This window comes from Paenibacillus sp. FSL M7-0420, from assembly GCF_038002345.1.
In the GTDB taxonomy this organism is placed as follows: domain Bacteria; phylum Bacillota; class Bacilli; order Paenibacillales; family Paenibacillaceae; genus Paenibacillus_AQ.
On the sequence record NZ_JBBOCJ010000001.1, the window covers coordinates 7,320,598 to 7,378,268 of the forward strand.

Below are 57,671 nucleotides of genomic sequence, written 5' to 3' on the forward strand. Positions count from 1 at the left end.
TGTCTCCGGAGTATAAACTTATTGTACCAAAAACGGAACTCTTCTGCTGAGAGTACCGGGCGGAAAGGAAAAACCTTAAATATGAAATGGATTGTTGGACTCGGGAATCCCGGAACGCAATACGCGAAGACCAAGCATAATGTCGGCTTCATGGCCCTCGATGAGCTTGCGTCCAGACACGGAATTGCCTTTAACCAGAATAAATGCAAATCGGTAATCGGTGAAGGGATGATCGGCGGTGTGAAGACGGTGCTGATCAAGCCGATGACCTTCATGAATCTGTCCGGGGAAGCGGTACGGGCTTATATGGATTATTATAAGGTCCAGCTGGAAGATATGATCGTGGTCTATGATGACCTGGATACTGAGCTGGGTAAGATCAGGCTGCGTTATCAAGGCAGTGCCGGCGGGCACAATGGCATCAAGTCCATCATTCAGCATACGGGCACCCAGAGCTTCAACCGGGTGCGGATGGGCATATCCCGTCCGGAGCCGGGCTTTGCTATAGTTGACTACGTACTATCTACCTTCGCCAAGAAGGATGGAGCAAGGCTTGAGAGCATGATAAGTGATACTTGCGATGCTGTGGAATATAGCCTGCAGCATACCTTTGAACAGACCATGGCCAAATTCAACGGATGAAATACAAGGCATAGGGTTCAGGACCCTGCGGCTAAAGCCCTCCCGGGCGGGGCATACTGAAGGTATATACTACCTTCAGGAGGCATATAGATGGCAATACACTATGTATGCAGGCACTGCCGGACGTTCTTGGGAAGCATTGGCAGAAGCGATATTACAGAGATGCAGCTGGGGCTGCAATCCTTGACCCCTGCGGAGCGCAGAGATATCATAGCGTATGATTCAGAAGGCGAGATTACGGTGAAGGTGACCTGCGATTACTGCAAGCAGGCGCTGGATAACAACCCCGAGCTCAGCCTGCTGGCCAGTCCGCTTCAGTAAGGTGGAAGCGCCTGTCTCTATCGTCATCCGCAAGCCTTGGCCTTATCCGCTGAGGCTTGTTTTCGATTCCAATTATAATAGGTGATAGCGGCATTGCCGCTGTCAGCCTGTTTAGTAAGAGAGGTGCACCTGTTGTTACAAGGTCTTATAGAAGCTTTTTCCAAGGATACTGATTTCCAGTCTGTCACCCGTGGCATCGCAGCAGGGATGAAGGAACAGCTTATCTCCGGTCTGTCCGGCTCGGCCAGACAAATCATGCTGGCTGCCCTGCATGAGGAGACGCAGCGTCCGCTCTTGGTTGTGACCCATAATATGTTCTCAGCCCAGAAGATGGTTGATGATTTGCAGGAAGCGCTTTCCCCGGAGCAAGTGCTGCTCTACCCGGCGAATGAGCTGGTGGCGGCTGAGGCCGCTGTCTCAAGCCCGGAGACGCTGGCCCAGCGGATTGATGTGCTGACGCGCTGCGCCCAAGGCTTCCGGGGGATTGTGGTCGTTCCCTACTCCGGCGTTCGGAGGCTGCTCCCCGCTCCGCATGTCATGGCTGAAGCCCAGCTTACGGTTTCGCAGGACGGAACCTTGCCACTGGATGACTTCCTCATGTCCATGATTGAGATGGGCTATGAGCGGGTGGAGCGGGTAGAGAACCGCGGTGAGCTTAGTGTACGCGGCGGTATTATCGACTTCTATCCCATGACCTCTCCACTGGCTTACCGGGTGGAGCTGTTTGATGATGAGGTAGACTCTATCCGCACCTTCGATCCTATGGATCAGCGCTCCATCGATAAGGTCCGCAGTGTGAAGATTACACCGGCCAAGGAGATTATATTCGATCAGCTCCGCCAGGATGCGGCTTCTACCGCTGCGTCTGCAATGCTGGAGCGGCAGCTTGAGAAGATGAGTGACCGTCAGGCCAAGCTGCGTCTGCGTGAGGAGATGGGCCGGGAGCTGGAGATGCTGCGGCAGGGCACCTATTTCCCGGAAGTCTATAAATATATCAGTCTGCTCTACCCTGAACGCATTCATCTGTATGATTATATGGCTCAGGATACTTTGCTTGTCATGGATGAGCCGGCCAGACTTCTGGAGACCGCCAAGCAGCTGGAGCGGGATGAGTCGGAATGGAATCTGCACCTGCTGCAGAACGGCAAGACGCTGCCTGAGCTGCAGCTCTCTGTCGACAGCGAGGTTATTATGTACCAGCGTCCGTTCCAGAGCCTGTTTATGTCGATATTTCTGCGTCAGGTTCCGCATATTCAGCCACAGAATATCTTGGGCTTCATCAGCCGCGGAATGCAGGACTTCCATGGCCAGATGAATGTGCTGAAGTCCGAGATGGAGCGTTGGCACAAGTCCGGCGTGAAGGTGATCATGCTGGCTAATGGCGAGGAGCGGATGGAGCGTATCCGCCGGGTACTGGACGACTATGGCATCGAGGAGCCGACGATCCTGCAGGGTAACCTGGGCTCCGGCTTCGAGCTTCCTTCGATTCATCTCGCGGTGATCACTGAGGGTGAGATGTTCTCGCAGAAGCAGCGCAAGGCGCGTAAGGTCTCGAAGGGCATTGATAATGCCGAACGGATTAAGAGCTATACCGAGTTGAAGATCGGGGATTATGTGGTTCACCAGAATCACGGGATCGGTAAATATATGGGCATCGGGACGCTTGAGGTCAGCGGCATTCACCGCGACTATATGCATATCCTCTATGCTGGAGGCGACAAGCTCTCTGTTCCGATTGAACAGATTGACCTGATTCAGAAATATGTCGGCTCGGAAGATAAGGAGCCGAAGGTCTATAAGCTGGGCGGCAATGAATGGACCCGGGTGACCAGCAAGGTACGGAGCTCGGTTCAGGATATCGCCGATGATCTGATCAAGCTGTACGCAGAGCGCCAGAGCGCGCTTGGCTATGGCTTCGAGAAGGATACGCAGGAGCAGCGCGAATTCGAAGAGATGTTCCCTTATGAGGAGACCCGTGACCAGCTGCGGGCGATCGAAGAGATCAAGAAGGATATGGAGCAGAACCGTCCGATGGACCGGCTGCTCTGCGGTGATGTAGGCTATGGCAAGACAGAGGTGGCGATCCGGGCTGCTTTTAAATCTGCTATAGAGGGCAAGCAGGTGGCTGTGCTCGTGCCGACGACGATTCTGGCGCAGCAGCACTACGAGACCTTCCGTGAGCGCTTCGCCAATTATCCGCTGAATATTCAGGTATTGAGCCGGTTCCGCAGCCGCAAGGAGCAGAATGAGACGATCAAGGGAGTACGCCAGGGGACAGTGGATGTTATTATCGGCACACACCGGCTGCTGTCACAGGATCTGGTCTTCAAGGACCTCGGCCTTCTGATTGTCGATGAAGAGCAGCGTTTCGGCGTGACCCACAAGGAGAAGCTGAAGCGGCTGAAGACCAATGTCGATGTATTGACTCTGACAGCCACACCGATTCCCCGCACGCTGCATATGTCGATGCTCGGGGTGCGTGACTTGTCAGTTATTGAGACACCACCGGAGAACCGCTTTCCCGTACAGACGTATGTGGTGGAGCATAGCCAGACGCTGACCCGGGAAGCAGTGGAGCGCGAGCTGGCCCGTGGCGGGCAGGTCTATTATCTGTACAACCGTGTACAGGGGATTCAGGAAATGGCGGCGCAGATCTCCATGCTGGTGCCGGAGGCAAGAGTGGGTATCGGGCATGGACAGATGTCGGAATCGGAGCTTGAGAAGACGATTCTCGACTTCCTGGACGGAGAGTATGATGTGCTGGTTAGCACCAGTATTATAGAGACCGGTGTCGATATTCCTAATGTAAATACACTGATTGTTCATGATGCTGACAAAATGGGTCTGTCCCAGCTCTATCAGCTGCGCGGACGCGTCGGCCGTTCCAACCGGATTGCTTACGCCTACTTCACCTACCAGCGCGATAAAGTGCTGACCGAGGTGGCTGAGAAGCGCCTGCAGTCCATCAAGGAATTCACCGAGCTCGGTTCAGGCTTCAAAATTGCTATGCGCGATCTCTCCATCCGGGGAGCAGGCAATCTGCTGGGGGCGGAGCAGCACGGCTTCATTGCCTCGGTCGGCTTCGACCTGTATTCACAGATGCTGGCGGAGGAAATCCGCAAACGCAAGGTGAGCGTGCTTGGCGAGGAGGATACTTCCCTGAAGCAGGGGAATACGGTCATTGATTTGTCGATTGACGCGTATCTTCCTTCCGAGTATATTTACGACAGTATCCAAAAAATAGAAATCTATAAGAAGGTTGCTGCTGTGGCTTCCTTCGAAGATGCCTCCGAGCTTGAGGATGAGCTGCTGGACCGGTTCGGCGAATTGCCGGAAGCCGTTATTAATCTGCTCTCTGTGGCCCGGTTGAAGGTGTATGGCAAGCTGTACGGCATGGAATCCATGGTCCGGCGCGGGGATGATGCCCTGCTTAATTTCCACGAGGGCAGCCTCGGGGCGTTTGATACGGCAAAGCTCGCCAAAGTTGGTAATAGCTTCGAAAGGCGTGTACAATTTGATAAGGATGCCAAGGCAACGATCCGGATCAAAGCGAAGGATTTAGGTGACAAGGAGCTGCTGGATGTGCTGGAGCAATTCCTGGCGGCAGCCAAACAGTCTTTAAAATCGAAGGGAGAATTACACAATGTCGTTAAATAAAAAATCCTGGAAGGTACTGGTGGTCTCGCTGACCGCAGCCCTGTCCTTCTCCATGCTTGCTGCCTGCAGCAATAAAAGTGATGATACTGCGGTGGCAACGTATAAGGGCGGCACCATTACCCAGAAGGAATTCAATCTGGATACCCGCGTAATGAAATTCCTGTCCCCCGAGCAGGCGCAGTATCTGGAGATCGATATGTTCAAGGAGTCCATCCTGAAGCAGGAGGTCGCGTTCGAATACTTGGCGGACAAGGCCACGGATGAAGCGAAGAAGGCTGCGGAGAAGGAAGTCGATACTCAGATCGGCTCTATCAAGACTGCGCTGGGCGATAAGTACAAGAGCACGCTGAAGGAACAGGATCTAAGCGAGTCGGACCTGCGTTCCTATATGCAGCGCGTACTTACCGTATATCAGGACATGCTGCTGAAATTAACGGACGAGCAGGTCAAGACCCATTATGAAGCCACCAAGGCTGATTATAGTGTGGCTACTCTGCGCCATGTCCTGGTGGGCCTGACCGATAGCGCCGGTAAAGAGCGGACGGATGCCGATGCGCTGAAGCGCGCCCAGGAAGTGAAGGCGAAGCTGGATGGCGGGGCAGACTTTGCAGCCGTTGCCAAGGAATACTCGGATGATACCGGCACGAAGGAAACCGGCGGTGAATATAAGGACAAGGCTCTGGTAGAATATGTAGCAGAGTTCAAGGCTGCGGCCCACAGTCTTCCGCTGAATACGATCAGTGAGCCGGTCAAGACCACCTACGGATATCACATTATCAAGGTGGAAGCCCGCAAGGACACTACCTTCGATACGCTGACTGCCGACCAGCTGAAGGCTGTGAAGAACTCTGCCGCTTCTGCCAGCCTGGAGACCTTCCTGGAGAAGGAACTGGATAGTCTGGAGATTAAAATCAATCTGCCGAAGAGCTCTGCTGCTGCAGGCAGCGCGGGAGCCACAGCCACACCGGCTCCGGCTGCGGGCAGTGACACGCCAGCCGCTACAGATACACCGGCTGCTACAGAAGCCGCTAAATAAATTTAGGCTGGACAAGCCGCCTGATGCGCCATGCATCCGGGCGGTTTTTTTTGCCGCAATAGAGCAAAACGGGGAAAATACTGCGGCGGTATAGAAATGACTATTTGTGATCATAACTGGAATGATGCCGGGCCGGGGCGTTCTCATTCTCCATGAACAATTATATGCGGACTGACGGATGTATAAGGAACTGGGAAGAGATGAATACTATGGTCAGATATTACGATAAATCACCGGGATTAACCATTCCCATAATGGACAGTAGTTGGACCATACATCTTAAGGAAAGCGGGGCAACATTTGAAATGAAAGCTACTGGTATTGTAAGACGTATTGATGACCTCGGACGAGTTGTTATCCCCAAAGAGATCAGACGCACCTTACGGATTCGTGAGGGCGATCCTCTGGAAATTTTTGTTGACCGCGATGGTGAGGTTATATTGAAAAAATATTCACCGATTGGTGAATTGGGCGATTTCGCCAAGGAATATGCAGAGTCGCTGTATGAAGGAACAGGGCATATTACCATGATTACGGACCGGGACACGTTCATCGCGCTCGCCGGCGGCTCCAAGAAGGATTATCTGGAGAAGCAAGTGGGTGTGCTGCTGGAAAAGGTAATGGAAAGCCGTAAAACGATGCTTGAGACCAATGCAGGCAGCTATGACATCAGCAAGGACCACACGGAGCTGTTATCCACTTATGTGGCAGCGCCTATTATCTCCGGAGGAGATCCGATCGGCTGCGTAGTGCTGCTGAATAAGGATGATTCAGTCAAGATGGCCCAGATGGAAGTGAAAATGGCGGAGACAGCCGCAGCCTTCCTGGGCAAGCAAATGGAGCAGTAATCAGCTGGTGCTGGAGAGTCCCGCTTTTCCTTAGGTTATTATGACCGTAGGGAATGGCGGGTTTTTGCTGTGAATCGGCAAGCTAAGGAATAGACGCATGGTCATTTACACTTCTACCCTTAGATAAGTTATAATATAGAAATTCATTTGCTTAGGTTAAAGCAAGCTCTATATTATGGCAGTTATGGCTGTAGAAGCAGGTAAACGATGACATCCAATTCGCAAGGCTCGAAGCTGCTGCAGGGCGCTTTTATTCTTAGCGCGGCAGCTATTTTCTCGAAACTGATCGGTACGCTCCAGAAGATACCGCTGCAGAATCTGGGCGGTGACGCCGCGTTCGGTATCTACAATACGGTCTATCCGCTGTATACCATTCTGGTTACGGTGGCGATGCTCGGGCTGCCTGCCGCCATCTCGCGGTTCGTGGCCGAGGCTTCGGCGGCACAGGACGCGCAGAAGGGGCGGCGGGTCCTGCTGCTATCCGCCGGAATTACAGCGGCCAGCGGCCTGGTGCTCGGCATTCTGGTCTACGCCGGGGCTCCGCTCATTGCGGTATGGGTCGGCAGCTCCCATATTGTCCCGGCGCTGCGCAGCAGTGCCTGGGGGCTGGCGGTGGTGCCGCTGATGGCGGCGCTGCGCGGCTACTTCCAGGGACTGCATAATATGATGCCGACCGCCGTGTCACAGGTGGTCGAGCAGTCGGTACGCGTGGCGGTCATGATCGCGCTTCTGCTGTATCTAACGGGCGCTGGCGCAGATGCGGCAGGAATCGCTGCGGGTGCGATGCTGGGTCCAGCCGGGGGCGGGATCGCCGGTCTCGGCGTGATGCTGCTGTATTGGCGCAGCCACCGCCGGGGCTTGCCCGACAGGCTGCCTCAAGCTCTGCTTCAGAACAGAACGGCATCGGCCGTACGAAGGGATAAGCAGGGCATTCCTGCCCGCGAGCTGTTAGCCTATGGCCTCCCGGTGATGCTTGGTGCGCTGGCTGTTCCGTTAATCGGACTGGTCGATGTCTTCACAGTTCCCCGTCTGCTGGCGGGGAGCGGGAGCAGCGAGACGGCGGCGATGGCCCAGTTCGGCATCTATAACCGCGGGCTGCCGCTCGTGCAGATCGTAACGATGCTGGCGACCTCGCTCTCGGTCGTCTTCATCCCGGCACTGGCTGAAGCGAAGTACCAGCGGGATGAGGCCCTGATCCGCACGCGCATCACGCTGTCGCTGCGCTGGTTCTGGCTCCTCGGGCTGGCCGCCTCCGTAGGCCTGGCCGTGCTTGCCGAGCCGGTGAACACGGCTCTGTACGGGGACGCCGCCGGCAGCGGCGCGATGACCTGGCTGGCCTTCACCGCCGCAGGCGGCACGGTCAGCATCATCTCCGCCGCGCTGCTGCAAGGCCTGGGCGCCGTGCGTGCGCCGGCGCTGACCCTGCTGGCCGCCGCTGTGCTTAAGGCGGCCCTCAACCTGCTGCTCGTCCCGCAGCAGGGCATTACCGGTGCGGCCATCGCTGGCGTGGCCGCACATCTCTTCGCAGCAGCGCTGAACGTGCTGCTGCTCTACCGGCAGGGACATCTGCGGCTGCGCGCCGCAGATGTCCTGCTGAAGCCCGCGGCGCTGCTCGCGGGCCTCGCGCTGGCCGCCGCGGCCGTGAGCCACGGCGCAGCCTGGGCGGCAGACGCCGCCGGCTTCGGCGGCGGGCGGACCGCGGCCCTGGCGCAGAGCCTGCTCGGCGTGCTCGCAGGCTGCGCCGTCTTCGCACTCGGCGCAGTGGCGCTGCGGCTGCTCAGCGAGAGCGAGCTGCGCCAGCTTCCGGGCTTCGGCCCGCGCTTAGCGGACAAGCTGAAGAAGCTGCGCCTGTTCCCATAAGGCGCAGCTCAATAGATACATAGCGCAGCCGCCTTTCGCGAACAGCAGCAGGCGGCTGCCTGGAAGGAGCAGAATGGCATGAGCGCAACATTAACGATCGTCGGCCTGGGCTCCGGGAACCCGGACCGGCTGACACTGGGCATTATCAAGAAGCTGAAGGCGGCCTCGGCCGTATACGTGCGGACCGCAGAGCATCCTGTCATGGCTGCACTGGCGGAGATGGAGATATTCTGGGAGTCCTTCGACGGGCTGTATGAGTCGCTGTCGTCCTTCCCTGAGGTCTATGAAGCCATTGCGGCAACGCTAATGGAGAAGGCTGCATCCGCTCCGCAGGGCACGGAGATCGTCTATGCCGTGCCGGGGCATCCCATGGTGGCCGAATCCGCCGTCTCCCTGCTGCGCGGGCGCTGCCCGGAGGCGGGCATTGAGCTGAATATCCTCGGCGGCGAGAGCTTCCTGGATGAAGCGTTCGTCCGTCTGGGCTTTGATCCGATTGAAGGCTTCCAGCTGCTGGACGCCTCCGGTATCCGCAGCTCCCAGCTTCACCCGGAGCTGCACACCCTGATCGGGCAGGTCTATGACAGCTTCACTGCGTCCGAGACCAAGCTCTGCCTGATGGAGCTGTACCCGCCCGAGTATGAGGTCATTGCCGCACATGCGCTTGGCGTGGAGGGCGAAGAGCAGATTCTCCGGGTGCCGCTGTACGAGCTGGACCGGCTGGACGGCTATGGTAATCTGTCGCTGGTATATGTTCCGGCGAGCCTTACGGATGAAGCACGTAACCGCACCTTTGCCCGGCTGCATGAGATTGTCGATATTCTGCGGAGCCCCGAGGGCTGTCCCTGGGACCGTGAGCAGACGCATGAATCCTTGCGCAAAAATCTGATCGAAGAGACCTATGAGGTGCTGGAGACAATTGACGAGGATGATCCGGACCATATGAGGGAAGAGCTGGGCGACCTGCTGCTCCAGATTATGCTTCACTCCCAGATGGAAGAGGAGCTGGGAACCTTCAGTGTCTACGATGTCATTGAGGGGCTGAATGAGAAGCTGCTGTTCCGCCATCCGCATGTATTCGGCGATCAGGCGGCGGGCAATGCCGAGGAGGCGCTGCAGAACTGGGAAGGGATGAAGGCTGAGGAGAAGCGGCGCAAAGGCGTGAAGCCCGAAGCCCTGTCCGCACTCAGCGGGGTTCCGAGGGATCTGCCGGCTCTGATGAAGGCGTATAAGCTGCAGAAGAAGGCGTCCCGCGTCGGCTTCGACTGGGATAACACCAGTGATGTGCTGGCCAAGATCCGCGAGGAGGTTGACGAGCTTCAGGAAGCGATTGAGACGGGACAGTCCGCCGAGGAGCAGATGCTGGAGCTGGGCGACCTGCTGTTCGCAGCCACCAATGTGGCCCGCTTCATCGGAGCCGATCCGGAAGAAGCGCTGACCCGCACCAACCGCAAATTCGTATCCCGCTTCGAGTATATTGAGCAGCGTCTGCGGGATCAGGGGGTCCGGCTGGAGGACAGCCCGCTCGAAGAGATGGAGGCCCTCTGGCAGGAAGCCAAGACAGAAGAGCGGAAGCAATAGATTTTAGAATTATAGTCTTCGGCGTATATCCCGCGCGTTTCACGGCAATGCTGTGACTATTGGCGCGAATCTCTGATTTAAAATGCATTGAGAGGTTTATAATGTTATAGTGCTATAACCCCCATATCCTACGCACGATGTTACTTTTTCAAAAAAAACGGCGGATCGTGGCAGGAATTGAGGGCGGAATCCAGAATATCATAAAGACGAAATGACGATTTGCCGTGATTCCCCGGTAAACCTGATTTTCATTTATTTTTTGTATCCTAGGAGGAACTTCAAATTATGAACAAGACAGATCTGGTAAACAACATTTCCGAGAAAAGCGGATTGGCCAAAAAAGACGTAGAAACCGTACTTAACGGAATGCTGGGCGAAATTACAGAAGCTCTGGCAAGCGGAGATAAAGTACAGCTGATCGGCTTCGGTACTTTTGAAACGCGCAAACGTTCCGGCCGCACCGGCCGTAACCCGCAATCGGGCACACCTATCGAAATTCCTGAATCCACAGTGCCGGCCTTCAAGGCAGGTAACAAGCTCAAAGAAGCCGTTAACTAATGCGTCTGGACAAGTTCCTGAAGGTCTCCCGTCTGATCAAGCGCCGCACCGTGGCCAAGGATGTGTCCGAACAGGGCCGGGTGTTGATCAATGGACGGGAGTCCAAACCGAGCAGCACGGTGAAGATCGGTGACGAGATTACCGTGCAGTTCGGCCAAAAGCTTGTGACGGTCAAAGTGGAAAAGCTGGTGGAAACCACCCGCAAGGACGAGGCCGCCGGAATGTATACCCTGCTCCGTGAAGAGCCTGTTGCCAAAAGCACGGGACTCGACTGGTAGCAGCAAATGATTGCAGCATAAGGTTAAGAGGTATTCCTGAAGCCGGAAGACGGCGGAGCGGGATGCCTCTTTTTTCTTGTTCTATACCCTGTCCTTCCTTCATAGATTAGAACCAAGAAGGAGGGGTACATGCTATGATGGAGCCAACTAAAGTCAACAAACAGCATGATCTGCACATGCGCAGCCGTAAGCAGATTGAGCTGACAGGTGTGCAGAATGTGGAGAGCTTTGACAACGAGGAGTTTCTGCTAAGTACAGAACTCGGCCAATTGACCATTCGGGGGACTCATTTACATATCAAGAATCTAAGTCTGGAGAATGGAATGCTGTCCCTTGAAGGCAATGTTCATTCCCTGATTTATCTTGACCCCGGGGCGCAAGGCAAAAATAAAGGGATTCTCCGCAAGCTGTTTAAATGAATCCCTCCGTTCAATGGATCACCCTGCTCTATATGATTCTGTCCGGCATTGCCATGGGACTGGCCTATGACAGCTACCGGGTGCTGTCGCAGAAGCTGAGATTTCCCAATTGGCTGAATGCGCTGCTGGATTTGCTGTACTGGATAGGGGCGGCCCTGCTGGTCTTTCGCATGCTTTATGCCGGAAACCAGGGACAATTGAGGTTTTATGTCGTTCTTGGCCTCTTTCTAGGTGTATGGATCTATTTTTTGATCTTCAGTATTACGGTGCAGCGTTTTGTGGTAAGGTTAATTCAGTGGGTGCAGTATGCATGCAGGAAGCTATGGCGGTTCATTACCATAGTTATCGGAGGTCCGATTCTCTGGCTGTGGCGCCTGATTAAGGGAACAGTGCTGCTGTTCGGCCGGGTCCTTCTTTATATTTTTAAGCTGCTGCTGCGTCTAACCAAGCCAATCTGGGTACTTCCTGTAAGGTGGGCCTCTCCGTATACATCCCGGTTCGTTCATAGCGCCCGGATCGTGAGGATCACCAAGTGGATATCAGGGTGGCGGAAGCGCTGACCTTGAACCCTGGAACTGGAGGTAAGCTTAAATGAACAGATTCTCTGCGGAAGAGAAGAATACGAACCAGAGTGCTTCGGCCGCAGGCGCGAAGAGAAGAAAGTTTATATGGATTCTTGTGATGGCTGTTTTCTTCGGCTGGGCCGGATTCACTTTCTTTGCCCAGAGCGCAGCAATCGCAGACAAGAGTGCACAGCTCGCCCGTAAGACCGAGAGCAATGAGAGTGTAACAGCTACGCTGAATCAACTGAAATATGAGGTCTCGCGTCTGAATGACGATGAGTATATCGGACAATTAGCGCGTAAATGGTACAATATGTATCCTGCAGGCGAATCACCTATCCGTACCGAGCAATCCGGGCAATAAAAGCAGGCGAAAAGAGGCTTACGCTGTGTTGCCTTGCTTTGCTCTTTACTGTATAATCAAATCACCGCAGACAGGATGGACATTATATTCGTCTGTATATTTTTAAGGGAGGATCATTTTATTCTATGGCAATTGAAGTGGGCACCAAGTTAGAGGGCAAGGTGACAGGCATCACGCATTTCGGAGCATTTGTGGATCTGTCAGGAGGTGTCACAGGTCTCGTTCACATCTCGGAGATCGCCGATAACTACGTCAAGGATGTCAACGATCATTTGAAGATTGCGGATGTAGTAACCGTTAAGGTGATCAATGTTGACAAGGACGGCAAGATCGGACTTTCCATTAAGCAAGCCGTTGATAAGCCGGCATCGGAAGTACGTCCCCCCAGAGCTCCAAGACCTGAACGTCCAAGCGGTGGAGACCGTTTCGGCGGTGGTGGCGGCAGTGGCGGAGGCGGCGGTGGATTCAATCGTGAACGGGGTGGGCGTCCATTCAAGCCTGCAGCCGGTAAACCTTCATTCGAGGATAAAATGTCACGCTTCCTGAAAGACAGCGAAGAACGGATATCTTCGATCAAGAAGAACACAGAAGGAAAGCGCGGCGGTCGTGGAGCCAAGCGCGTATAATCTGAGTCTTGCACATCATAAATAAACCGCAGGGGCGTTGCGCCCTTCGCGGTTTTTTTGTGTTTGTGCCCGCGGACCGAATGTAGGCCAAAAACCGAACACCATCGGCAGCTTGGAGGAGCGTGAACCAAATGTACTCGGAAAACCGATTACAATCGATAACGTGGAAGCGCATTGACCAAATGTAATCGGAAAACCGACTACAATCGATAACGTGGAAGCGCATTGACCAAATGTAATCGGAAAATCGATTACAGTCGGCAACATGGAGGCGCGTGAACCAAATGTAATCGGAAAACCGACTACAATTTGCTCGCAACGCAGAGTATGAGCAGCCCAGCCCGCCCCAGCTCTATACCGCGCGCCCAAGCTTCCGGCTATTTTTGTCGGGCTTTGAACAAATTGCCGACAGCATCTATGCCATTCTCACATAACTCCAGGGCAATCGCTGACGAATGTCCGCGCGGCCACTACCTGCAACCGGCAGTCTGACTGCGGCAGTCCGCAGCCGATCTTTTACCCCGTATGGGATTGGGAGGCTTTTCCACAGAATGTCGGGACAGGCTTTTTTGTCGGAAATTTTTTACAGATTGCTCTCCGTTTCTGACAAACTTTCTTAAGACCCCCGCTATATAATGAGAACCATAAAATTCATAAACGGGTGGTGCAGGGAATGAGTAAAAGCAATGTGGTGAATTTGCCGGAGTGGACAAGAGCAGGAAGCAAAGACAAAAATCAGAAAGAAGCCTTAGGTACGCGCTTGAAGGCGTGGGGCACCAAGCTGCCGGTTATCCAGTTCATCGCGGTCAAGAAGTGGGTGCTGCTGCTTAGCCTTATGGGCTTTTTGCTGGGACGGGCTATGATCCTGGATGAGCTTACCCCGTTTGCTGCTGCTTATTTCGCCGTCATTGTATTTATGCGCAGGGATTCCATGCTGCCTGTGGCCGCAGCCATCGTGCTCGGCAGTCTCTTCACCCCGTTTCCGGGTGCCATCGTGGTTGCGGCAGAGCTGATTATTTTTTATCTGATCTACAAAGGGCTGGAGAACTTCCAGCGGGTGGATCTGTCTTATGCCCCTCTGATGGTGTTCGTAGCTTCTTTTATGGTGGGACTGTTCCAGGTCGTTATCGGTCCTTCGCTCACGTGGTATCCGCTGATGATGGCGGCCATTGATGCCATACTCGGATTCGTGCTGACGCTTGTATTCCTGCAGGCGCTTCCTTTATTCACCTATAAGCAGAAAAGCAGGGCACTCCGCAATGAGGAGGTACTCTGTCTGATCATCTTGCTGGCTTCCGTCATGACCGGCCTTGTCGGCTGGACCATTAACGGTCTATCGCTGGAGCATGTTTTATCGCGGTTTCTGATTCTGATCTTTGCCCTGGCCGGAGGAGCGCCGCTTGGTGCTGCGGTTGGTGTAGTGACCGGACTTATTCTCAGTCTGGCCGATATCGGAGCCATCTATCAAATGAGCCTGCTGGCCTTTTCCGGGATGCTGGCAGGTATGATGCAGTCCGGACGCAAAGGGGCGGTCTCCATCGGGATGCTGCTGGGATCAACGATTCTATCCGTATACTTCATGGGACCGGGCGATGTCATGAATTCTACCTGGGAGACCTGTGCAGCCGTAGTATTGTTTCTTCTAACACCTAAGGGGATGATTACTGCCATTGCCAAATATGTACCAGGCACGGCCGATCACAGCCGTTCCCAGCATGAATATGCCCGGAGGGTCCGGGATATTACAGCAGACCGGGTGACCCAGTTCTCGCAGGTATTCCAGCAGCTCTCCAGCAGCTTCGGGCAGATTCCCCGGGCCGCAGAGGCGGGCAAAAGCGACCGTGAGATGGAGGATTTTATGAATACGGTAACAGAGGGAGCCTGCGCCGGGTGCATCCGGCGGACCCACTGCTGGGATGCCAAGTTCTATCAGACCTACAGGTATATGACCGACATGATGACCACGGTCGAGGAGTGCCCGGACATTACCGCTGCCCAGCTGCCGCCGGAGTGGAGCCGGATCTGCGGCAGGACGGGGGAGGTTCTTGAGGTGATGAAGGGCCAATATGAACTATACCAGCATGATATGCGCTGGAAGCGGCAAATATACGACAGCCGCCAATTTGTGGCTGAGCAATTATCCGGCGTCTCGCAGGTAATGGAGGACCTGGCGAAGGAGATTAAGCGGGAAGGGCAGGCGATGTACCGGCAGGAGAGCCAGATCCGGGAGGCGCTGGAAAAGCTGGGCCTCTCCATTCACAGCATTGAGATTCTGAGTCTCGATCCCGGCCGGGTAGAGATTGAAGTCGTGCATGCCTACACCCGGGGCTTCGATGAATGCCGCAAAATGATCGCCCCGCTGCTCTCGGATATTCTGGAGGAGAATATCGCAGTGGTCAGTGAGACCGCCGTCCATCCCCGCGAGGGCCTGTCGATGGTGACCTTTGGCTCGGCGAAGGCTTACGAGATAAGCTCCGGTGTAGCTGCCGCCGCTATGGGAGGCGATATGCTGTCGGGAGACAGCTTCAGTACGGTGGAGCTGGGTAACGGTACCTTTGCCGTCTCCATCAGTGACGGAATGGGCAACGGGGAGCGGGCCCGGATGGAGAGCAGCGCTGCGTTATCTATGCTGGAGAAGCTGCTGCAATCAGGAATGGATGAGAAGCTGGCGGTGAAATCCGTTAACTCCATTCTGCTGCTGCGCTCCCCGGATGAATTCTATGCGACAGTAGATATGGCGCTGATCGACCAGTATTCGGCGCAGACCATCTTCATGAAGATTGCTTCCGCTCCGAGCTTCATCCGGCGGGGCAGCGAGGTGATCCCCGTGACGGCCAGCAATCTGCCGATCGGCATCATCAAAGATATTGAGGTCGATCTGGTCACCATGCAGCTTCGCCCCGGTGATATCCTCATTATGATGACTGATGGTATTTATGATGCGCCCGGTTATGCCGTTAATAAGGAGATATGGATGAAACGTCTGATCCAGGAGCTGGAGGGCGATGACCCGCAGGATATGGCGGACGAGCTGCTGGATAAGGTAATCCGCTATCAGGGCAATGAGGTTCATGATGATATGACCATCGTAGTCAGCCGTGTGGATCATTACCACCCGGAATGGTCCAGCCTGCATATGCCCGGCGTGGGCCGGATGGAGCGTCCGCGTACGGTTAGCTAACGCAGTAAGCCATTGACCTGACAACTAATTAGTATATTTGGATGAGTAAGCTGGAAATGTTGCACATAATGCAGCTTGACGCTGAAGATATCCGGGTGTTGGAGTGGATTGCTGCATGAATTGCAAGATTTTGTACACTAATCTGCTTAAAGGAGGAGGATTCCTGCCTTTTGTGCAACATTTCCCATACCAGGAGGGATTAATGAGAGGAATGTTGCATATTAGGCAGGATTATTAGATTCGGAGCTGGAGCTAGGGGATGAAGCATGAGAATGGGCAAAAGTATGAGTAAAAGTATGAGTAAAAGTAACATTCAAGGGCCGAAAGCAAAGTGAGCGCTGAAAGGCCGGGTCTTGTCTTCAAATTATTCGGCGGGTGCATTCCACCCACGCGCCAGCCCCTGCTCCTCTCCTTTTCAACCGCTGCTGGTTAGCGGACGAAAGTTGAGGTTGAAGGTTTATCGTAAAATTCTCGCAGAGACTCTTTTTTACGAGCTCATTCAGATCTAATCTTTAAGCGTTAAGCGGCGTTTGAAATCTCTCAACCTTGGCAATGCTAGTAACTAGACAAGGAAGGGAGGAACGGTCATGAAGCAAATTCTGCTGATCACAGACGGTTGTTCGAATGTGGGGGAGAGTCCGGTGCTGGCGGCTGCACACGCCCGTCAGGAGGGCATCACGGTCAATGTTGTTGGAGTCGTAGATTATGGAACCATCGGTGAGCTGGGCAGCCGGGAGATTGCCGATATTGCCAAGGCAGGGGGCGGGATCAGCCGGATCGTGGGAACCCCGCAGCTGGCCCAGACCATTCAGATGATGACACGCAAGACGGTGGTTCAGACCATTCAGCAGGCGGTTAATAAAGAGGTGCAAAAAATTCTCGGCGACGGCTCACTGGCGGAGCTGCCTCCGCAGCAGCGTTCACAGGTGGTTACCGTGGTCGATGAGCTGACCGAGACCTCGCCGCTGCGCATAGCGCTTTTAATTGATGCAAGCGCCAGTATGAAGCCGAAGCTTGGCGCGGTGGAGGACGCCATCCGTGATCTGGCGCTCAGTCTGGAGGCCCGGGAAGGGCGCAGCGAGATTGCCGTGTTCCATTTTCCCGGACGCTCCGGCAGTGAGGATGCCATGCTGGATATCGACTGGACCCGGAATGTGTCCGAGGTCCGCTCCCTCTTTTCCAGATTGAAGATGCGGGGGGCTACGCCGACCGGGCCGGCTATTTTCAAGGTGCTGGAACATTACCGGTATGATAAACTGGAAGAACATCGTAATTATCTTCCAGGGGAAGATGACGGGGCAAGAGAAGGGATGATTGATGGGTATGTCGTCTAATCCATCCTATCCGGCAGGCACAGTGATTACCGGCAAATGGCGGGGGAACCGTTATGTCGTGGAGCGTGTGCTGGGGAAGGGGGCAAACGGAACCGTATATCTGGTGCAGCGGGAAGGCAGACGGGAGCGGTATGCGCTCAAGATCGGATACGATACGCTGGAGCTGCAGTCTGAGATTAACGTGCTGACCTCCCTGCAGTCCTGCCGCAAGCGCAGCGAGCACCGGGCCCGCAAGGAATCGCCGCTATCCTCCTATCTGCTGGAATCGGATGATTTCAAGGACCGGGACCATACGCCCTTTTATGTAATGCGTTATGTGGAAGGAAGGCCGCTGCACCATTTCCTGTCCAGGAACGGTGCCTCCTGGCTGGGGCTTGTCGGAATGACGATTCTGGAGAAGCTGCAGACGCTGCATGAGTGCGGCTTCGTGTTCGGGGACCTGAAGCCGGAGAATGTCATGGTATCCAGCTACGGGGAAGCTGAGCTGATTGATTACGGAGGGGCAAGCCCAATCGGACGGAGCGTGAAGCAGTTCACCGAATGGCATGACCGCGGATTCTGGAATGCCGGCAGCCGGACAGGCGACCAGAGCTATGACCTGTTTTCTTTTGCCGTCCTGTGCCTGCGTCTGCTTAATGAAGAAGGGCTGAAGTCTGCCGCCCAGCAGCTGCCGCAGACAAGGAGCGTAGAGGAGCTGATGAAGCTGGCCCGGGAGCTGCCGGATAAGAAGCTGTCCTCCTGGCTATGCCTCGCGCTCAAAGGCGGTTTCCCCGGTTCCGCGCAGGCAGCAGAGATCTGGAGAAGCCACATCTACAGAGGACGGAAGAGCGGACACGAGACGATGGCGACCCCGCGCTGGCTCAAAAATGCGTTCGCGCTGTCTTTATTTCTGCTGGCATTCACGCTATACTGGGTTTTCCGTTTCTGAGATCTGAAATCGTACATAATCAACAAGATGCTGACCGCCGGAGCAGGCGGTGTAAGGGATGGCAGGAAAGGAAGCCCCTATGGAGGACAGGAAGGAACTGGTGGAATCCGTAATGGAGGCTGCGGCTGAATATGAGCTGTGGGCGCCGCATGACACCATTGTAGTCGCAGTTTCCGGAGGGCCGGACTCTGTGGCTCTTTTGCGTATTCTGCATGAGATCTCCCTGACCCGGATGCCGCTGACGCTGATCTGCGCCCATGTCAATCACGGCTTCAGAGCCGAATCGGTTGAGGAGGCAGAGCTGGTCCGGGACCTCGCGGCAGAGCTGGGCATTCCCTTCGAGCTGGGCGAATTCGATATTCCGTCCATCATTAAGGAGAGCGGGCTTGGCCCGGAAGGGGCTGCACGGGAGAAGCGTTACCAGTTCCTGATTGCTACCGCACACCGTTACCGGGCGCGCTCGGTAGCGCTGGCCCATCATGCAGACGATCAGGCCGAGACGGTGCTTATGCGGCTGCTGCGGGGGAGCGGGCCTTCGGGCCTTGCAGGCATGCGCTGGAAACGGACCGAAAAAAAGGTGGAACTCATCCGCCCCTTCCTGCGTATTAACAAAACGGCTCTTGTCGGCTTTTGCCTAGAAGAGGGCTTAGCTTATGCGGAGGATGCGACCAACCTCCTGACGCAGTACAAGCGGAATGCAGTCAGGCTGGAGCTGCTCCCTATGCTGGAGCAGCATAATCCGAGAGTGAGACAATCGCTTCTGCAGCTGGCTGAAATTGCCTCGGCGGAAGATGAATATATGGAGGCGAATGCGGCAAAATGCTTTGATGAGCTGGTTTTCACCGAGCATGGAAAATACACCTTGAAAAGAGCTGCCTTTGCGGCCATACCCTCCGCTTTACAACGGCGTTTGATTAAACTAATATTAAATTATCTGTCGGCGGATTCATCATTCATGGATTTTCCCAAGATTGAAGCAGTACGCCGGGGAACGCTGCAGGAATACCCTACCGTCTGGACACTGGATATGGGTGGCGGTTATGTCTGTGTGCGGCAATATGATACCATTGTGTTCTCGTCCAAGCCCTTGACCCGGCAGGTAAGCTATACATACCGGCTGTCTTTGACTCATCCCCGGATTAAGCTGATGGAGATAGGAAAGGTTATGACGATGAGGGGGCTTGCGGGGGAAGTTTTTTCTGCACAGGAGGAGGATTACGGGAAGAACTCGGCTTGGTTTGACGGGGACGATCTTGTCCTGCCGCTCACCATTCGTTCCCGGTTGCCTGGAGATACCATAAGGGTTATGGGATTAAACGGAAGCAAAAAGGTAAAAGATATTTACATTGATGATAAAATACCTTCTTCCGAACGGCCTGCAATTCCCCTCGTATGTGATGCACTCGGCAATATCGTCTGGATTCCGGGCGTAAGGCGCTCGGTGCATGCCGCAGTTGGGCGGCACACGGCCTCAGTTCTGCTCCTGACCCTGGAAGACATGGAACAGGGCGAAGAATCGTAATGGCCGAAGTAAGTCTTTCATAAGTATATCTTAGGAGGTTCGCAAGTTGCAGAATGATATTCAGGAAATCTTGATCAGCGAAGAAGAAATTCAACAAAGAATCAGGGAGCTTGGCGCCCAGCTGAGCAAGGAATATGCAGACCGCACACCTTTAGTGATTTGTGTACTCAAAGGTGCGTTTATTTTTATGGCGGATCTGGTTAAAGTGATTACAGTACCCGTTGAAATGGACTTCATGGCGGTATCCAGCTATGGCGGTACAACCAAATCATCCGGCGTAGTCAAAATCATCAAGGATTTGGACACATCGGTTGAAGGCCGTGATGTTCTGATTGTCGAGGATATTATCGACAGCGGCCTTACACTCAGCTATCTGATTGAAATGCTGCAGGGGCGCAATGCCGCTTCTGTCAATGTAGTCACTCTGTTCGACAAGCCCTCGGGCCGCGCCGTGAATCTTGAAGCCCAGTATACCGGCTTTGTGATTCCTGATGCATTCCTCGTAGGCTACGGACTGGACTATGCCGAGCTGTACCGGAACCTCCCTTATGTCGGTGTACTGAAGCCTGAGATTTATACCAAATGAACAACCCGACAGCCTTAGATCTACGGATCACTTTTCTGGATTTCCTGACAATTTGAGGAGTCCGGTCAGGCTATGGTACAATAACTTGAGCGTTGCGAGAGGAGGTAGGGGATGAATCGGTTCATCCGGAATTCTGGTTTTTATTTGATTTTATTTTTAGTCGTGGTGGGCATAGTCCAGTTTGTAAGCAATGGAAATGAATCCGCCGATCTCCCTAGATATGATGAGTTGCGGCAGGAGATCTCGAACAATAATGTGAAGAGCATGACGGTTCAGTTTGAGGGGAATGCATTTCTGGTTACTGGCGAATATAAAGAGCTGCCACCCGAGGCTAAATCGAAGAATTTCTCCACTTATGTTCCTCCTACAGACGAGGCCCTTAACGAGCTTGTGGCTGCCAGCGATAAGAACGGCATAGAACTTAGCCAGAAGAAAATGGAAGGTGACAGCATCTGGCTGACATTCCTCTCTTCCATGATTCCACTGGTTATCATGTTCATCCTGTTCTTCTTCCTGTTCAATAATGCACAGGGCGGCGGCGGCAAGGTGATGAACTTCGGCAAGAGCAAGGCCCGGTTATATAATGAAGAGAAGAAGAAGATCAGCTTCGAGGATGTTGCAGGAGCTGACGAAGAGAAGCAAGAGCTGGTTGAGGTTGTTGAATTCCTCAAGGACCCGCGCAAATTCGCAGCAGTGGGTGCCCGGATTCCGAAGGGGGTACTCCTTGTAGGTCCTCCGGGAACAGGTAAAACCTTGCTGGCCCGTGCGGTTGCAGGGGAAGCAGGCGTTCCGTTCTTCAGCATCTCCGGTTCCGACTTCGTGGAAATGTTCGTCGGTGTCGGCGCATCCCGCGTACGTGACTTGTTCGAGAACGCGAAGAAGAATGCTCCTTGTATTATCTTTATCGATGAGATCGATGCTGTGGGACGTCAGCGCGGCGCAGGACTTGGCGGCGGACATGACGAACGGGAACAGACCCTTAACCAATTGCTCGTTGAAATGGACGGCTTTGGCGGCAACGAAGGCATTATCATTGTCGCGGCTACCAACCGCGCAGATATTCTTGACCCGGCGCTGCTCCGTCCGGGCCGTTTCGACCGTCAAATTACGGTTGACCGCCCAGATGTGAAGGGCCGTGAAGCTGTACTGAAGGTTCACTCCCGCAACAAACCGCTGACCAAGGATGTAAGACTTGACGTTATCGCCAAGCGTACTACCGGGTTCACCGGTGCGGATCTGGAGAACCTGCTGAACGAAGCGGCATTGCTTGCTGCCCGCCGTAACCGCAAGGACATTACGATGCGTGAAGTGGATGAAGCGATTGACCGTGTCATCGTCGGTACCGAGAAGCGCAGCCGCGTCATCAGTGACCGCGAGAAACGGATTGTCGCCTATCACGAAGCAGGCCATACCATTGCCGGCTACTTCCTTGAGCATGCTGATGTGGTTCACAAGGTTACCATTATCCCGCGCGGCCGTGCCGGCGGATATGTTATTATGCTTCCTAAGGAAGACCGGATGATCGTAACCAAGCAAGAACTTCTGGATAAGGTTACCGGATTGCTTGGTGGACGCGTTGCTGAAGAAATGTTCATTGGCGAAATCGGCACAGGCGCTTATAGTGACTTCCAGCAGGCTACGCGCATTGTGCGTGCGATGATTATGGAATATGGAATGAGCGATAAGCTTGGGCCCTTGCAGTTCGGTGCAACCCAAGGCCAAGTCTTCCTGGGCCGGGATATCGGACATGAACAGAATTACAGTGACTCCATTGCTTATGAGATTGATCAGGAAATGCAGAACCTTATCCGCAGCAGCTATGAGCGCTGCAGAGAGCTGCTGACCAAGCATTCCAAGGAAATGCACCTGATTGCCAACACCCTGCTTGAGAAGGAAACGCTGGAGCTTGATCAGATCACAGAATTGATTGAGCAAGGCTATCTGAGTGAGGATGGCAAGCCAGAAGAAGGCGACGCCGTTACCAATGAAGCGGGCGAGCCGATTATTGATTCCATCGGTGATGTGCGTGTCCGGATTCAAGGCAAAACTGGCGAGGAATCCCCATTAGACCTGTCCAAGGATATTCCGAACAAGCCGGACCCTGAAGAGGGCAACGGACCGGATGACGGGAATAAGGGCGGCGGAAGCCTCGTCTAAGCTGTACCGCAGCACATTGTGTAATCTAGTCCGGAGAACCACTGGTTCTCCGGGCTTTTTTTTTGGATATAAGCATGCACAGGTTTCACACGGCAACTTGTCCTCCGGTTTCTCTCTGAAACAGAGCACCCGCTTGGATTGACAGGGGGTGGAACGTTGTGTACATTAGTGAATAAATATTAAATTTATCATTTATAAGAAATGTACTGGCGGCAAGCCATGAAGACATAAGGGGGAGACTGACCGTGGAAGCTCTGGCGCTTGAGCGCAAGCAGGAACAGAATCGTGAACTTCGTGTGCGCCTCGAACAGCTTAAGAAGGAACGGAATGCTATTATTCTGGCTCATTATTATCAGCGTGATGAAATTCAGGAGGTCGCCGATTTCCGGGGAGACTCTTTCCTGCTGGCCCAGAAGGCAGCGGAGACAGAGGCAGATGTAATCGTATTCTGCGGCGTTCATTTCATGGGGGAAAGTGCCAAGATTCTGGCACCGAACAAGACGGTCCTGATTCCTGACGAACGTGCTGGTTGCCCGATGGCTGACATGGTCAACGTGGATGGGCTGCGCAAGCTGAAGGCTCAGCATCCGGGTGCGAAGGTAGTAACCTATATCAATTCCTCTGCAGAGATCAAGGCGGAGACAGATATTTGCTGCACCTCAGCGAATGCGGTGAAGGTGATCGAATCACTCGATGCCGAAGAAATCATCTGGGTGCCCGATAAGAATCTGGGCCAATATGTGCAGGATCAGACCGGCAAGAAGCTGATTATCTGGGAGGGCTATTGCAATACTCATGACATGCTTACCGTCAAGGATGTCATGGAGATGAGAGCCAAATACCCGGAAGCTGAATTTGTTGTACACCCCGAATGCCGCCCGGAAGTCGTGGCAATGGGGGACTATGTGGGCAGCACTACCTCAATTCTGGAATATTGCCGGAAATCGGACCGCCGGCAGTTTATTGTGGGTACTGAGGATGGAACCGGGTATCAGCTGCGGCTGGACAGCCCGGATAAGGAGTTTCATTTTGCCACCAAATTCCTGGTATGTCCTAATATGAAGGTAAATAATTTGAAAAAGCTGGTCAAATGCCTGGAGACGATGAAGCCGCAGATCTATGTACCGCCTGCAGTCGCCGACAAAGCCAGAACATCCCTAGAGCGCATGCTACAAGTCCGGTAGCATGCGCTACTCTTTCGTTGAAACAGGTGAAAAGCGGTCATGATTCCACAATATTTGGTTGATTTTGATCTTCAGGGACTTCCTGTAGTTAAGACAGACTGCCTGGTCATTGGTTCCGGTATTGCCGGGTTATTCACAGCGATCAAGGCCAGCGAAGACCGGAAGGTTATTATGATTACGAAGAAGACCGTAATGGAGAGCAACACACGGTATGCCCAGGGCGGAATTGCGGCCGTCATTTCGGAGGATGATTCGCCGGCGTATCACCGTCAGGATACCCTGATGGCCGGCGCGGGGCTGAACTCCTCTGCGGCTGTCGATGTGCTGGTCAATGAAGGACCCGAGGGCGTCCGTGAGCTGATCCGGCTTGGCACTATTTTCGATAAGGAGAATGGTGTACTGGCCTTAACCCAGGAGGGGGCACATAGCCACCGCCGTATTTTACATGCAAATGGGGATGCTACAGGATATGAGATTGTCCGCGCACTTGCTGAACAGGCTGCCCGGCATGAGAATATTGAGACCTGGGACGACCATTATGTCATTGACCTGATTACGGAGGGCGGAGAGTGTCTGGGAGCGCTTGTACAGCGGCCTGACGGCGGGCGGTTATTCCTGCAGGCAGATGCAACAATCCTATGCTCCGGCGGAGCAGGACAGCTATACCGTTACACGACCAATCCTGAGGTGGCCACCGGAGACGGGGTAGCCATTGCCTACCGTGCCGGTGCCCATATCCGGGATATGGAGTTCATTCAGTTTCATCCGACCGCACTCAGCTATCCTGGTGCTCCGCGCTTCCTGATCTCGGAGGCTGTGCGGGGAGAAGGCGCTGTGCTGCGGAACATTAACGGTGAGCGGTTCATGGAACGTTATCATGAGCTGCAGGAGTTGGCCCCGCGGGATATTGTTGCCCGTGCCATTGTAAGCGAGATGGAAATGACCAAATCCACCTTCGTCTATCTGGATATTACACATGAACCGGCGGATATGGTTAAACACCGCTTCCCGACCATTTATGCGACCTGCATGAGCTACGGGCTGGATATTACAAGTGACTGGATTCCGGTGGCTCCTGCTGCGCATTATATGATGGGGGGCGTGAAGACCGACCTGAGCGGAGAGAGTACGGTTGCCCGCCTGTTTGCCTGCGGTGAGGTATCATCTACTGGCGTGCAGGGTGCCAACCGGCTGGCCAGCAACTCCCTGTCGGAAGCTGTTGTGTTCGGCCGCCGGATCATTGAACGAATCCGCCAGCTTCCGCCGCTTCACCGGGATAATCTACCCTCAGCCTATCATCAGGCAAGGGTAGAAGCTCCTGCACAGGCTATTGTTGAACGGCGGTTGAAGCTTCAAAAGGCTATGGTGCGGTACGCCGGACTGCGGCGGAACCGGGAAATGCTGAACAAAGGCTTGGATGAGATAAAGCGCCAGCTGCCGATTTTTAAGACCAAACTGACAACACGGGAAGAATACGAGTTCGCCAATATGCTTACATGCTGTCTGCTGATTACTGAATCGGCCCTGGCACGGGAGGAGAGCCGCGGTGCGCATTATCGTGAGGATTATCCCCTGCGCAGTGACGCACAGTGGCAGAAGCATCTGCTCCAGATTCGCGAACTTGGAATAGTGGAGGAATTAAGTGATGATGTTTAACGGATACAATGAAGATCTGCTTAAGGCTATTAAGGGCTGGCTGCAGGAGGATGTCGGTTCGGGGGATATTACTACCCGTACTACCATTCCTGCCGGGCATGAGTCCAAGGGAATCATCCATGCCAAGGAAGACGGGATTATTTGTGGAATCCCCGTGGCTGAGCTGGTATTCGAAGTTGTTGATCCTGGGCTCGTATTCACGGCGCTGGTCCAGGAAGGACAAGCTGTCTCCAAGGGCACTGTGATTGCTGAGGTAGAAGGCAGCACTCATGCCATCCTGACTGGTGAACGGCTTGCCCTCAACTTGATGCAGCGTTTATCCGGTGTGGCCTCGCGCACGGCTTCTTTTGTAGAGAAGCTTCAAGGGCTGCCGACCCGCCTGGTGGATACCCGCAAGACCACACCGGGTCACCGGATGCTGGAGAAATATGCAGTCCGCATTGGCGGCGGAGCCAACCACCGTTACGGTCTGTATGATGCGGTAATGATTAAGGACAATCATATCAAGGGGGCCGGCGGCATCCGTCAGGCAGTAGGGCGTGCCCGTGCCAATATCCCGCACACCATGACCATTGAAGTAGAGACGGAGAGTCTGGAGCAGGTAGAGGAAGCGCTGGCGGCCGGAGCTGATATTATTATGCTCGATAACATGTCTCCTGAGCAGATGGCTGAAGCCGTGAGAAGAATCCGGACCAAGGCGAAGCATGTCACCATTGAGGCATCGGGCAATGTATCTCTGGAGACGGTCCGGGGCATTGCTGAATCGGGTGTGGATGTGATTTCGGTAGGACGGCTGACGTATTCCTTCGCGAGTCTCGATATCAGCCTGGATCTGAATGGCAAGAAGGAGGGAGCCCTCTGATGATACTTGTCGTCGATATCGGCAATACGAACATCGTGCTGGGCGTCTACCGGGGCAGTGAGCTGCTGCACCATTTCCGGCTGAGCACTGCCCGCGGGTCCACTGTCGATGAGTATGGTGTGATGATTCATAATCTGTTCAGCATGTCGAATCTCTCGTTCAGGGATGTCGAGGGGGTCATCATCTCCTCGGTTGTTCCGCCGCTCGTGCAGGTTATCGTAGAGATGTGTGTCAAATTCATCGGCAAGGAACCGCTCCTTGTGGGGCCTGGTATCAAAACCGGGCTTAATCTGCGTTATGAGAACCCGCGCGAAGTGGGGGCGGACCGGATTGTGAACGCGGTTGCGGCGATTGAGCAGTATAAATGTCCGCTTGTCGTCGTTGATTTCGGGACGGCAACCACCTTCGACTGCATTGATGCCGGGGCCAACTATCTGGGCGGTGCTATCGTGCCGGGTCTGGGCATTTCCACGGAGGCCCTCTATCTGCGGGCCTCCAAGCTGCCCCGGATTGAGCTGGAGAAGCCCAAGAAGGTAATCGGGCGCAATACCGTACATGCGATGCAGGCAGGGATCATTTTTGGCTATGCCGGTCAGGTTGAGGGTATCGTCAGACGCATCAAGCAGGAGATGAACGCTCCCGTTCTCAAGGTTATTGCTACCGGAGGGCTGGCCTCACTGATTGCCAGTGAGACAGAATGTATCGATGAGGTTAATCCGATGCTGACGCTTGAAGGATTGCGCATTATTTACAACCGTAACAAATAATCATAAAGATGAACCTATACAGAAGAGAGAGATAGGAGGAGTATGCACCCAATGGATAATAAGAAGGACCGGCTGGTCCGGGGGACGGCGATGAACGGAAGAGTCAGAGCATTCGCTGTCCGTACCACAGAGCTTGTCGATGAATTGCGGCGCAGACATGATACGTACCCGACGGCTACGGCAGCGCTTGGACGTACGGTTACTGCCGCAGCTATAATGGGGGCCATGCTCAAGGGGCAGGAGAAGCTCGCGATTATGGTCAAAGGAAACGGTCCGCTCGGGCAGATTACGGCTGAATCCAATGCCCTGGGAGAAGTTCGCGGCTATGTGCACAATCCGCATGTTCATCTGCCAAGCAACAGCATGGGCAAGCTGGATGTTGCAGGGGCGGTAGGCACAGAAGGCTTCATTGATGTCAGCAAGGATCTGGGGATGAAGGAGCCGTACCGCGGCAGTGTGCCTATCGTTTCAGGAGAGCTGGGTGAGGATTTCACCTATTATTTTGCCCTCTCGGAGCAAACGCCTGCTGCTGTAGGACTTGGAGTGCTGGTGGAGACCGATAATTCAGTCAGAGTTGCCGGAGGCTTTATTATTCAGCTGCTGCCCGGCCTGACCGATGAGGAGATTACCGAGGTTGAGCAAGCGGTTGGAGCCATGCCTTCGGTTACGTCGGTGCTGGATCAGGGGCTTGAGCCTGAGGAAATGCTGCGGCTGCTGTTGCCGGATGCTGTGATCCTGGATGAGCTGGAGGTCCGCTTTGTATGTCAGTGCTCACGGGAACGGATTGAGCAGACTCTGGTTAGTCTGGGTGAGCACGAGCTGGAACGGCTGATCGAAGAAGATGATACGGCAGAAGTCGTCTGCCATTATTGCAATGAGAGCTATGTATTTAACAAGGATGAACTGCAGGTAATCCTCGATCAAGCGAAGTCATAGGGCTATGAAATGGTGACAAGACAGGAGCGCGCGCTGCGCAATGCCGTTATATTACTTGCCGTGGCAACGCTGGTGCTGGGAGGGCTATTATTCTGGAGCCTGCGTGCCATGGCACTGCTGAAGGCAGAGACGGCTGAAGGGGAAGCCTCGGATGTCGCTGCTGCCGGAGGACAGCCGGTCACGGAACAGGAATGGATAGAGGAGCTTCAGAAGAAGCACGGGGAAGAAGTGCTGCTGAGTATGCTGAATCATATCGTGGTGGGCAAGGAAGCCGCAGCGCTGGGAATTACGGTCACGGATGAGGAGATTGAACGGGAACTGAAGCGGGGAATGTCCGGTTACAGCTCGGAGGAGCAATATTATCAGCAGATGCAGTCTGAGCTTGGACTAACCCGTCAGGAGCTGCGTGAGGAGACGGTATACCGGCTGACGCTCCAAGCCATAGCAACGGCCGGCATTACGGTCAGTGAAGCGGAAATTGATGATTATCTGAAGCAAAATAGCGAGAGATTTATGCCACGCAAGCAAATGCAGCTCTCCATCATCCAGACCTCCACCTATAACGAGGCCAGTACAGTGATGGACCGCCTGGAGCGGGGTGAGAATTTTGCAGCGCTGGCCCGTGAGGTCTCGATCGACGAGGAGAGCCGCCAGCATGGCGGCAGTATCGGAACGGTCGAGGAGAAGGACCCGTTCTGGCCCGAGGAGCTGCTGGAGACAGCAGCCGGGCTGGAGAACGGGGATATCGCAGGACCGCTGCAGGTTGACGGGGGGTATGCTGTGATCCGTCTGGAGAAGCTAATTGATCCGGTGAAGCCGGATCAGGAGGAACTGCGCCGGATGATCGGCCAGCAGCTGAGACTGGAGCAGGCAGCGCCCTTGCAGCAGGTAGAGCGTGAATTACGGGCCAAATATGATACAGCAATATATATTGACAACAGCCTGCAAGATTGATAATATGAAATTAAATATAAAACCTACTGATTTAGTCGGAAATATTAAGCGGTACAATTACAACTGTTAGTTACCCAGGCATTGTGAACCGGGGGCTACGGTAATATATGCTGATAGCATCTCTCATAAGTTCCGCACCCTAATTCATTTATCATTCCAAGGAGGTTTTTACTCATGGCTAAAGTCGTCAACAGTGTAACAGATTTGATCGGTGGCACACCGCTCGTCCGCCTGAACCGGATTGTTCCGGAAGGCTCGGCAGAGATCTTCCTGAAGCTGGAATACCAGAATCCAGGCTCCAGTGTGAAAGACCGTATTGCCATCAGCATCGTAGAAGAGGCTGAGAAAGAGGGCCTGCTGAAGCCGGGTGGCACGATTGTAGAAGCGACCAGCGGTAATACAGGGATCGGCCTGGCGCTTGTGGCAGCTGCCAAAGGCTACAAGGCTATTATTGTTATGCCGGAAACGATGAGCCTTGAACGCCGCAACCTGCTGCGCGCTTACGGCGCTGAGCTCGTATTGACTCCGGGATCGGAAGGAATGAACGGTGCGGTCAAGAAGGCCGAGCAGATTCTGAGCGAGAATCCGGATTATTTCCTTGCGGAGCAGTTCAAGAACAAGGCTAACGTGAAGATCCATCGCGAGACCACTGGACCGGAGATCGTTGAAGCGATTGAATCCGTAGGCGGCCCGCTGGATGCATTCATTGCCGGTGTCGGCACAGGCGGAACGATCAGCGGTGCAGGTGAAGTGCTGAAGAGTCAATATCCGGGCGTGAAGATCTATGCGGTAGAACCTGCGGCTTCACCGATTCTGGCTGGAGGCAAACCGGGCCCGCACAAGATTCAGGGTATCGGCGCTAACTTCGTGCCAGAAATTCTGAACCAGAATATCTATGATGAGATTATTCATGTTGAGAATGATGAAGCGTTCGAAACTGCCCGCCGCGTAGCCAAGGAAGAAGGCGTGCTGTCCGGCATTTCCTCCGGTGCGGCTGTATTTGCTGCACTGAAGGTAGCGAAGGAACTGGGCGCAGGCAAGAAAATTGTTGTCATCATTCCAAGCAACGGCGAACGTTACTTGAGCACTCCGCTCTATAACTTTGAAGTATAATTGCTGAGAATTCAGCTCTTACGAAGAGCCTGCCCTATCCGCTTTCACAGGGATACCGCAGGCTCTTTTTTCGGATAATAAGCATTTATAAGAATTGCGGGCTTTTCAAAGTAACCCTATGTACAGTATACTGACAGGCAATAAACTATCGATGAGACGGGAGAATGGTTGTGGAGATCTTAACGGCTTGGCAGGACTGGGAGCAGTGGGCAGAGGCAGATGAGGCCTGGAGCGTCCTTCCCCTGATCCTGAGGAAACGGCAGGACAACCAAGGCTTGCCCCGCAGCTGGAAGCAGGCCTGGGAACAGGCTTCCCCCTATTCGGTTGTCCTGGAGAGCGGCAAGGGCGGGCGCTACACCTATCTTGGCCTGAGCCCTGTCTCGATCATCGAAGGCCGAGGAGCCGTTGCGGAGAGCTATACTCCCGGAGCCAAGGCTTCGGGGCATATAGAGTCTGCCGTAACGGAAGGCCAGCCGCTGCAAGTGCTGCAGGCATGGATGAGGGAATATACGTCTCCCCGCCTGCCGGTTGACGGTCTGCCGCCGTTCACCGGCGGCTGTATCGGATTTCTTGGCTATGATGTGGCCCGTTCCCTGGAGAAGCTGCCGTCGCTTGCCAGGAACAACCCTGAGTTTCCGGATTATCTGTTCATGAGACTGGAAGAAGTGTGGATCTACGATGAGCAGGAGCAGCAGCTCTACTGTGCAGTTCATATCCCTGTGCCGGATACTGTATCCAGCGGTAACCTGGATGGGCTAAGGAGTCTGTATGAGGCTGCTGTGCACCGTGCGGAGCGCATGCTGGAGCAGTGGAGCCTTCTCTACGCACCGGCAGAGCCGGAAGAAGCAGCCGCTGCAAGGTACGCCGGGCTTACCCGCAGGGTGGAGGGCGAGGCCGAGATCACCGGCGAGTGGCCCGGCATGAGCTCGGATTTCTCTGCCGCACCCTTCCAGCAGGCTGTGCTGAAGGTCCAGGAATACATCCGTGCCGGAGATGTATTCCAAGTGAACCTCTCGCTGCGCCAGCAGGCGCAGCTCAAGTCTACACCCGAGGAAGTCTACGAATGGCTCCGTAGACTCAACCCGTCCCCGTACATGGGGCTGCTCCGCACGCCCGGCTTCGCGCTCTCCAGCGCCTCGCCGGAGCTGCTCGTCAAGCTGCACGGGGACAAGGTCAGCGCCCGCCCCATTGCCGGCACCCGGCGGCGGGGCCACACTCCCGCGGAGGACGCCGCCATGGAGGCGGAGCTGCGCGGGAGCGAGAAGGAGATCGCCGAGCATATTATGCTTGTCGATCTGGAGCGCAGCGACATCGGCCGTGTCGCCGCCTACGGAACGGTCAGCGTGCCGGAGCTGCTGACCGTAGAGCGATACTCGCATGTCATGCATCTCGTCTCGCAGGTTGAGGGGATCATCGCACCCGGTAGAGATGCGTATGATGTCATTGCCGCCTTGTTCCCCGGCGGCACCATCACGGGCGCGCCCAAGGTGCGCACCATGGAGATCATCGAAGAGCTGGAGCCGGTCCGCCGGGGACCCTATACGGGATCTATGGGCTGGATTGACTATAACGGCAATATGGAATTAAATATAATCATACGCACGCTCGCAGTGAAGGACGGAATCGGCTACATTCAGACAGGTGCGGGAATTGTGATCGATTCAGACCCTTACCGGGAGTACCGGGAATGCCACAACAAAGCCAAAGCGGTAGTCAAAGCCATTCTCTGCAGTGAACGCGAGCAGGAAGAGCGGGCTGCCCTCGGCACCGAAGGAGGAAGCGCAATATGATCTTGGTCATCGATAATTATGATTCCTTTACGTATAACCTGGTGCAGTATCTGGGTGAGCTGGGGGAAGAGGTTAAGGTAGCGCGCAACGATGAGATCAGCATTGAGGAGATAGAAGCATTAGCCCCGGATCATATTCTGATCTCTCCGGGACCCTGCACACCGAATGAGGCAGGCATCAGCCTTGCGCTGCTGCAGCATTTCAAGGGCATCATCCCCATATTCGGCGTATGTCTCGGACACCAGGCCATCGGACAGGCTTTTGGCGGTAATGTCATCCGCGCTGAACGCCTGATGCATGGCAAAACCTCGCCCATCCATCATAACGGCACCTCCGTGTTTGAGGGGCTGGAGTCTCCTTTCACAGCGACACGCTATCATTCACTGATCGTGGAACGTGAGAGTCTGCCGGATTGCCTGGAGATTACTGCCGAGACCGCTGAAGGCGAGATTATGGCCTTGCGGCATAAGGAATACCCGATTGAAGGGGTACAGTTCCATCCCGAGTCGATCATTACGAACCACGGTCATACCATGCTGCGCAATTTCCTGAAACGGAGAGCCGGAGAACCGGCATGAAATATATAGGACTTAACAACAAAGCAGTCGACGCCAAAGACGCCGTGGTCTCCGCTCTGGATCACGGCTTTTTGTACGGTATGGGTCTGTTCGAGACCTTCCGTACGTATGGAGGACAGCCGTTTCTGCTGGAGCGTCATCTGAGCAGAATGGCAGAGGGTTGCCGTCAACTGGGTATTCCCTTCGAGCCGGATATACAAGGGCTGCGGGAATGGATTCAGCTTGTAATGGACAAGAATGAGCTTAGTGAGGTATATATCCGCTACACAGTTACGGCGGGCGAGGATATTCTGGGTCTGCCATCCGCAGCCTATAAGCAGCCTAATCATCTGCTCTATATCAAAGCCCTGCCGGTCACACCAAGCGGCTTATACACGGAAGGCAAAGAACTTCAGCTTCTGAACCACCGGCGTAATACCCCGGAGGGTGCGGTAAGGCTTAAATCGCTGCACTATATGAACAACATCCTGGCAAAACGTGAATTGGCCGGTTATCCGTCCGCAGAGCGAGGAGCCGAGGGACTGATGCTGACCGCACAGGGCGAGGTCGCCGAAGGGATTGTGAGTAATATTTTTTTTATCTCCAATAAGCAGCTCTATACCCCCGATATCTCCACCGGGATTCTTCCGGGAATTACCCGGGAAATGGTGCTTGAGCTGGCAGCGGCCAGCCATCAGCCTGAACAAGGCTTTTACCGCTGGGAACAGCTTGCGGCTGCGGATGAAATCTTCCTCACCAATTCTGTGCAGGAGATCGTACCGGTAAGCACATTATGGAATGGAGACCGGCGGGTAACCATAGGCAGCGGGCGTTGCGGAGAGCAAACGGCTGCACTTATGAGGCTGTACAGAGAAAGGACGGATATGCTGATATGAAGCCAATGATCTATGAGCGGACTTACCGCTGCGGAAGCAGCGAGCTGAAATTGGGCAAGCGCACGCTAATTATGGGCATACTCAATGTGACGCCGGACTCTTTTTCGGATGGGGGCCTGTGGACAGAGCGGGAGAGAGCGGTAGAGCATGCATTGCAAATGGCGGCAGAGGGTGCTGATATTATCGATATAGGCGGGGAATCCACGCGTCCGGGTCACCAGCCGGTAAGTACTGAAGAGGAATTGGCCCGTGTACTTCCTGTCATTGAGCGTATCCATCAGGCCGCCCCGCATCTCCCCCTCTCTATAGATACCTATAAGGCGGAAGTCGCCCGTCAGGCGATTCAGGCCGGTGCGCATATCATCAATGATGTATGGGGAGCCAAGGCCGATCCGCAGATGGCGGCGGTTGCTGCGCAGGCAGACTGTCCGATCATTCTGATGCATAACCGCCATGACCGTGAGTATAAGGACTTGATCAGCGATATGAAGGATGACCTGAGCGAGAGCATTCACCTGGCGCTGGCAGCCGGAGTGAAGCCGGACAATATTATTTTGGACCCGGGAATCGGCTTCGCCAAGGACTATGAAGAGAATCTTCAGGTCATGACCGGCCTCGGCGCACTGACGAAGCTGGGATATCCGGTGCTGCTGGCCACTTCGCGCAAAAAATTCATTCGTACCGCCCTAGGTCTGCCCGCAGATGATGTCCTGGAGGGGACCGCAGCTACTGTCGCCTTCGGGATTGCCCAGGGCTGTCAGCTTGTGCGGGTTCATGATATTGCGGCAATGAAACGTACTGTAGAGATGTGTGACGCCATGTTATATGCAGGTTCACCTGTGCTCTGCGTATAGACTATATTCTTCAAGAGAAGGCAGGTACCCTTAATGGATAAAATGAAGCTGCACCGCATGGAGTACTACGGTTACCATGGCGTGTTTGAAGAGGAGCGGAAGCTCGGCCAGCGTTATTATATCGACCTTGAGCTGGAGCTTGATTTGCAGGGAGCAGGGCTCAGCGATGATCTGGAGCAGACTGTGAATTATGCTGAAGTTCATGTTGTAGTCAAAAAAATTGTCGAAACCCAGTCCTTCAAGCTGATAGAAGCTTTGGCGGAACATATTGCATCCGGGTTACTGGACACTTATACTGTTATCAATGCAGTAACGGTCCAGGTGACCAAGCCGCATCCTCCTTTTGATATTCATTTCCAGGGAGTCACTGTAGAATTGCGCCGGACGAGAAAGTGAGACAGACTGATGAACATACCTTCCACCTCTGAGGCATCAGAGGCTTATATTGCTTTAGGGGCTAACCTGGGTGACCGTCAAGGCACCTTGAGAGAAGCCCTGCACCGGCTGGAGCATCACGACAAGATTGAAGTTATGCGCACCTCCCGGGTCTACGAGACGGAGCCTGTCGGATATCTGGATCAGCCTCAGTTTCTTAACATGGCGGCTGTTCTGCGCACCACACTAGCACCGGAGGAGCTGCTTCATGTGATGCTGGACACGGAGACCCTGTTAGGCCGGGTCCGGGATGTGCGGTATGGACCGAGAACGGTAGATTTGGATTTGCTGTGGGTAGAGGGGCTGACCCTGGACACCCCGGATCTGACGCTGCCTCATCCGAGGATGCTGGAGCGGGCGTTTGTCCTTCTGCCGCTCAGCGATATCTTATCGCAGAACGAAGAGTCTTCCGGATTCCGCAGATTAATTACAACAGCGCTGCAAGACATAGACGGAAAGGCAGGAATTCGCCTGTGGACAACAAACGTATGGGAATGCGGGTCAGAGCGTTCCGGAAGCTGAAGGGCTACACGCAGCAGGAACTGGCGGATTCTGTCGGAATATCACTTGCTGTGCTTGGCGCAGTGGAGCGGGGCAACAGACGTTTGGAAGATCAAATTTTAAATAAAATTGCGGATTTTCTGGAAGTGACAGTAGAGGAATTGGCCCATCCGGCACCCTAAGACCGGGCTGAACGTTACAAATTAAGGTAGGGAAGTGATTGGGCCATGCTGAAGATTGGTGATATTGAATTGAAGAATCAGGTCGTGCTGGCGCCTATGGCTGGCGTATGTAACCCGGCATTTCGTCTGATTGCCAAGGAATTCGGGACTGGCCTGGTCTGTGCGGAGATGGTTAGCGGCAAAGCGATTGTACATGGCAACCAGCGTACGCGTGAGATGCTGTTTGTCGATGAGCGCGAGAAACCGCTGAGCCTGCAGATTTTTGGCGGGGACCGGGAATCACTGGTGGATGCGGCGAGAATTGTCGATAAAGAAACGAATGCCGATATCATCGACATCAATATGGGCTGCCCAGTGCCGAAGGTGACGAAATGCGATGCCGGAGCACGATGGCTGCTGAATCCGGACAAAATCTATGAGATGGTATCCGCAGTAGTGGAGGCCGTGGACAAACCGGTCACCGTGAAAATGCGGATCGGCTGGGACAGCGAGCATATCTTCGTTGAAGAGAATGCGCGTGCGGTGGAACGGGCCGGCGGAGCGGCGGTCAGCGTACATGGGCGGACCCGCGAGCAGCTCTACACGGGACGCGCTGACTGGAATTATATCCGTATGGCTAAAGAGGCAGTATCGATCCCGGTAATCGGCAATGGCGATGTGAATACGCCGGAGGATGCGCGGGCGATGCTGGACCAGACCGGCTGTGACGGTGTAATGATCGGGCGTGGCGCACTGGGCAATCCGTGGATGCTGTACCGGACGATTCAATATTTGGATACCGGTGTTCTGATGCCTGAGCCTGGCGCTGAAGAGAAGATTAAGGTAGCCATTCTTCATATGGACCGCCTGATTGCTCTTAAGGGTGAAGCGGTGGCTGTCCGCGAGATGCGCAAGCATCTGGCCTGGTATCTGAAGGGCTTTAAGGCGGCGGCCCGCGTGAAGGACGTTATTATGGAAGAAACCAAACGTGACGAGATGGTGCGGATTTTGAATGATTTTGTCGGTCAGCTTAAGCAGGATGAGGAGCAGAACAGCGCGGATAGCGAGCTTTTTGCCGTATGAGCCTCACATATTCCTGGGACTAAGCCCCGTTCCTGTGTGCTTTATTGATTATTGCTAAACATTATATGGGGCGTCATTGACATTTTGTAGCGGTTCCAATATAATTTCACAGTATAAAATCGCCGTTACAGCAGGAGCAATGGTGAAGGAGGGTTCTGATCCCTCCGGATTCGCATATAGTATGGTGTTTTCAATAAATGTATACGACAGGAGAATCGGTTAAGATGAGCGATAAAGAAGTCATCCTTACACCGGACGGACTTAAGCGTCTGGAAGAAGAACTGGAGTTCCTCAAATCCGTTAAACGCCGCGAAGTAGCGGAACGTATCAAAGTGGCCATCGGCTACGGAGATATCAGTGAGAACTCGGAATATGAAGACGCGAAGAATGAACAGGCCTTCATTGAAGGACGGGTTCTTACTTTGGAGAAGATGCTCCGCAATGCCCGTATTATTAATAGCGATGAGATCGTGACAGATGTGGTAAGCATCGGAGTAACGGTGAACGTTGAAGATATGGAGTATGGCGACATTATGGAATACACCATCGTGGGTACTGCCGAATCCGATCCGCTGAACAACAAAATTTCCAATGAGAGCCCTGTAGGCAGAGCGATCATCGGCAAGAAGATTGGTACGATTGTGGATGTTAGTGTCCCTGCAGGCGTCATTCAATATAAAATTCTTGATATCAAAATGAAGTAAGACGGTTCCGAAAGCTTCCTTAGGGAAGCTTTTTTCAAAGTTACAGCCAGCCGTAAAATATGGGTGAACACATACAGCTTATATTTTGTACCGGAACGGACTGTCCTCTAGATCGGGGCGGAGCCGTTTCTTCTTTTGTATAGTGAGTAAGAGAGGATGAAGAACATGACGGAAGAAATCAACAACGTCGAAGCTACAGAGAATGAATTAAGTGAATTGCTGCAGATCCGCCGGGGCAAGCTGGACGAGCTCCGCGCACTCGGGATCGATCCGTTTGGCAAGAAATATGAGCGTACCGCTGCTGCTGGCGATCTTCTGGCCAAATACGACGGGCTAACCAAGGAAGAGCTGGACGAGCTGGCGCTGGAGGTTAGTGTGGCCGGACGCATTATGGCGAAACGGGTCATGGGCAAGGCAAGCTTTTCTCACATCCAGGACCTTAGCGGCAAAATCCAGATCTATGTGCGCCAGGACAGTATCCCTGAGTCGCAATATGCAGCCTTCACGATCCTTGATCTTGGCGATATCGTCGGTATCCGGGGAACCCTGTTCAAGACAAAGACCGGCGAAACCTCTATTAAAGTGGATAACCTTGAGGTGCTGTCCAAGTCCCTGCTTCCGCTTCCCGAGAAGTATCATGGTCTAAAGGATGTAGAGCTCCGCTATCGTCAGCGTTATGTGGACCTGATCATTAACCCTGAGGTACAGCAGACCTTCATCATGCGTTCACGGATTATCCAGTCGATGCGCCGTTATCTGGACTCGCTGGGCTATTTAGAGGTGGAGACTCCGACCCTGCATGCCATCGCTGGCGGAGCAGCGGCCCGTCCGTTTATTACCCACCACAACACGCTGGATATGCAGCTGTATATGCGGATTGCCATCGAATTGCACCTGAAGCGTCTAATCGTCGGCGGTCTGGAGAAAGTCTATGAGATTGGCCGTGTATACCGTAATGAGGGTATTTCAACACGCCATAATCCGGAATTCACAATGATCGAGCTGTATGAAGCGTATGCGGATTACAAGGACATTATGCATCTGACAGAGAGTCTGATCGCTCATATTGCCAGCGAGGTGCTGGGCTCCCAGGTAATTAATTATCAAGGACAGGAAGTGGATCTGTCTCCAGGCTGGCGCCGCGTTACTATGGTGGATGCCGTTAAGGAAGTAACCGGAGTAGACTTCGGTGTTCAGATGACGGATGAAGAAGCACAGGCTCTGGCTAAGGAACACCGGGTACCGGTAGAGAAGCATATGACCTTCGGACATATCCTGAATGCGTTCTTCGAGCAGTTTGTGGAAGAGACGCTGATTCAGCCGACATTCGTAATGGGACATCCTGTAGAGATCTCACCGCTTGCCAAAAAGAATGAAGAGGACCCGCGCTTCACCGACCGGTTCGAGCTGTTCATTGTGGCCCGCGAGCATGCCAATGCGTTCAGCGAGCTGAATGATCCGATTGACCAGCGTCAGCGCTTCGAAGCACAGATTCACGAGAAAGAGCAGGGCAATGATGAAGCCCATGAGATGGATGATGATTTCATCCGTGCTCTGGAGTACGGCATGCCGCCAACAGGCGGACTGGGTATCGGTGTAGACCGTCTGATCATGCTGCTGACCAACTCAGCATCTATCCGTGACGTGCTGCTGTTCCCTCATATGCGTAATAAAGACTGAGGATTTCTCTGATTCCAGACCCGGATAACCAAGGGAGCTGCTCAGGCAGTTCTCTTGGCATCGGGGATTGAATACTCTGGTCAAAGGATTTAGAAATAATACTTGCAATGAATCTCTATCCGTGATATATTCTTTTTCTGGCCGCGAAACATCAACGCCGAGCTCGAACAAGAAGTTAAAAAAAGAGCTTGCATTGATCGGCTGGATATGATATATTATAAGAGTTGCTGGTGACGATAACATCGCCGCTAACAACGAGCTTGATCTTTGAAAACTGAACAACGAGTGAGTATCTGGAGATCACTTCGGTGAGATCCAAAATGAGAGAATGTAAATTCTCGTCAGATGTTTCAAAATGAGCAATCGCTCTTTCTAAATACCAATTTGGAGAGTTTGATCCTGGCTCAGGACGAACGCTGGCGGCGTGCCTAATACATGCAAGTCGAGCGGAGTTTGAGAGGAAGCTTGCTTCCTTTCAAACTTAGCGGCGGACGGGTGAGTAACACGTAGGCAACCTGCCCTCAAGCCTGGGATAACTACCGGAAACGGTAGCTAATACCGGATAATTTCTTTCTTCTCCTGAGGAGAGAATGAAAGGCGGAGCAATCTGCTGCTTGGGGATGGGCCTGCGGCGCATTAGCTAGTTGGTGGGGTAACGGCCCACCAAGGCGACGATGCGTAGCCGACCTGAGAGGGTGAACGGCCACACTGGGACTGAGACACGGCCCAGACTCCTACGGGAGGCAGCAGTAGGGAATCTTCCGCAATGGGCGCAAGCCTGACGGAGCAACGCCGCGTGAGTGATGAAGGTTTTCGGATCGTAAAGCTCTGTTGCCAGGGAAGAACGTCCGGTAGAGTAACTGCTGCCGGAGTGACGGTACCTGAGAAGAAAGCCCCGGCTAACTACGTGCCAGCAGCCGCGGTAATACGTAGGGGGCAAGCGTTGTCCGGAATTATTGGGCGTAAAGCGCGCGCAGGCGGTTATTTAAGTCTGGTGTTTAAACCTTGGGCTCAACCTGAGGTCGCACTGGAAACTGGGTGACTTGAGTACAGAAGAGGAAAGTGGAATTCCACGTGTAGCGGTGAAATGCGTAGATATGTGGAGGAACACCAGTGGCGAAGGCGACTTTCTGGGCTGTAACTGACGCTGAGGCGCGAAAGCGTGGGGAGCAAACAGGATTAGATACCCTGGTAGTCCACGCCGTAAACGATGAGTGCTAGGTGTTAGGGGTTTCGATACCCTTGGTGCCGAAGTTAACACAGTAAGCACTCCGCCTGGGGAGTACGGTCGCAAGACTGAAACTCAAAGGAATTGACGGGGACCCGCACAAGCAGTGGAGTATGTGGTTTAATTCGAAGCAACGCGAAGAACCTTACCAGGTCTTGACATCCAACTAACGAAGCAGAGATGCATCAGGTGCCCTTCGGGGAAAGTTGAGACAGGTGGTGCATGGTTGTCGTCAGCTCGTGTCGTGAGATGTTGGGTTAAGTCCCGCAACGAGCGCAACCCTTGACTTTAGTTGCCAGCAGGTGAAGCTGGGCACTCTAGAGTGACTGCCGGTGACAAACCGGAGGAAGGTGGGGATGACGTCAAATCATCATGCCCCTTATGACCTGGGCTACACACGTACTACAATGGCCGGTACAACGGGAAGCGAAGCCGCGAGGTGGAGCCAATCCCAGCAAAGCCGGTCTCAGTTCGGATTGCAGGCTGCAACTCGCCTGCATGAAGTCGGAATTGCTAGTAATCGCGGATCAGCATGCCGCGGTGAATACGTTCCCGGGTCTTGTACACACCGCCCGTCACACCACGAGAGTTTACAACACCCGAAGTCGGTGGGGTAACCCGCAAGGGAGCCAGCCGCCGAAGGTGGGGTAGATGATTGGGGTGAAGTCGTAACAAGGTAGCCGTATCGGAAGGTGCGGCTGGATCACCTCCTTTCTATGGAGAATCGTTTCCTGCAACGGAAACATTCAAATCGGAAGCTTCGCTTCCACCAAAGAACCCTTGGGTTCGAATACTCACTCGTTGGTCAGTTTTGAGAGTTTAAGCTCTCAACCGGCTGTAACTTCAATCGACACAGTTGTGTTCGACCCGAACTTACAGCAACTTGATCCTTGAAAACTGGATACCGAAACGAATTTGCGTTTTAGAACATCTTTTAGCTGAAACTTGTGTAAGCAAGTGGAAATAGTTATTAGTTGCTACCGTGATTTTCCTTAGGGGAAACGCATTGGTTAAGCTACTAAGAGCACACGGAGGATGCCTAGGCGCCAGGAGCCGACGAAGGACGTGGCGAACAACGAAACTGCCTCGGGGAGCTGTAAGCAAGCTTTGATCCGGGGGTGTCCGAATGGGGAAACCCAGCTGTGGTAATTCGCAGTTACTCGTATCTGAATACATAGGATACGCAGAGGCAGACCAGGGGAACTGAAACATCTAAGTACCCTGAGGAAGAGAAAACAATAGTGATTCCGTCAGTAGCGGCGAGCGAACGCGGAACAGCCTAAACCAAGGGGCTTGCCTCTTGGGGTTGTGGGACGTCTCACATGGAGTTACAAAGGAATAGAGTAGGTGAAGAGGTCTGGAAAGGCCCGCGATAGAGGTAAAAGCCCTGTAACCTAAACTGTGTTCTCTCCGAGACGGATCCCGAGTAGTGCGGGGCACGTGAAACCCCGTATGAATCCAGCAGGACCATCTGCTAAGGCTAAATACTACCTGGCGACCGATAGTGAAACAGTACCGTGAGGGAAAGGTGAAAAGCACCCCGGAAGGGGAGTGAAATAGAACCTGAAACCGTGTGCTTACAAAAAGTCAGAGCCCTTTCTATGGGTGATGGCGTGCCTTTTGTAGAATGAACCGGCGAGTTACGTTTAACATGCAAGGTTAAGGTGAGAAGCCGGAGCCGCAGCGAAAGCGAGTCTGAATAGGGCGATTTAGTATGTGGACGTAGACCCGAAACCGTGTGATCTACCCCTGTCCAGGGTGAAGGTGCGGTAACACGCACTGGAGGCCCGAACCCACGCATGTTGAAAAATGCGGGGATGAGGTGGGGGTAGCGGAGAAATTCCAATCGAACTCGGAGATAGCTGGTTCTCCCCGAAATAGCTTTAGGGCTAGCCTCGGTGAATGGAGTGGTGGAGGTAGAGCACTGATTGGGTGCGGGGCCCGCAAGGGTTACCAAGCTCAGTCAAACTCCGAATGCCATTTACTTCTTGCCGGGAGTCAGACAGTGAGTGCTAAGATCCATTGTCAAAAGGGAAACAGCCCAGACCATCAGCTAAGGTCCCCAAGTGTGTGTTAAGTGGGAAAGGATGTGGAGTTGCACAGACAACCAGGATGTTGGCTTAGAAGCAGCCACCATTGAAAGAGTGCGTAATAGCTCACTGGTCGAGTGACTCTGCGCCGAAAATGTAACGGGGCTAAACACACCACCGAAGCTATGGCTAGGATCGACTTCACTGCGCCTTTGAGGCGTGTTTATCCAGATTGACATTGATGCCGTGAAACATCCGAAGGGGTGAATGGCTAAATGCTTTCAGGGGATAAACACAGACTTCGAAGCTGGAGTGAAGTCGATCCTGGGGTAGGGGAGCGTTGTATATACGTTGAAGGTGTACCGTAAGGAGCGCTGGAGAGTATACAAGTGAGAATGCCGGTATGAGTAACGAAAAGATCAGTGAGAATCTGATCCGCCGAAAGCCCAAGGTTTCCTGAGGAAGGCTCGTCCGCTCAGGGTAAGTCGGGACCTAAGGCGAGGCCGACAGGCGTAGTCGAAGGACAACAGTTTGAAATTACTGTACCACCGTAATCCGCTATGAGCGATGGGGTGACGCAGGAGGGTAGTGACGCGGACTGATGGATGTCCGTCTAAGCAGTGAGGCTGGTGTGCAGGCAAATCCGCACATCGTAAGGCTGGGCTGTGATGGGGAGCGAAAATTACAGTAGCGAAGGTCATGATCTCACACTGCCAAGAAAAGCCTCTAGTCAGGAGAAGGTGCCCGTACCGCAAACCGACACAGGTAGGCGAGAAGAGAATTCTAAGGCGCGCGGAAGAACTCTCGTTAAGGAACTCGGCAAAATGACCCCGTAACTTCGGGAGAAGGGGTGCCTCGGTAGGGTGAATAGCCCGAGGGGGCCGCAGTGAAAAGGCCCAAGCGACTGTTTAGCAAAAACACAGGTCTGTGCGAAGCCGCAAGGCGAAGTATACGGGCTGACGCCTGCCCGGTGCTGGAAGGTTAAGGGGAGCGGTTAGGAGCAATCCGAAGCTGTGAACCGAAGCCCCAGTAAACGGCGGCCGTAACTATAACGGTCCTAAGGTAGCGAAATTCCTTGTCAGGTAAATTCTGACCCGCACGAATGGCGTAACGACTTGGGCGCTGTCTCAACGAGAGATCCGGTGAAATTTTAATACCTGTGAAGATGCAGGTTACCCGCGACAAGACGGAAAGACCCCATGGAGCTTTACTGCAGCTTGATATTGAATTTGGGTACGATCTGTACAGGATAGGTGGGAGCCGTGGAGGCAGGAGCGCAAGCTTCTGCGGAGGCGCCGTTGGGATACCACCCTGATCGTATCTAGGTTCTAACCTAGTGCCCTTAGCGGGTACGGGGACCGTGTCAGGCGGGCAGTTTGACTGGGGCGGTCGCCTCCTAAAGAGTAACGGAGGCGTTCAAAGGTTCCCTCAGAATGGTTGGAAATCATTCGCAGAGTGCAAAGGCATAAGGGAGCTTGACTGCGAGACCTACAAGTCGAGCAGGGACGAAAGTCGGACTTAGTGATCCGGTGGTACCGCATGGAAGGGCCATCGCTCAACGGATAAAAGCTACCCTGGGGATAACAGGCTTATCTCCCCCAAGAGTCCACATCGACGGGGAGGTTTGGCACCTCGATGTCGGCTCATCGCATCCTGGGGCTGAAGTAGGTCCCAAGGGTTGGGCTGTTCGCCCATTAAAGCGGTACGCGAGCTGGGTTCAGAACGTCGTGAGACAGTTCGGTCCCTATCTGTCGTGGGCGCAGGAAATTTGAGAGGAGCTGTCCTTAGTACGAGAGGACCGGGATGGACGTACCGCTGGTGCATCAGTTGTTCCGCCAGGAGCATGGCTGAGTAGCTACGTACGGACGGGATAAGCGCTGAAAGCATCTAAGCGTGAAGCCCCCCTCAAGATGAGATTTCCCAACATGTAAGACCCCTTGAAGACGACGAGGTAGATAGGTTGGAGGTGGAAGTGCAGCAATGCATGGAGCTGACCAATACTAATCGGTCGAGGGCTTATCCAAACACACTAACACACAAATTCGTTTCGGATTCAGTTTTCAGGAATCAAATTCCTGAAGCATTTACGCTGTAAATGCCCGTTTGGTGGCGATAGCGGAGGGGTTCCACACGTACCCATCCCGAACACGACCGTTAAGCCCTCCAGCGCCGATGGTACTTGGACCGAAGGGTCCTGGGAGAGTAGGACGTTGCCAAGCACACAAGACCACTGTTGATTTCTCAACAGTGGTCTTTTTGTATATCCGGGGATGACGCCGAAATTTGTTCTATTGTCCACTGGAGACGGACTTTAGTCCAAGAATTCGCTTACCGGAGGGCGGATTGCCTAATCCCTTCACAGAGCGGTGTAATATTCTTGACAGGCCAAATGCCCTTTGCTAAGATGGACAATAATATATTTTTGGACAAGCCTCTCAAACCTTAACAGAAGACACAATTATGTATAACTCCCAGGCCTCTACCGCTGTCTATCGGGTGTGGACTTGACGCAGGAGTTTCTTTATTCATAAGTTGGCGGGCGGGTAGAGAAAAGAATTTAGAGGAGGAATGACCCAGGTGTGGGAAGATAAGTTTGGTAAAGAGGGATTCACTTTTGATGATGTGCTGCTGGTTCCGCGTAAATCCGAGGTATTGCCTAAGGAAGTGGACTTAACCACTGTACTCAGCAAGAATGTGAAGCTGAATATCCCTTTGATGAGTGCAGGTATGGACACAGTCACAGAAGCCGCTATGGCGATTGCTATCGCCCGTGAGGGCGGGATCGGCATCATTCATAAGAATATGTCCGTGGAGCAGCAGGCAGAAGAGGTAGACCGTGTGAAGCGCTCGGAGAGCGGGGTTATTACCAATCCATTCTCACTTACGCCCGACCACTGGGTATCCGATGCTGAAGTTCTGATGGGCAAATACCGCATTTCGGGTGTGCCTATCGTAGATGAAGAGGGCAAGCTTGTCGGTATTCTGACGAACCGCGACTTGCGTTTCATCCATGATTTCAATATTCAGATCAAAGAAGTGATGACTCATGAAAATCTCGTTACAGCTGCTGTAGGAACCACTCTTCAGGAAGCGAAAGGCATTCTGCAGCGCCACAAGATTGAGAAGCTGCCGCTGGTAGACGAGCATAATATTCTCAAAGGTCTCATTACTATTAAAGATATAGAGAAAGCTATCCAGTTCCCCAACGGTGCCAAGGATGCTCACGGACGTCTGCTGGTTGGAGCGGCAATCGGGATCTCCAAAGATACGCTGGAACGGACTGAAGCACTGGTAAAAGCCGGTGTAGATCTGATTACCGTGGATTCCGCACATGGCCATCACATCAATATTATCGATGCAGTGCGTAAGCTGCGCGAGACTTATCCTGACCTAACCATCGTAGCCGGTAATGTGGCTACAGGCGAAGCTACCCGCGAATTGATTGAAGCAGGAGCCTCGGTAATCAAGGTGGGTATTGGTCCTGGCTCTATCTGTACTACCCGCGTAATTGCCGGTATAGGCGTTCCGCAGGTTACCGCGATCTACGATTGTGCGACAGTAGCCCGTGAATACGGCATTCCGGTGATTGCAGACGGAGGAATTAAGTACTCCGGAGAGATTACCAAGGCCATCGCTGCCGGTGCTGCTGCAGTCATGATGGGAAGCCTGTTCGCCGGTACGGAAGAGAGCCCTGGAGAGTCGGAAATCTACCAGGGACGTAAATACAAGGTATACCGCGGCATGGGCAGCATGAGCGCCATGAAGCAGGGCAGTAAAGACCGTTATTTCCAGGATGATGATAAGAAGCTGGTACCGGAAGGCATTGAGGGCCGAGTCGCTTTTAAAGGGCCATTGTCTGACACGGTTCACCAATTGATCGGCGGACTGCGCTCCGGTATGGGCTATTGCGGAACGAAGACATTAGAAGAGCTGCGCAATGATACCTCGTTCATCCGTATCACTGGGGCAGGCCTGCGTGAGAGTCATCCCCATGATGTCCAGATCACCAAGGAAGCCCCGAACTATTCTCTATAAACCGGAGAGAATCACTTATTTTGCCGACAGACGGGACGAATTCGTCCTGTCTGTCTTTTTTTGCAGATACCCCTGTGTTAGAATAGAACAAGCACTGATCTGAGGATTAAAGGAGAGTAGTAATCATTGAAGTACAAGCGGAAACTAAGCAGTAAACAAATTGTGATTAAGACAGTGGCAGCAGGTCTGCTTCTAAATATGCTAGCATTTCCTGCGGCTTCTGCGATGGCAGAGGCAGTAAATAAACCGGCTACAACCGAGGCGGGAACCAAAGCAGCAGCTACCCCTGCCAAAACGGCAGCAGCGAAGATTCCAAGCGTGGAATCTCTGGGACTGAATGTGAAATCTGCAGTGCTGATTGAGCCTACTACAGGGGAGGTTCTGCTCTCACTTAATGCAGACCAGGCGATGCCTCCGGCGAGTATGACGAAGATGATGACAGAATATCTTGTAACCGAAGCTGTAAATAGCGGCAAGATCTCCTGGGACCAGAAAGTCATTGTCCAAGAGAATGCGTCCAAGCAGATTGGTTCACGGATTTTTCTGGCTGCGGGTGATGAACATACAGTTAAAGAACTCTACATAGCGATGGCGGTAGGCTCAGCCAATGATGCTACGGTTGCCTTGGCTGAATTGGTAGCCGGTTCAGAGCAGCAGTTCGTCACTATGATGAATGAAACGGCGAAGAAGATGGGGATGAAGACGGCCCATTTCATTAATCCGACCGGGCTTGACCGTAAGGACATGCCTGCCAAATTCCGCCCGGAGGGTGAAGGCGAAACAGTAATGTCTGCGATGGATGCGGCGATTCTGGCCAAATATATTGTCACCGATCATCCGGAGTTTACAGATTTTACGACAATTCAATCGTATAAATTCCGCGAGCGTGATTCGAAGCCGATGATTAACTACAACTGGATGCTGGAAGCCAACAAGAATATCCCCAATTTCAAGGCATACGCTTATCCGGGCCTGGACGGACTGAAGACAGGACATACCACTAACGCCGGTAATTGCTTCACGGGGACTGCGGTGCGTGATGGCATGCGTCTAATCAGCGTAGTTATGGGAGCGGACTCCGAGGCCCACCGTTTCACCGAGACGAAGAAGGTGCTGGATTTTGGCTTCAATAATTTCGAGATTAAGCAGGTAGTTGCACCTAAGGCCGTGATTGAGGGAACTGAAACCGTGCCTGTGCTGAAGGGCAAGAATAAAGAAGTGCCCGTGGTTACCGAAGCCGGAGTAACGTTCATGGTTCCTAAGGGTACTGTATCGCCGCAGATCAAGACCACTGTGGTCACGAATGATCCGGCTACGCTGGTCGCACCGATTGCCGGAGCCAGCAAGGTAGGTAAGGTCACGTATTCCTATAAGATTGAAGGAATGAATCAGACGCAAGAGAAGACGGTGAACCTGATTACTGCCGAGGAAGCGGAGAAGGCGGGCTGGTTCAAGCTGCTGCTGAGAGCTATCGGTGATTTTTTCGGTGATCTGTTCAAAGGAATTAAAAATCTGTTCTAACCTTAACAGGTGCACAGGTACTGGCTTCACGGCAAAATCCCAGTAAATAGGTTGTATATATTACAGCCTTACGGTAGAATTAAATGTTAGATTAGGTTAGATCTAACGGGAGGCGTAGATATGGAAACAGGAACTTCGCGAGTCAAAAGAGGCATGGCAGAAATGCAAAAAGGCGGCGTCATTATGGACGTCATGAATGCAGAGCAGGCGAAAATTGCCGAGGCCGCAGGCGCAGTAGCCGTAATGGCCCTGGAGCGTGTACCTTCCGATATCCGCGCAGCGGGTGGTGTCGCACGTATGGCTGATCCTACTATTGTAGAAGAGGTTATCAAGGTAGTGAGTATCCCTGTAATGGCCAAAGCGCGGATCGGTCACTATGTGGAAGCCAAGGTTCTCGAATCTCTGGGTGTAGACTATCTCGATGAGAGCGAAGTACTAACTCCTGCCGATGAAGTGTTCCATATCAACAAACGCGAATTCACGGTTCCTTTTGTATGCGGAGCCAAGGATCTTGGGGAAGCGCTGCGCCGGATTAGCGAAGGAGCCTCCATGATCCGCACCAAGGGTGAGCCGGGTACCGGCAACATCGTGGAAGCTGTCCGCCATATGCGCCATATCAACAGCCAGATCCGTAAGGTGACCGGCCTCTCGCTTGATGAGCTATATCATGAAGCGAAGACGCTGGGTGTTCCGTATGAGCTGCTGCTGGAGGTTCACGAGCTGGGCAAGCTGCCTGTCGTTAACTTCGCTGCCGGTGGTGTAGCTACGCCTGCCGATGCCGCGCTCATGATGCATCTGGGTGCTGATGGGGTGTTTGTCGGCTCCGGGATTTTCAAATCGGACAATCCTGAGAAGTTCGCCCGTGCCATCGTCGAAGCAACAACCCACTTCACGGACTACAAGCTGATTGCTGAAGTATCCAAGAATCTGGGCGCTCCGATGAAGGGGATTGATATCGCCACATTGTCCCCGGCTGAACGCATGTCGGAACGCGGCCGATAATAGAGAGAAGGCTTCCGGATGAGAATTGGAGTGTTAGCGCTTCAAGGCGCTGTTACAGAGCATATTATCAGTATTGAGAAGACTGGCGCACAGGGCCTGCCTATTAAGCGTATAGAGGAGCTAGACGGGGTAGATGGTCTGATCATTCCCGGCGGTGAGAGTACGACGATTGGCAAATTGATGCGCAAATACGGCTTTATTGAGGCTGTTCGTGAGTTCGCGGTTCAAGACAAGCCTATTTTCGGCACATGCGCCGGTATGATCGTGCTGGCGAAGCGGATTGCCGGAGACGAAGCCGGTCATCTGGAGCTGATGGATATTACCGTGGCCAGGAATGCCTTTGGCCGCCAGCGGGAAAGCTTTGAATGTGATCTGGAGGTTAAGGGGATTGCTGAGCCTGTGCGGGCGGTATTTATCCGCGCTCCGCTTATTGAAGAGGTGGGTCCTGATGTTGAGGTGCTTACGCTCTATAAGGATGAGATTGTAACCGCGCGCCAGGGTAATCTGCTGGCCTGCTCGTTTCACCCGGAATTGACTGATGATTACAGGCTGCATCAATATTTTGCCGGCATGGTAGAGGACAGTATGGCAGCCAATCTATAGAACCGCATATAAGGACACTTTGACTCTTTCAAAGCTGCAAACAAAACAGCATTTTGAAAGAGTTTGGGCTGTTTTCAGGAGGGAAACTTTGTGTTAGATGTTAAAGTATTGCGCAGCGATTATGCAAGAGTAGAAGAGGCACTGAATAAAAGAGGAAAGTCGCTGGATTTGATTGCCGGCTTCCCGGCGCTGGATCAGCGCCGCCGTGAGCTGCTTCAGGAAACGGAAGGGCTCAAGAACCGCCGGAACACTGTATCCGGAGACGTAGCCAAGAAGAAGAAGAACGGGGAACCGGCTGATGATCTGATCGCAGAAATGCGCACGGTATCTGACCGGATTAAGGAATTGGATGACGAGGTGCGTGAGCTTGAGGTCAAGATTGACGAGCTGACGATGAGCATCCCAAATATTCCGCATGAATCGGTGCCGGTAGGTACCTCTGAGGCAGACAATGTCGAAGTGCGCCGCTGGTCAGAGCCTACAGAGCTTGGTTTCACTCCGAAATCCCACTGGGAGCTGGCGCAGCAGCTGGATATCATTGATTTTGAGGCAGCGGCGAAGGTTACGGGTTCCCGGTTTGTCTTCTATAAAGGACTAGGTGCCAGACTGGAACGTGCCCTGATCAATTTCATGATGGACCTGCACAGCGGGGAGCATAACTATGAAGAGATGCTGCCGCCTTATATTGTTAATAAGGACAGCCTCTATGGAACGGGACAGCTGCCCAAATTCGAAGAGGATCTGTTCAAGCTGCGGGATACAGAGTATTATCTGATTCCTACGGCGGAAGTGCCTGTGACGAACTATTACCGTGAAGAGATTATGACGGCTGGCGATCTGCCGAAGTATCATGTGGCCTATAGCTCTTGCTTCCGCTCGGAAGCCGGTTCTGCCGGACGCGATACCCGTGGTCTGATCCGTCAGCATCAGTTCAACAAGGTGGAGCTGGTGAAGCTGGCCAGCCCGGATAGCTCCTATGAGGAGCTGGAGAAGATGACAGCCGACGCTGAGCGTGTGCTGCAGCTTCTGGGGCTGCCCTACCGCGTCCTGCTGCTCTGTACGGCAGATATGGGCTTCACCTCTGCCAAGACGTATGACCTTGAGGTGTGGCTGCCTGAGAGCGGCATGTACCGCGAGATCTCCTCATGCTCCAACACTGAGGACTTCCAGGCGCGCCGGGCCAATATCCGTTACCGCAAGGAGCCGAAGGCGAAGCCTGAATTCGTGCATACGCTGAATGGCTCTGCCCTGGCTGTAGGACGTACGGTAGCAGCTATTCTGGAGAATTACCAGCAGGAGGACGGAAGTGTGCTGATTCCGGAATGCCTGCAGCCGTATATGCGTAATGTGAAATCCATTTCCGCCAAAACAGCTCAATAATAATAGTTGCATATTATTTGTGGGGCGTGGTATAATTCCTAATGCATGTGAAATTTCGATGCATTGGAGAGGTACCGAAGCGGTCATAACGGGGCGGTCTTGAAAACCGTTAGGGTGCAAGCCCACATGGGTTCGAATCCCATCCTCTCCGCCATTCCTTAAAATGCCCCGCCACATAAGATATTGTGGTGGATATGACATAAACGCACTAGACTGTTGAACAGCGGTCTGGTGCGTTTTTTTGTGTTCGTGACCGTTAGAGGAGAATCTAACGGGAGGTATTCATTATGAATGTGAACACAGGAAAAACAGCCCATAAACGGGGACAAAGAAAGAATAATTTAGACATACCTCAGCGGTTATTAGACCGCCTTACTCCTTCGGTCTTGGAAACGCCCCAATTCACACAGCAAGGCGCAGTGAAAGCCCCTCAGGAGACTCTGACGTTGAGTAAGCTGTTTAACCGCTACTATGCCGCACGACAAGCGGCAGGAGCAGCAGAACGCACCTTAGAAGACTATAGGAAGCATATGAACTGGTTTCGGCGTTTCTTGGCATCGGAGTACAGCGGTCTTGATAACTTTGTACCTAACCGTGATGTCATTCGTGTATGGATTTCCTCTATGTTGACGATTCAAAAGTTGAAGCCCTCAACAATAAATATCAGATTGCGTACAGTTAAGGCAATGTTCAATTGGGCTATAAGGGAAGGGATTATTAGAGAATCCCCTGATGTCTTTTCTGCTTGATACAGGAGTACGTATTGGGGAATGTATGAGAATATTTGTACAGGAAGTTGATTTACAGAATCGCTCTGCTTCTGTACGTGCAGAATCAGCTAAAACTAGAAAAGCGCGAACAGTTTACTTTGGAGTAAGAACCCAAGAGCTATTGGTTATTTACCTCGCTTGGCATGAGATGAACGGACAAGCTCCAAATTTATTTCTAAATGAATATGGTCAGCCATTAGATAAGAATTGGGCAACCAGATGTATTAGCTACATCGGGAAGAAGGCAAAGATTACGGGGGTTCGTATAAGCCCTCACACATTCCGACATACATTTGCTACTCGTTATATAAAGGCAACAGGTGACCCTTTCTCATTACGGCGATTGCTTGGACATTCTTCAATGGAGATGGTCAACCGTTATGTTAATCAAGATGTTGCTGATGTTCGTGAGCAATATGAGAAGTTTATGAACAGAGAAGAATGAGTGGTGCTTACGGACTAAGGTAAGATGATGTAACTGCCGCCCGAACTCTGGGCATGGTCAGAAAGAATGTAAGTGATGTTGTGGATTTGATGAGCAGTACAATAAAAGATTATGGTTGCGTTAGTTTTGTTGTATAATATGGGAGGGAATACCACTTATATTATAAGTTATATTATAACTTCACTACCCCCTTATTTTCTAGTAAGGGGGTGTTTTGCTATATTTTTAACCAATATTCTTAACTATTTTGATACTAATCTAGGGAATGGAATTAAAGAAATTTTGAAAACTTATTGGTTTGTAATTGGAATGCTATTTGGTGCCGTATTGTATCTAATTGAGCAAAAGTTTAAGAAATAATTTTGAGGAGGGATGTGCTTGAAGCAAGAGAGAAAAATCATTGGAATTGAGGAATACAGAAGGATAAAGACCTTTAGGAAATATTCTAAACCTAAGCCTATTAAGAAACTGACAGCAGAACAAATGAAGTCGTCAAATGAGAAGAAAAGACGAGAAGATTGATGAAGTTTCAGAACATCAAACTTGATTAATAGGAGTGAGCGTTTATGAGTTCTATAAAGCCGTTAGAGCAAGTTATTGAAGATGAAAAAGCTCTGAGGTTACTGGAAATGGTTGGTATGTATTTTCAGTATATTAATGAAGCTCGGACAACATTAGATGATATGACAATCATGCTCAGAGATATAATTTTAGAGCCTTACAAATGTATGGGACTACCATACGATGATAGCGTCGAGTTGGTTCGCGGTTTAGATAGGCTTGCACTAGGAGGGGGCACAAAAGAAGAGTTCGTTGAGTTTGTTGAAAATTGGAAGCAAAAACAAGGCTAATATTTATCCTTTGCCGCCGCCGTAAATTCCTCGGATTTCAGTAGGAAAGAGAAAACTGTACTGCTCCTTAAAATCTAATATTTGATTGTATAGGCGACTTTCTAAACGGAGGTCGTCTTTTTTTGTTTCCGCGACTTGGCAGTATCAGCATTATACATGTTTGGTTCTTTCTTTCCTCTCCAGCATCCATTATCAGTTTGAATTTCATTCGACTATTTGGCGATTTTTGAAGCTGTATTCTTAAATATATAGATGTGTCCGAATAAGGCATATTAGGACTGAATCAAAGCTCTATTTTAGAAAATTAATCAAAGGATAAGTGGTAATGGAAAGTTTAGTGAAATCAAATGTAGTGTGTGACAAGTACGGCATTTCTAAGCGTACGCTATGCAGGTGGAAACTTGAGGGATTACCTTCAGTCAAATTATCATACAACATGGTCAGGTATCAGCTTGAAGAAGTGGCTAAATGGATTGAAGCTAACAAAGTTATGGCGGAAGGAGCAGGAAGGAAATAGAATGAGTAGCGTAATCGAGAATGGATTTGAAGATGAATTAAAACCCTATATTGACGAAGGTACTGGAATGCAAATGGCATTAGTAAACCTGCACTATTATGAAGTGCGTAATAAGAAGCAACTTGAAGGCTTTCAGAGAAAGTTAGAGAAGGAAAGAGTTATGAAAAAAAGAGGGAAGAATAAGGCCGCATGTGGTTGTTCTTTTTTTACAAGCTTGATGGTGAAAAAAGAAGGCGGGGACTAGCTGCTTCTCTTACACCCATGTTGTTGGATTTACAGTTACGGCGGAACGAACAGCAGTACTTACTGCTCCCCAAGCTACTGTTCCACCGCTTGAGTTTTTGGCTCGAATACCTGTAGAACTGCCACCATCCAAAGAAATGCCCATTGTGCAGTCTAGGCTCTTCATAATTCCACGAACATCCCAAACGGAAGCGCTCTCAATAGCAGCTAAAATGATTTTTCGGCCAGCTTTGTACCCAATTGCAGTTCGGGCACGTGCAGCATTGTCGCAGACATTATTCACAGAACTTGCATTCTCTTCGATATCCGTACAAATCCCCTTTGGATTCGGGCTAGTTCTACTATAGAACTGGGTGGAGGTAGTATAGTTTTCATTCAAGTGCAGGCTCAAACCTCCAATGGCCCACTTTATTCGAGAACTAGGTACTGCATTGCCACTGTTGTCTTTAACATCAGTATAGTTATGAAGTACCTGAACTTTGAGGAAAGTACCATCATTTAGGTCTGGACTGAAATGGAACATTGTTCCTCGTCTAAATAATTTACTGCTCGTGCCATTAATACTCCCGCTGGAGGATGGACCGACGGGTTGGGGAGAAGATCCACTTTTTGCAACAGCAATTCCTGTAAGAAGCGCAGGAGATCCGCCGAAAAATGTACCATTCACACCGAATTTATTTGAGCCACTTAGCGAGGTGATACCTTCGACATTAATAGCATCCAAATCAGCTTCAATGTAACGGACTGTTTTTCTATTGATTGTCGTACTGGTATATTTGGCTGTACTCATTTTGTATTCCTCCTATAAAAAGTATCATTTGCTACTTAAGGGATGGTGCGAAATCACTAAGTAGTATTATAATAATATGTAACGTTACGCAATATAAATTGTTTTGATTCCTCCATTGAAGAGGGTGAAGGCAGAGGAAATAAGTTCTGCTACCATTGTAGGAGTAGTCGTATTCCTTGCCTTCCTTGTATAAAAAAGGGAAAAACAAGCAACCTTTATAACGAACAAACGTCTAATAATATGGAGAACAAATTTTTGAAGGAGGAAATGACGTGAAGAGTAAAACTATAAGAAAAACAGGAATGGTTTTCTTGGCCTCAATCTTTGTGCTTTCGGTTCTAGGAACAACCGTTTTCGCCAAGCAAACTGCTCAAATTTTAGTGAATGGAGCTAAGGTTTTGTCCGATGTTGAGCCTCAACTTGTAAATGGAAGAGTGATGGTTCCACTTAGCTTCATCTCCAAAGCTTTAGGAGCCAATGTGAATTGGGATAATAAGACCAAGACGGCTTCGATCCAATCGCAAGGAGCAGGTGCGGCACAGTCTGATGTATGGAGTCAAGACCTATCTAAAATCGATCAGGTATCTTACATCAATGCCCGAAATGCTGTGATTAGTTTCATTATGAAGCATGATGCGAGAGACCAGACGGGACGAGAGCTAGTAGCTGATAAATACGATAGCGATGTTCCGACCTATACTCCGGATGTCATCATTCCAAGTGGCGGAAATCCAACAACCATTGATTTCAAGGTGAAAGATGCCAAATTCGAGAAAGAGACTTGGACCATTAGAATTGCACTGTATGAATCGGTAGCAGGAGACGCTGAACTTGGTATTCAGGAATTGAATGTAGATTTCCAAGTGGACAACGGTTCATACAAAATTAAAGGCGCTTGGCTGGCAGGCCAACCCAAAACGCTTGATAATCATACCGTATTTCCTGGGCTAAATTTAAAACGCTAATAGAAATATCCCCTTGTAAAAGAGGGGATATTTCTATTGGATATTATATTGCGTTATGTTACGTATTATGATATTATTCGGTTAGGGTAATGAATTATCTTTTGGCTTTATCGTTCAGGTGGGTGTCCGGGATCTAGTTGAACGATAGAGGAAACGATGTTCTGTATCCTATAATATTTCGTAACGTAACAAAACATAATATTAACTGAGGAGTGATTTAAAATGCCTTGTTCTAAAAATAACCTTATTCCTGTTTCTATGCCGATGACGCCGACAATTTCAACTCATGATGGCTTTTCAAGTATTAGTGGGCGTCGGTTGTACATTTGTGACAATCCTGAACCACTCAATGCCAGCGTGTTTGCTGGTGGACCAATGGCTACTATGTGGTCTGAACTAGTACCAAACACCACTTCCGTTAGTTACCGTTTGTTTGTGTGGCATCATAACCCTTCGTCAGATACCACACGAAAATATGGGGTTACTATTGGCAATGCAGGCGCGAGTGCTGTTACCGTTGGTGGTATTCGGTACGATTCAGTTGTTGGGACAAATAGTAATTTCTTGAACGTCGTTGGCACGTGTTTGGCAGAGACTCTCTTAGCTCAAAGTTACTCTTCTGCGCCAAATATTACTATTGGACTCAACAAAGTCCAAACAATACTTGAATTTGAGCTTAAGCCAAATGAGGTAAGAGGCTTATTGGTTGAGTTCACACTTACTAGCCCTACGCCGATCACGGCCAGAATTCGTACCGTCGCTGGTTCTACTGCTTCACAGGTGCTTAATACTTGGCAAGGAAGTGTTATTGGCACTGTTGGTGGTCATCCGAGAGGCTCGTGGAATTACTCCGAAGTGCAGGGGAGTGGCCGTACAATCAGTTTCGGTGCAGCGGCAAGTATGAATGGTATTTCTGTTTTGGGGGCTGCATCGCCAGTTTTCCCTGAACCTAGTCCATCCGGTGGAATGCTTGCTAATCCGGCCGGCTTTGGTGGTATTTACAATATTAATCTGACGTTGCAAAATACTTCTGGAAAACAGCAAACTGCAGACCTCTATCTCAATCCCCGAGGAGGAGCATTTGTTGGTGCGGTTAAAGTAGGGAGCAATCCAGTAGCGGGTATCCCTGTCACACAGGCAGCCGTTCAAGGGGTCAAAATTGGAGGATTTAGTATCAACGCTGGGCAATCTGTAACAGTTCCCGTCAGAATTACTAGTGGTGGTGGAGCCTCAACTCCCGTTGCTTTAGTCCTTCATAATCGAGGATGAATTTTTAAAAAAGGTCCTGCCGACATCTTTAGATGTCGGCTTTTTCTGTGCCTTAATGAAGGCAACTTCTAGCCGATTACCGATTGCGGAAAGGGCGGGTTATTTGCGATCTGATGAGACACCATAAAATGCTTATAGATCACATATCGTTTGAAAGGAGAAGACCCAACCAGTAATCCTTGTACCAAGTCTTGTATGTGCGTTGACCGATAGTAACTCCGAAGTAAGAAGATCCCTGCTGCTAGTTTGGTGAAATCAAAACAAATAACGTCTTTTTATGGTTTTAATAACACATTTTTTATGTTATAATAATAGTGAAAGTAAGGAGGGGTCGAATGGTCGAAAAAGATAAGACAAGGCTCACGGTGTATTTTCCGCCAAGTACGAAAGAGGATTTAAAAGACATGGCCGAGCAGACGGGGTTATCCCAAACCCAATTGGTTGTGATAGCTACGCATAGTTTAATTGAGAATTATAAGATGGAAGGCAACGCAATTTTTAAAAATCTCATTATGAAACCAAAGTGATTCGTTATGTTTGTATTGTGTACCGTGACAAAACGCTTTATAATACAATTTTGAAGGGAGAGGATGGTTGCGATGAAATACCCACTCACACTATTCGGCTACTCGGTAGATGGAGAGTTTATATTTAATGGGGAACAATTTCAACTGGAGATAAGTAAAGAGGATCAGGAATCATTAAAGTATTACCTCGCTCGGGCACTTCCCCGTTATAACGTTTCCCCGAAATCCACCTTGGAGGGCTTGATCACCCAGGCGATTGAAGTAGAGAAGACTATACCGAAAGGTCATATGAGTGAACCGCGTCTTAAACTGCCATACGAGTTTCAGCCTGAAATTAAAGAAAAGTTAATCGAAGCCGCTGAAATGCAAGACATTTCAGCGACCAAATTGTTGATTCGTTTGATTGAGAAAAAATATCAAAATGTGATTGAACAAGGGAGGTAAGGTCAATGGCCTATGGTAACAAGGTGAAGTTCCACTATGATGTTCCCGCCTATGTGAAGAAGCAACTGGCCGAGGCCGCGAAGAAGTTAGGGGTAACGGCGACTGAACTATTATCCAAGACCATTGAGGAAGAATACGAACGAGTCAAAAGTGAAAAGCAAAAAAAAGGCTAAGCTTCTGATGCTAACCGATAAAGCAATTCAAGATCGGGCAAGGAAATCGTAACATGGGTGTAGTTGTCTTCTGATGTAGAAATCGTATCGGTAGAAAAACAGTGACACACTGTGTAGTTTTCTTGCCTGTTGTGTTCAATAAGCCCAAGTCTATATATGTAATTCAACTTGGCTACAAAAAAAGAAAATTGCGAGTCTGGACCGGATTCAAGAACAATCATCACTGGTTGTCTTAAATTAATCGGTAGCTCAGACTTTAAATGATCGAGACATTGGCTGGAAGACAT

Annotated in this window: 53 protein-coding genes, 1 tRNA gene and 3 rRNA genes (1 of these 57 running past the window's edge); 55 read left to right on the plus strand and 2 right to left on the minus strand. The window is 51.9% G+C overall.

Going from position 1 to position 57,671, the window contains the following annotated elements; all coding sequences use genetic code 11:
• Nucleotides 1-81: 81 nt before the first annotated feature.
• The 50 genes from pth to MKX51_RS31795 all read left to right on the plus strand — a co-directional run bounded on the left by pth (nt 82) and on the right by MKX51_RS31795 (nt 53,217).
• Nucleotides 82-642 (plus strand): aminoacyl-tRNA hydrolase, encoded by a 561-nt coding sequence (gene pth, locus MKX51_RS31550; RefSeq protein WP_036723962.1) that lies wholly within the window; start codon nt 82-84, stop codon nt 640-642.
• 90 nt (nt 643-732) lie between these two features.
• Entirely contained in the window at nt 733-963 is a 231-nt protein-coding gene (locus MKX51_RS31555; RefSeq protein ID WP_036696405.1) for an anti-sigma-F factor Fin family protein, read from the plus strand.
• 132 nt (nt 964-1,095) lie between these two features.
• Entirely contained in the window at nt 1,096-4,620 is a 3,525-nt protein-coding gene (gene mfd, locus MKX51_RS31560) for a transcription-repair coupling factor (RefSeq protein ID WP_340995179.1), read from the plus strand.
• Complete coding sequence (locus tag MKX51_RS31565) at nt 4,607-5,656, plus strand: peptidylprolyl isomerase (protein WP_036723960.1); 1,050 nt, start codon at nt 4,607-4,609, stop codon at nt 5,654-5,656. The genes mfd and MKX51_RS31565 overlap by 14 nt, the downstream gene beginning before the upstream one ends.
• Nucleotides 5,657-5,961: 305 nt before the next feature.
• Nucleotides 5,962-6,504 (plus strand): stage V sporulation protein T, encoded by a 543-nt coding sequence (gene spoVT / locus MKX51_RS31570; protein WP_036723994.1) that lies wholly within the window; start codon nt 5,962-5,964, stop codon nt 6,502-6,504.
• 207 nt (nt 6,505-6,711) lie between these two features.
• A complete protein-coding gene (locus MKX51_RS31575) occupies nt 6,712-8,364 on the plus strand; it encodes a putative polysaccharide biosynthesis protein (protein WP_340995182.1) in 1,653 nt (550 codons plus the stop codon).
• 78 nt (nt 8,365-8,442) lie between these two features.
• Entirely contained in the window at nt 8,443-9,942 is a 1,500-nt protein-coding gene (gene mazG / locus MKX51_RS31580) for a nucleoside triphosphate pyrophosphohydrolase (RefSeq protein ID WP_340995184.1), read from the plus strand.
• Nucleotides 9,943-10,227: 285 nt separating this feature from the next.
• Nucleotides 10,228-10,500, plus strand: a complete 273-nt coding sequence (locus tag MKX51_RS31585; protein ID WP_036723954.1) for an HU family DNA-binding protein — start codon at nt 10,228-10,230, stop codon at nt 10,498-10,500.
• Nucleotides 10,500-10,778, plus strand: a complete 279-nt coding sequence (locus tag MKX51_RS31590; RefSeq protein WP_036723951.1) for an RNA-binding S4 domain-containing protein — start codon at nt 10,500-10,502, stop codon at nt 10,776-10,778. The genes MKX51_RS31585 and MKX51_RS31590 overlap by 1 nt, the downstream gene beginning before the upstream one ends.
• A 134-nt stretch (nt 10,779-10,912) precedes the next feature.
• Complete coding sequence (gene yabP, locus MKX51_RS31595; protein WP_076082791.1) at nt 10,913-11,197, plus strand: sporulation protein YabP; 285 nt, start codon at nt 10,913-10,915, stop codon at nt 11,195-11,197.
• Nucleotides 11,194-11,757, plus strand: coding sequence for a spore cortex biosynthesis protein YabQ (gene yabQ / locus MKX51_RS31600; RefSeq protein WP_340995186.1), 564 nt, complete (start codon nt 11,194-11,196; stop codon nt 11,755-11,757). Before yabP ends, yabQ begins: the two co-directional genes overlap by 4 nt.
• A 31-nt stretch (nt 11,758-11,788) precedes the next feature.
• Entirely contained in the window at nt 11,789-12,124 is a 336-nt protein-coding gene (locus MKX51_RS31605) for an FtsB family cell division protein (RefSeq protein WP_340945749.1), read from the plus strand.
• Between the two features lie 125 nt (nt 12,125-12,249).
• Nucleotides 12,250-12,750: a S1 domain-containing RNA-binding protein gene (locus MKX51_RS31610; protein ID WP_036696437.1), complete on the plus strand. Its 501-nt coding sequence runs from the start codon at nt 12,250-12,252 to the stop codon at nt 12,748-12,750.
• A 673-nt stretch (nt 12,751-13,423) separates the two neighbouring features.
• A complete protein-coding gene (gene spoIIE, locus MKX51_RS31615; protein ID WP_076082799.1) occupies nt 13,424-15,931 on the plus strand; it encodes a stage II sporulation protein E in 2,508 nt (835 codons plus the stop codon).
• Nucleotides 15,932-16,518: 587 nt separating this feature from the next.
• On the plus strand, nt 16,519-17,265 hold the full coding sequence (locus MKX51_RS31620; RefSeq protein ID WP_036723943.1) for a hypothetical protein: 747 nt from the start codon (nt 16,519-16,521) through the stop codon (nt 17,263-17,265).
• Complete coding sequence (locus tag MKX51_RS31625; RefSeq protein ID WP_445322091.1) at nt 17,255-18,193, plus strand: serine/threonine protein kinase; 939 nt, start codon at nt 17,255-17,257, stop codon at nt 18,191-18,193. The genes MKX51_RS31620 and MKX51_RS31625 overlap by 11 nt, the downstream gene beginning before the upstream one ends.
• Nucleotides 18,194-18,251: 58 nt before the next feature.
• Nucleotides 18,252-19,715 carry a tRNA lysidine(34) synthetase TilS gene (gene tilS, locus MKX51_RS31630; protein ID WP_445322043.1) on the plus strand — a complete coding sequence of 488 codons (1,464 nt, stop codon included), beginning with the start codon at nt 18,252-18,254 and terminating at the stop codon, nt 19,713-19,715.
• 46 nt (nt 19,716-19,761) lie between these two features.
• Nucleotides 19,762-20,301 carry a hypoxanthine phosphoribosyltransferase gene (hpt, locus tag MKX51_RS31635; protein WP_340945737.1) on the plus strand — a complete coding sequence of 180 codons (540 nt, stop codon included), beginning with the start codon at nt 19,762-19,764 and terminating at the stop codon, nt 20,299-20,301.
• 111 nt (nt 20,302-20,412) lie between these two features.
• Nucleotides 20,413-22,458, plus strand: a complete 2,046-nt coding sequence (gene ftsH, locus MKX51_RS31640; RefSeq protein WP_340945735.1) for an ATP-dependent zinc metalloprotease FtsH — start codon at nt 20,413-20,415, stop codon at nt 22,456-22,458.
• 245 nt (nt 22,459-22,703) lie between these two features.
• A complete protein-coding gene (nadA, locus tag MKX51_RS31645) occupies nt 22,704-23,642 on the plus strand; it encodes a quinolinate synthase NadA (RefSeq protein ID WP_036696456.1) in 939 nt (312 codons plus the stop codon).
• A gap of 39 nt (nt 23,643-23,681) precedes the next feature.
• The gene (nadB, locus tag MKX51_RS31650; RefSeq protein ID WP_340995190.1) at nt 23,682-25,298 is read left to right on the plus strand and encodes an L-aspartate oxidase; all 1,617 of its coding nucleotides are present in this window, start codon (nt 23,682-23,684) and stop codon (nt 25,296-25,298) included.
• Nucleotides 25,288-26,160 carry a carboxylating nicotinate-nucleotide diphosphorylase gene (gene nadC / locus MKX51_RS31655; protein ID WP_036723928.1) on the plus strand — a complete coding sequence of 291 codons (873 nt, stop codon included), beginning with the start codon at nt 25,288-25,290 and terminating at the stop codon, nt 26,158-26,160. Before nadB ends, nadC begins: the two co-directional genes overlap by 11 nt.
• On the plus strand, nt 26,160-26,927 hold the full coding sequence (locus tag MKX51_RS31660; RefSeq protein WP_340995192.1) for a type III pantothenate kinase: 768 nt from the start codon (nt 26,160-26,162) through the stop codon (nt 26,925-26,927). The genes nadC and MKX51_RS31660 overlap by 1 nt, the downstream gene beginning before the upstream one ends.
• Nucleotides 26,928-26,978: 51 nt before the next feature.
• Nucleotides 26,979-27,863 carry an Hsp33 family molecular chaperone HslO gene (gene hslO, locus MKX51_RS31665; RefSeq protein WP_340945728.1) on the plus strand — a complete coding sequence of 295 codons (885 nt, stop codon included), beginning with the start codon at nt 26,979-26,981 and terminating at the stop codon, nt 27,861-27,863.
• Nucleotides 27,864-27,872: 9 nt separating this feature from the next.
• Nucleotides 27,873-28,817: a peptidylprolyl isomerase gene (locus tag MKX51_RS31670; RefSeq protein WP_340995193.1), complete on the plus strand. Its 945-nt coding sequence runs from the start codon at nt 27,873-27,875 to the stop codon at nt 28,815-28,817.
• Nucleotides 28,818-28,991: 174 nt separating this feature from the next.
• A complete protein-coding gene (gene cysK, locus MKX51_RS31675) occupies nt 28,992-29,930 on the plus strand; it encodes a cysteine synthase A (protein WP_036723922.1) in 939 nt (312 codons plus the stop codon).
• 164 nt (nt 29,931-30,094) lie between these two features.
• A complete protein-coding gene (locus tag MKX51_RS31680) occupies nt 30,095-31,720 on the plus strand; it encodes an anthranilate synthase component I family protein (protein ID WP_076082817.1) in 1,626 nt (541 codons plus the stop codon).
• The gene (gene pabA / locus MKX51_RS31685) at nt 31,717-32,298 is read left to right on the plus strand and encodes an aminodeoxychorismate/anthranilate synthase component II (RefSeq protein WP_076082822.1); all 582 of its coding nucleotides are present in this window, start codon (nt 31,717-31,719) and stop codon (nt 32,296-32,298) included. Before MKX51_RS31680 ends, pabA begins: the two co-directional genes overlap by 4 nt.
• Complete coding sequence (locus tag MKX51_RS31690) at nt 32,295-33,173, plus strand: aminotransferase class IV (protein ID WP_340995196.1); 879 nt, start codon at nt 32,295-32,297, stop codon at nt 33,171-33,173. Before pabA ends, MKX51_RS31690 begins: the two co-directional genes overlap by 4 nt.
• Nucleotides 33,170-34,027, plus strand: a complete 858-nt coding sequence (gene folP, locus MKX51_RS31695) for a dihydropteroate synthase (protein ID WP_340995197.1) — start codon at nt 33,170-33,172, stop codon at nt 34,025-34,027. Before MKX51_RS31690 ends, folP begins: the two co-directional genes overlap by 4 nt.
• 33 nt (nt 34,028-34,060) lie before the next feature.
• Complete coding sequence (gene folB, locus MKX51_RS31700; protein ID WP_036696480.1) at nt 34,061-34,423, plus strand: dihydroneopterin aldolase; 363 nt, start codon at nt 34,061-34,063, stop codon at nt 34,421-34,423.
• Nucleotides 34,424-34,432: 9 nt separating this feature from the next.
• On the plus strand, nt 34,433-34,984 hold the full coding sequence (gene folK, locus MKX51_RS31705) for a 2-amino-4-hydroxy-6-hydroxymethyldihydropteridine diphosphokinase (protein WP_340995199.1): 552 nt from the start codon (nt 34,433-34,435) through the stop codon (nt 34,982-34,984).
• Nucleotides 34,936-35,145, plus strand: coding sequence for a helix-turn-helix domain-containing protein (locus MKX51_RS31710; protein ID WP_036696484.1), 210 nt, complete (start codon nt 34,936-34,938; stop codon nt 35,143-35,145). The genes folK and MKX51_RS31710 overlap by 49 nt, the downstream gene beginning before the upstream one ends.
• A 45-nt stretch (nt 35,146-35,190) precedes the next feature.
• Nucleotides 35,191-36,207 (plus strand): tRNA dihydrouridine synthase DusB, encoded by a 1,017-nt coding sequence (gene dusB / locus MKX51_RS31715; protein WP_036723910.1) that lies wholly within the window; start codon nt 35,191-35,193, stop codon nt 36,205-36,207.
• Nucleotides 36,208-36,431: 224 nt separating this feature from the next.
• The gene (greA, locus tag MKX51_RS31720) at nt 36,432-36,911 is read left to right on the plus strand and encodes a transcription elongation factor GreA (RefSeq protein ID WP_036696487.1); all 480 of its coding nucleotides are present in this window, start codon (nt 36,432-36,434) and stop codon (nt 36,909-36,911) included.
• Nucleotides 36,912-37,076: 165 nt separating this feature from the next.
• Nucleotides 37,077-38,591, plus strand: coding sequence for a lysine--tRNA ligase (gene lysS, locus MKX51_RS31725; protein ID WP_340995201.1), 1,515 nt, complete (start codon nt 37,077-37,079; stop codon nt 38,589-38,591).
• Nucleotides 38,592-38,972: 381 nt separating this feature from the next.
• Nucleotides 38,973-40,533 (plus strand): 16S ribosomal RNA (locus MKX51_RS31730).
• Nucleotides 40,534-40,827: 294 nt separating this feature from the next.
• A 23S ribosomal RNA gene (locus MKX51_RS31735) occupies nt 40,828-43,873 on the plus strand.
• Between the two features lie 78 nt (nt 43,874-43,951).
• Nucleotides 43,952-44,068: ribosomal RNA gene (rrf, locus tag MKX51_RS31740) — 5S ribosomal RNA — on the plus strand.
• The 16S, 23S and 5S rRNA genes sit together here, the layout of an rRNA operon.
• Nucleotides 44,069-44,426: 358 nt before the next feature.
• Nucleotides 44,427-45,884: an IMP dehydrogenase gene (gene guaB / locus MKX51_RS31745; RefSeq protein ID WP_076084859.1), complete on the plus strand. Its 1,458-nt coding sequence runs from the start codon at nt 44,427-44,429 to the stop codon at nt 45,882-45,884.
• A gap of 126 nt (nt 45,885-46,010) precedes the next feature.
• On the plus strand, nt 46,011-47,405 hold the full coding sequence (locus tag MKX51_RS31750) for a D-alanyl-D-alanine carboxypeptidase family protein (protein WP_340995203.1): 1,395 nt from the start codon (nt 46,011-46,013) through the stop codon (nt 47,403-47,405).
• 120 nt (nt 47,406-47,525) lie between these two features.
• The gene (gene pdxS / locus MKX51_RS31755) at nt 47,526-48,407 is read left to right on the plus strand and encodes a pyridoxal 5'-phosphate synthase lyase subunit PdxS (RefSeq protein ID WP_036724406.1); all 882 of its coding nucleotides are present in this window, start codon (nt 47,526-47,528) and stop codon (nt 48,405-48,407) included.
• An 18-nt stretch (nt 48,408-48,425) separates the two neighbouring features.
• Nucleotides 48,426-49,010 (plus strand): pyridoxal 5'-phosphate synthase glutaminase subunit PdxT, encoded by a 585-nt coding sequence (gene pdxT / locus MKX51_RS31760; protein ID WP_340945709.1) that lies wholly within the window; start codon nt 48,426-48,428, stop codon nt 49,008-49,010.
• 90 nt (nt 49,011-49,100) lie between these two features.
• Entirely contained in the window at nt 49,101-50,390 is a 1,290-nt protein-coding gene (serS, locus tag MKX51_RS31765; protein ID WP_340995205.1) for a serine--tRNA ligase, read from the plus strand.
• A 65-nt stretch (nt 50,391-50,455) separates the two neighbouring features.
• Nucleotides 50,456-50,544: transfer RNA gene (locus MKX51_RS31770), tRNA-Ser, on the plus strand.
• A 133-nt stretch (nt 50,545-50,677) separates the two neighbouring features.
• Complete coding sequence (locus MKX51_RS31775; protein WP_340995207.1) at nt 50,678-51,139, plus strand: site-specific integrase; 462 nt, start codon at nt 50,678-50,680, stop codon at nt 51,137-51,139.
• Nucleotides 51,123-51,605 carry a tyrosine-type recombinase/integrase gene (locus MKX51_RS31780; RefSeq protein ID WP_340995208.1) on the plus strand — a complete coding sequence of 161 codons (483 nt, stop codon included), beginning with the start codon at nt 51,123-51,125 and terminating at the stop codon, nt 51,603-51,605. Before MKX51_RS31775 ends, MKX51_RS31780 begins: the two co-directional genes overlap by 17 nt.
• A gap of 378 nt (nt 51,606-51,983) precedes the next feature.
• Nucleotides 51,984-52,127, plus strand: a complete 144-nt coding sequence (locus MKX51_RS31785) for a hypothetical protein (protein WP_340995210.1) — start codon at nt 51,984-51,986, stop codon at nt 52,125-52,127.
• A 44-nt stretch (nt 52,128-52,171) separates the two neighbouring features.
• Nucleotides 52,172-52,456 carry a hypothetical protein gene (locus tag MKX51_RS31790; RefSeq protein ID WP_340995212.1) on the plus strand — a complete coding sequence of 95 codons (285 nt, stop codon included), beginning with the start codon at nt 52,172-52,174 and terminating at the stop codon, nt 52,454-52,456.
• A 518-nt stretch (nt 52,457-52,974) separates the two neighbouring features.
• A complete protein-coding gene (locus MKX51_RS31795; protein ID WP_340995213.1) occupies nt 52,975-53,217 on the plus strand; it encodes a hypothetical protein in 243 nt (80 codons plus the stop codon).
• Between the two features lie 9 nt (nt 53,218-53,226).
• Here the strand turns inward: MKX51_RS31795 and MKX51_RS31800 are convergent, their stop codons facing one another.
• Nucleotides 53,227-54,006, minus strand: coding sequence for a phosphodiester glycosidase family protein (locus MKX51_RS31800; protein WP_340995215.1), 780 nt, complete (start codon nt 54,004-54,006; stop codon nt 53,227-53,229).
• A gap of 272 nt (nt 54,007-54,278) precedes the next feature.
• On the opposite strand from MKX51_RS31800, the gene MKX51_RS31805 reads away from it, so the two are divergent.
• The 5 genes from MKX51_RS31805 to MKX51_RS31825 all read left to right on the plus strand — a co-directional run bounded on the left by MKX51_RS31805 (nt 54,279) and on the right by MKX51_RS31825 (nt 57,384).
• Nucleotides 54,279-54,971 carry a copper amine oxidase N-terminal domain-containing protein gene (locus tag MKX51_RS31805; RefSeq protein ID WP_340995217.1) on the plus strand — a complete coding sequence of 231 codons (693 nt, stop codon included), beginning with the start codon at nt 54,279-54,281 and terminating at the stop codon, nt 54,969-54,971.
• A 222-nt stretch (nt 54,972-55,193) separates the two neighbouring features.
• Nucleotides 55,194-56,240: a hypothetical protein gene (locus MKX51_RS31810; RefSeq protein ID WP_340995219.1), complete on the plus strand. Its 1,047-nt coding sequence runs from the start codon at nt 55,194-55,196 to the stop codon at nt 56,238-56,240.
• A gap of 335 nt (nt 56,241-56,575) precedes the next feature.
• Entirely contained in the window at nt 56,576-56,767 is a 192-nt protein-coding gene (locus MKX51_RS31815) for a ribbon-helix-helix domain-containing protein (protein WP_340995220.1), read from the plus strand.
• A gap of 63 nt (nt 56,768-56,830) precedes the next feature.
• Nucleotides 56,831-57,211, plus strand: coding sequence for a hypothetical protein (locus tag MKX51_RS31820; protein ID WP_340995223.1), 381 nt, complete (start codon nt 56,831-56,833; stop codon nt 57,209-57,211).
• A 5-nt stretch (nt 57,212-57,216) separates the two neighbouring features.
• Nucleotides 57,217-57,384 (plus strand): hypothetical protein, encoded by a 168-nt coding sequence (locus tag MKX51_RS31825; RefSeq protein ID WP_340995224.1) that lies wholly within the window; start codon nt 57,217-57,219, stop codon nt 57,382-57,384.
• On the opposite strand, the gene MKX51_RS31830 is transcribed toward MKX51_RS31825, so the two are convergent.
• Nucleotides 57,381-57,671, minus strand: partial view of a hypothetical protein gene (locus MKX51_RS31830; protein ID WP_340995225.1) — the 3' portion only. Its footprint extends 21 nt past the window's final position; the window shows 291 of its 312 coding nt (coding positions 22-312); its start codon lies beyond the right edge, outside the window; the stop codon is at nt 57,381-57,383. The genes MKX51_RS31825 and MKX51_RS31830 overlap by 4 nt on opposite strands.

What these genes read in the sequence shown, in the direction of transcription:
- folP (WP_340995197.1), top strand. Translation starts at nt 33,170, where the DNA reads ATGAAGCCAATGATCTATGAGCGGACTTACCGCTGCGGAAGCAGCGAG.
- MKX51_RS31780 (WP_340995208.1), top strand. Translation starts at nt 51,123, where the DNA reads ATGTCTTTTCTGCTTGATACAGGAGTACGTATTGGGGAATGTATGAGA.
- pabA (WP_076082822.1), top strand. Translation starts at nt 31,717, where the DNA reads ATGATCTTGGTCATCGATAATTATGATTCCTTTACGTATAACCTGGTG.
- ftsH (WP_340945735.1), top strand. Translation starts at nt 20,413, where the DNA reads ATGAATCGGTTCATCCGGAATTCTGGTTTTTATTTGATTTTATTTTTA.
- MKX51_RS31555 (WP_036696405.1), top strand. Translation starts at nt 733, where the DNA reads ATGGCAATACACTATGTATGCAGGCACTGCCGGACGTTCTTGGGAAGC.
- MKX51_RS31585 (WP_036723954.1), top strand. Translation starts at nt 10,228, where the DNA reads ATGAACAAGACAGATCTGGTAAACAACATTTCCGAGAAAAGCGGATTG.
- tilS (WP_445322043.1), top strand. Translation starts at nt 18,252, where the DNA reads ATGGCAGGAAAGGAAGCCCCTATGGAGGACAGGAAGGAACTGGTGGAA.
- folB (WP_036696480.1), top strand. Translation starts at nt 34,061, where the DNA reads ATGGATAAAATGAAGCTGCACCGCATGGAGTACTACGGTTACCATGGC.
- MKX51_RS31660 (WP_340995192.1), top strand. Translation starts at nt 26,160, where the DNA reads ATGATACTTGTCGTCGATATCGGCAATACGAACATCGTGCTGGGCGTC.
- MKX51_RS31575 (WP_340995182.1), top strand. Translation starts at nt 6,712, where the DNA reads ATGACATCCAATTCGCAAGGCTCGAAGCTGCTGCAGGGCGCTTTTATT.
- nadC (WP_036723928.1), top strand. Translation starts at nt 25,288, where the DNA reads ATGATGTTTAACGGATACAATGAAGATCTGCTTAAGGCTATTAAGGGC.
- MKX51_RS31680 (WP_076082817.1), top strand. Translation starts at nt 30,095, where the DNA reads ATGGTTGTGGAGATCTTAACGGCTTGGCAGGACTGGGAGCAGTGGGCA.
- MKX51_RS31825 (WP_340995224.1), top strand. Translation starts at nt 57,217, where the DNA reads ATGGCCTATGGTAACAAGGTGAAGTTCCACTATGATGTTCCCGCCTAT.
- yabQ (WP_340995186.1), top strand. Translation starts at nt 11,194, where the DNA reads ATGAATCCCTCCGTTCAATGGATCACCCTGCTCTATATGATTCTGTCC.
- pdxS (WP_036724406.1), top strand. Translation starts at nt 47,526, where the DNA reads ATGGAAACAGGAACTTCGCGAGTCAAAAGAGGCATGGCAGAAATGCAA.
- MKX51_RS31815 (WP_340995220.1), top strand. Translation starts at nt 56,576, where the DNA reads ATGGTCGAAAAAGATAAGACAAGGCTCACGGTGTATTTTCCGCCAAGT.
- spoVT (WP_036723994.1), top strand. Translation starts at nt 5,962, where the DNA reads ATGAAAGCTACTGGTATTGTAAGACGTATTGATGACCTCGGACGAGTT.
- MKX51_RS31775 (WP_340995207.1), top strand. Translation starts at nt 50,678, where the DNA reads ATGAATGTGAACACAGGAAAAACAGCCCATAAACGGGGACAAAGAAAG.
- folK (WP_340995199.1), top strand. Translation starts at nt 34,433, where the DNA reads ATGAACATACCTTCCACCTCTGAGGCATCAGAGGCTTATATTGCTTTA.
- MKX51_RS31800 (WP_340995215.1), bottom strand. Translation starts at nt 54,006, where the DNA reads ATGAGTACAGCCAAATATACCAGTACGACAATCAATAGAAAAACAGTC.
- MKX51_RS31565 (WP_036723960.1), top strand. Translation starts at nt 4,607, where the DNA reads ATGTCGTTAAATAAAAAATCCTGGAAGGTACTGGTGGTCTCGCTGACC.
- lysS (WP_340995201.1), top strand. Translation starts at nt 37,077, where the DNA reads ATGACGGAAGAAATCAACAACGTCGAAGCTACAGAGAATGAATTAAGT.
- MKX51_RS31670 (WP_340995193.1), top strand. Translation starts at nt 27,873, where the DNA reads ATGGTGACAAGACAGGAGCGCGCGCTGCGCAATGCCGTTATATTACTT.
- MKX51_RS31605 (WP_340945749.1), top strand. Translation starts at nt 11,789, where the DNA reads ATGAACAGATTCTCTGCGGAAGAGAAGAATACGAACCAGAGTGCTTCG.
- MKX51_RS31790 (WP_340995212.1), top strand. Translation starts at nt 52,172, where the DNA reads ATGAGTTCTATAAAGCCGTTAGAGCAAGTTATTGAAGATGAAAAAGCT.
- MKX51_RS31795 (WP_340995213.1), top strand. Translation starts at nt 52,975, where the DNA reads ATGAGTAGCGTAATCGAGAATGGATTTGAAGATGAATTAAAACCCTAT.
- cysK (WP_036723922.1), top strand. Translation starts at nt 28,992, where the DNA reads ATGGCTAAAGTCGTCAACAGTGTAACAGATTTGATCGGTGGCACACCG.
- pdxT (WP_340945709.1), top strand. Translation starts at nt 48,426, where the DNA reads ATGAGAATTGGAGTGTTAGCGCTTCAAGGCGCTGTTACAGAGCATATT.
- mazG (WP_340995184.1), top strand. Translation starts at nt 8,443, where the DNA reads ATGAGCGCAACATTAACGATCGTCGGCCTGGGCTCCGGGAACCCGGAC.
- MKX51_RS31690 (WP_340995196.1), top strand. Translation starts at nt 32,295, where the DNA reads ATGAAATATATAGGACTTAACAACAAAGCAGTCGACGCCAAAGACGCC.
- nadB (WP_340995190.1), top strand. Translation starts at nt 23,682, where the DNA reads ATGATTCCACAATATTTGGTTGATTTTGATCTTCAGGGACTTCCTGTA.
- yabP (WP_076082791.1), top strand. Translation starts at nt 10,913, where the DNA reads ATGATGGAGCCAACTAAAGTCAACAAACAGCATGATCTGCACATGCGC.
- greA (WP_036696487.1), top strand. Translation starts at nt 36,432, where the DNA reads ATGAGCGATAAAGAAGTCATCCTTACACCGGACGGACTTAAGCGTCTG.
- MKX51_RS31810 (WP_340995219.1), top strand. Translation starts at nt 55,194, where the DNA reads ATGCCTTGTTCTAAAAATAACCTTATTCCTGTTTCTATGCCGATGACG.
- MKX51_RS31590 (WP_036723951.1), top strand. Translation starts at nt 10,500, where the DNA reads ATGCGTCTGGACAAGTTCCTGAAGGTCTCCCGTCTGATCAAGCGCCGC.
- spoIIE (WP_076082799.1), top strand. Translation starts at nt 13,424, where the DNA reads ATGAGTAAAAGCAATGTGGTGAATTTGCCGGAGTGGACAAGAGCAGGA.
- MKX51_RS31625 (WP_445322091.1), top strand. Translation starts at nt 17,255, where the DNA reads ATGTCGTCTAATCCATCCTATCCGGCAGGCACAGTGATTACCGGCAAA.
- dusB (WP_036723910.1), top strand. Translation starts at nt 35,191, where the DNA reads ATGCTGAAGATTGGTGATATTGAATTGAAGAATCAGGTCGTGCTGGCG.
- MKX51_RS31620 (WP_036723943.1), top strand. Translation starts at nt 16,519, where the DNA reads ATGAAGCAAATTCTGCTGATCACAGACGGTTGTTCGAATGTGGGGGAG.
- MKX51_RS31610 (WP_036696437.1), top strand. Translation starts at nt 12,250, where the DNA reads ATGGCAATTGAAGTGGGCACCAAGTTAGAGGGCAAGGTGACAGGCATC.
- MKX51_RS31820 (WP_340995223.1), top strand. Translation starts at nt 56,831, where the DNA reads ATGGTTGCGATGAAATACCCACTCACACTATTCGGCTACTCGGTAGAT.
- hslO (WP_340945728.1), top strand. Translation starts at nt 26,979, where the DNA reads ATGGATAATAAGAAGGACCGGCTGGTCCGGGGGACGGCGATGAACGGA.
- pth (WP_036723962.1), top strand. Translation starts at nt 82, where the DNA reads ATGAAATGGATTGTTGGACTCGGGAATCCCGGAACGCAATACGCGAAG.